Origin of the sequence: Chitinophaga tropicalis (assembly GCF_009758205.1) — a bacterium.
Lineage (GTDB): Bacteria > Bacteroidota > Bacteroidia > Chitinophagales > Chitinophagaceae > Chitinophaga > Chitinophaga tropicalis.
On sequence record NZ_WRXN01000026.1, the window covers coordinates 1 to 41,055 of the forward strand.

Below are 41,055 nucleotides of genomic sequence, written 5' to 3' on the forward strand. Positions count from 1 at the left end.
TTGTTCCCATCTCCCTAAGCCCGTCATATATTTTTACTGAATAAAATTAAGGCTCCACATATATGACCACGTATATAGCGCTATACAAAAGAAAAAACCGTCTCAATTTATTATTGAGACGGCTTCTCTTTTTTTGAGGGAGATATAGGCACACCGTAGGTCTGCCAGAGATAGAGGAAAAGCGTTTTTTTTTGAGCAGTTAAATATCTTAGAAATTAGTAGCCGGGCACCCCAACCTTGACTTACCAAACCTGATAGGCACTACACGCAAAGCAAGGAACCCATCCATACGCTTCTTATCTTTCTGGAAGAGATTAGATAACAGGGTAGAAGACCCAATTACCAGCGGGCCGGCACGCAAACCTACACCCATATCAAGTTGTCCTTTGGTATTCACACTGATCGGTACATACCCGCCAATATTTCGTGAATCGTAACGGGGAGTAAGCTGAAACTGTGATATCCTGTAAGTTTTGCTCGGGTCATACCTGCCGGCGTTCATAGCAAGATTACCATTGAAGTTCACGAAGAAACGGCCATCAATATTATAATCAGCCATCAGGTTCAGAGAAGCCGGAGTATTCATCCTGAACTTATCGTCAGAAGGGATCTCTGTAAAGTAAGTGCTGATACGACGGTAATATTGCTGCCAGCCTTCTCCTCTGCGATGCTTGATCTCATTCGGATTAATACTCTCTGTTGCCAGGGCAAGATCTTTGTTGGATGGCATTTTCTTGTAGGTTATACCTCCCAGGTCAAGCAAGGATACTCCTAAACGCAGTTTGTAATCATCTGCTTCAGGATTCCACTGGTCATTGTCATAACCTGTAAGACCATCTACTTCCTCCCTCCATTCATAGATCACCCCCAGATCCATACCAAACCCAATATTTTTGAACAGGGAATAATTGCTGAGCGTTGGCTTTTCCCAGTTGTTGATCCCTTCACTATAACCCATTTTCAATGTACCACTGTTGATCTGCGCATCAGTAGCACTCCGCATGATAAAGCTTGCATCTTCTACCTGCGCATAGCCCGCTGCAATACCTGAAAGCAGTTTCAGCGTAACGCCGCCTTTCAGGCGATGAATACCATCATCCCGGATCACTCTTGCATAAGTAGCGCCAAATTCATTCCACCAGTTAAAACCACCCTGCGCATTTTCTATATCGTAACGGCGGTTGGTAAGATTCGGATTAGGAAAACTGTATGCAAAAAAGTTAGTGACATCAGTGGTAAGGCCGCCAGCATTACCATTGGCGCGTATACGCCAGGTAAAAGCAATGGATTGCAATTCATCTATAGAATATAATACAGATGGCATCATCAGATCTACACTACCCCAGCCGTATTGCTTTTTAAGCGGATTGGCTGCACTGTCCAGAAAATAGTCTTTACCACGGTCCAGTTGCTCAAGAGAATCTGGCGGATGGAAAATGGTTTTCCGCGGAAAGCTCACATATGTATTGCCGATAGTTCCCTGTATTCCGCCAATATTGACATCCCATTTATAGTGGGTACCTGCAGCAGAAGCTGGATTCATCGGCACACCGTGAATACCGGCATAGTGGCTGTTTGAATACCCACCAAGATTAAATTGCGCCTGTGCCTTAATTGTACACAAAACAGACGTAACAGTGATAGAAAAAAGGCATAAGCCTCTCGTTAGCATTGCTCTAAATGGCATAACAATAATTAGTTGGCGTTCGGTTTTTCCTCCTTATAACGCAAAATCATGCCGGATATTGGCAGGCGATATAAAAGAAAAAGGGAAAAGATATAATATCTTTTCCCATGCAAATATATCAAAATATGTTATTGTACTTTAAAATAAAATCTTATAAGTGCAAATTGAACTTCAGGAGCATCAGCGCTCACGTTATATTTTAATTCGCGGGCAGCTCTTTTGGCAATTTCAATGAGACGGGAGTTATTCAGCGTAGAGCCTTTCAGTGAATGGCTGGCTTCAATCACATTACCCTGACGGTCTACTTTGATGTTAATAGCAATATAACCTGATTCATCGCCCTCATAGGTCAGTGATGGTTTGCTGATCAGGGAGCGGTTGTTAAGACGGAAATCAGAACGGCCGCCTCCTAAACCACCACCTGTATAACCAGTTGCGTTGGGATTTCCGTTTATCTGGCCTCTGTCACCCGGTTTGCCGGTATTTCCTTCCCCGGTAGAATTGTTGGTACCATTGGCGTTATTGCCGCTGGAACTGTTATTGAACGTTCCGCCGGTCATCACCGCTTTCGGAGATCGGGAAGGTTGAGTATTGGCAGGAGGATTATCTGTAGTTTTCTTTGGTGTTTTGGTAGGTTGCACATCCAGGTTCTTTGGAGGTGTTTCCCTGGGTTTTTCTACCGGTTTGTTCGGTTTGCTGATTTCAGGTGCATCTGGTTCATTATCAGTCGCAATGTCTTCCTGGGTAGCATTATCCTGCGCTGGAACCGCTTCATATTGCGGCGTGCTGGAATTAGCTTCTCCGCTGTTTGGCGGATTAGGATTCAGCGGCTGCTCATCTCCCATACCTTCGTCAGAAGTGCCAAGATTCACTTCCATGCCTAAGTCCTGGTCAGGTAATGGGGGCGGTGCAGAAAAACCGGCCAATAGCAGGACAACTAACACTAATGCGTGTACGGCAATAGTGGCGCCGGCTGCTTTTAGATTTTTATCGGTATTGTTTTCCTTTTTTGGCATAACTCAAAAGTAAGATTATTTTTAATAATATGCAGACAGCGTGCTCCGGTATGGCTAAAGGCGGCTACAGTCAGGTTCCCTTCGCAAAAAAGAAAAAATCTCCTCCACACTGATTACTTTTGTAAGTAATTATGTCTTCCCTTTTCGACCTGTACAGAAAAGCTTATGCCGGCTTATCTACATCAACCTGGTTATTGGCAGTTGTTCTATTGATTAACCGCAGCGGCGCAATGGTAGTTCCATTCCTGACGGTATATCTCACTCAGCAGCTCCGTTTCTCAGTAGAGCAGGCCGGTATTGTAATGGCCTGTTTCGGCGCCGGTGCTATCTTCGGCGCTTTTATGGGCGGAAGATTATCTGACCGGATAGGCTTCTACCAGGTCCAGTTCTGGAGCCTCTTCCTCCAGGGCCTGATCTTCATGGTACTCGGACAAATGCGTACCTTCCCCCAATTCTGCATCTGCATTTTCATCCTGAGCTGCGTAGGCGACGCTTTCAGGCCCGCCAACGCTGCAGCTACAGCCCATTACAGCTCTGTCGCCAACAGAACACGATCATATTCCCTGAACAGGCTGGCTTCCAACCTGGGCTGGTCCATTGGTCCGGCTCTCGGCGGACTATTAGCCGGCTATAGTTATCATGCACTTTTCTGGGTAGATGGATTAACCTGCATCTGCGCCGTCCTGATCATGCGCATTTTCCTGCCCCCCGGTAAAATAAAACCTAAGGAAAAAGCAGCACCCGGATGTGAAACTGAGCCTGGAACAGAAAGCGTTTACCGCGATACCGGTTATCTCATCTTTATATTCCTGGTAACAGTGTTCACTACAGGGTTCCTGCAATTATCTACAATGGTATCTCTTTACCTGAAATCTGTAGTACTGCTGGATGAATCCCATATAGGCATGATACTGGGATTGAACGGTCTGATAGTAGCTTTTGTGGAGATGGTGTTCGTCTATAAACTGGAAGGCCGTATGCATAGCCTGTTATTCATAACCAGGGGAGTGCTGATAAGCGGCCTTGCGTATCTCTGTTTCAACCTGCTGCCGCCAATAGCCGCTACGGGGCTGGTCTTCATCCTGCTCTTTACGTTAGGGGAGATGTTGTGTATACCTTTTATGAACTCTTTCTTTGTACACCGCAGCGGAGAACATAACCGCGGACAATATGCTTCCCTTTACACTATCGCCTTTGCTATTTCCAATGTGCTGGCGCCAACACTGGGAGCATATATGGTAGGACATTACGGGTTTTCAATATGGTGGTACTGCGCGGCAGGCCTGTGCATCAGCACAGGTGCCGGCTTTTATTTCCTGTATAAAAAAGTTGCAGAGCTACCGTTTAATAGTGTGCAAAGTCATTCTCATAATCACCCCTGATCCTTTCCATCGGAGGGTTGAAATAACCGTATTTCAGATGGGGGAACTCTTCATGGATAAGCTCCTGTAATTGTTTGACACCCAGGCATTCTCCCGGATCGGTGATACCCATACGGCCCAGGTACCAGTCAGGGTCAATGTTGAAGTTACGCCATTGTATCATCTGCAGGTCTGTATCCCGTATCAGTTTGCGCAGCGCTTCATATTCATCGGCGCTGTCTGTCATACCGGGAAATACAAAGTAGTTGATAGACGTCCATCCGCCAAACTCACGCACTACTTTCAGGCTTTCCACTATATCTTCAAAAACGTAGTTATTAGGACGGTAGTAAGGCGTATAATACTTCTCCTGCGCAGAGTTGGTACTTACCCTGATGCTGTTCAGCCCTGCCTTGCAAAGCTCACGCACAGCATCTGGCTTACTGCCATTGGTATTGATATTGATACTGCCTTTAGACGTATGTTTCCTGATCTCGATAATAGAATCGCGGATAGTCTCCCACATCAGTAACGGCTCACCTTCACAACCCTGTCCAAAGCTCACTATAGGGAAAGGCGCTGTTTCCAGGTGAGGCACTGTATATTCCACTATCTCTGCAGCAGTAGGTTTAAAGCGAAGCCTGTCCTGTGTGGATACAATGGTTTCTTCTTCCGGCTGGAAGGAGATACAACCAATACAGTTAGCGTTACAGGCAGGTGAAGAAGGAATGGGGCATTCCCAGCGGCCCATAAAATAGTTCCGGGCGGCAGGGCAGTGGTACGTCAGCGCGCAATTATCTGCCAGGTGTTTTACCAGCCTGTTATGCGGATAAGCTTCCAGTAACTGGTTTACACCCTGTTTCACTTTCTTGTCGTCAAATCCCGCACATTCCTGGCGTATATCCTGTTCAATACGGGTGGCGGGCACATAGAACTTGCCATCCAGCCAACCCACTGCAGTATAGCAGAAAAGAGGCAGGGTGGGAGCGTCCGGCATGGTCTCGTACGCGGCCAGGTAAAACCCGGTATGCGCAGGAGGTATGAAAGCCGCTACGGCCCAGCCTTTATCACACAGTTCCATTTCTCCGGTAACAGCGTTTAAACCTATACCACGACGGCCGGGCAATTCATAAAGGGAACCGCCTTCAGGCAGCTCTATCCATTCATCCGGTTCAATAGGCCAGGCATCCCAGCCGCTGCGGCCGGTAGTGTGCATGGTGGTATCTTCAAAGATGTTGCCTTTACCGTCTGAGTAGAGTATATATGGAGACTGTTTCAAAATATAAAGTACGTTTCTAGTTGAGTTGATGATCAAAGTCTGCTTTTGAAAAAGGCATTCATTTCCTCCGCCGTCGCGGTGCCTGTTTCATCTAATACTTCCAGCTGCAAAACTTTGTTGTTCTTAAAGTCTATTGTCAGCAGGTCATTCCGCAAAATTACGTTATTCAGTTGGTTCCAGCCAATCAGGCGCTCAGAAAAGGTGCCAGGCAGTATCACCCCCATCATGTCTATCTTTACAAAGCAGGGCTGGAATATCTTGTATTCTGCCCAGCCAATGTAGGCAGAAGCTATGCCTGTCAGGAACAGGAGCACACCTATCAGCGGCTGCATGTGGCTCAGGAAATAAAGACATCCCGTAAAGCTCACAAATGCCTGCACAAGACGCGCCAGGCTGTTGGCCGACTGTATATTACTTAAACGGCGCATAAGAAAAGGGAACAACAGGCTGCCAAACCCCAGTATTATAAAGAAGATGGCTATTGTCCAGTTGGGATGCGGACTATTGTAAACACCTATTCCGTTCAGCATAAAAAGTATGCCTGCCAGGCCATGCATGACAGGTTGCAGCTTGAGACGTGTAACCGCATTCGGGTGAAGTATCCGGATCTTGTATTGTTTCATATTATTCATCTGTAAACCATTGGCTTAGCTTATCTGTTGGAATGCACCAGCAGGTTACACAATTTGAAAAGTACGCGGGAACCTACATTGGCGTCCCACTCATCATGAGAAGTACTTACCTCGCAAAGATCAAATCCTATCAGTTTCCTTCCACTCTCCAGTATCTTCCTGAAAAGGAAATAAAGCTGCTCTGTTTCAAAACCTCCCGGTACCGGCGTTCCTGTGCGGGGGCACAGTTTCGGGTCCAGTCCGTCTATATCGAAACTGATATAGACCTGCTGCGGCAGCTGTGCAATAACATCATCACAAACCTGACGCCAGCTGTCGCCTTCGTATAAACGGGTCTTAATATCCCTGTCAAAGAAAGTAACGACCTTACCGTTACTGTTATTAATATAATCCAGTTCCTCTTCGCAATAATCCCTGATACCCAGCTGTACCAGCTTGCTTAGCTGTGGCACCTCGTTAATGGCGTTATACATGATCGAAGCATGGGAGTAAGGAAAACCTTCATAACCATTGCGCAGATCACAATGCGCATCTATCTGCAGAATACCGAATTCACCTTTCTTTTCACCTATCGCCCTGAAATAACCCAGCGGCGTACTATGATCGCCGCCTACCAGCCCAACCAGTTTCCCACTGTTCAGCAGGTCTTTTGTCTGCTTATAAACCCATTCGTTCATAAGCCGGGTACCGGTATTTACATCTACCAGCGTTTTCTTAAGAAATTCATTCTCAGCAATATCTCCCCCTTCGGTCAGGAATTTCAGGTATAATTCCGCCTCTTTCCTCAGGTAGTCACTGCGTAACAGCATATGTTTATCCTGGTCACGCATGTAAAAACCACTTTTCCAGCCGTCTTTTACATCCGGATCGTACAGATCTACCTGTAGTGACGCTTTACAGATCTGTTCCGGCCCCCTTGCTGTACCATGTGAATAGGAAACAGTTACTTCCCAGGGCACAGGCAGCAATACAAGCGCCGCATCAGTTTCAGTTGTAGGTAGCCCAAAGACATTATTGGAAACCAGGCTTACCGAATTGGGATCAAATTGAGATAAATCCGCCATGATATTGATATTTGATAATGCGAGACTTACGGTGGACTGGCGCCTTCCTGTAAGCTCACGGAACCGCTTCCGCCGGAGGCGGATCGTTTTTCCGCCGCAAAGATAGTATTTTATTGCTCCATACAGCAGGAGAAGGAGGCTGTTGAGCCTGATAATGTTCCGGTCCCTGAAACCGTTAAAATCTGGTTAAAAAAGGATGAGCGGTTATAGTTTTCATCTATGGCTGATAGATTGATTTTATGATAAATATCATGTCGAAAAATGATACCAGTAGTTCATTTTGCGTTAATTTTGCGGAATGGGAAGGAGGGGCATTTTCCACTTCTTCAAAAAATAATAAGGAAGCAGAATTATTACAATATGAAGAAATCAAATATTGTTTTGCTGGTGCTGATTGCTGTAGCTATAGGAGTGATCGTAACCGTAGCTGGCGATTTCAGTACGTATGAAACTTTCGCTACAGCAAGACAGAAAGAAGGGAAACAGTTTCAGGTGATCGGAAAACTGGATACAACAAAAGCAATGCATTATGATCCCGTAAAGGATGCTAACCTGTTCCGCTTTTATGTGATCGATAAAACCGGTGAAACAAGACCGGTAGTATTCTATGGCACCAAACCAACAGATTTCGAGAAAGCAGAAAGCGTGGTACTGACCGGTAAAATGGAGAATGGTGAGTTTCAATGCAGTAAAATACTGATGAAGTGCCCGTCCAAATATAAAAACGACCAGGTGGCTATTGGCACAAAAGCATAGCTCCCAACCATCCATTTACCCCTTAACATTAACATCTTAGCTGTTTCGTCTTGAATACAAATTATATAGGGGAACACCTGTTGCCCGGGCAACTGGGTCATTTCTTTGCAGTACTGGCATTCGTCTCGTCCATCGTAGCTACTATCAGCTATTTCATGTCTGTGCAGTCGAAAGACGCAAATCTGCAGCAATCCTGGAAGAACCTGGCCCGCGGCGGCTTCATTATACAGGCTATTTCAGTTTTCGCCGTATTCAGCTGCCTGTACTATGCACTTTACAATCACTTTTTTGAATATAAATACGTGTGGAGGAACTCCTCCCGCGATCTGCCGGTAAGCTACCTGCTTTCCAGCTTCTGGGCCGACCAGGAAGGCAGCTTCCTCCTCTGGTCCATCTGGAACAGTGTATTAGGTTTGGTCCTGCTGCGCACAGGCAAGAAATACGAAGCCCCGGTAATGACTGTCCTCTCACTGGCACAGGTCTGCCTGGCAAGTATGCTCCTGGGTATTTATATCCTGGGCTACCGCGTAGGTAGTAATCCATTCCTTTTATTGCGACTGGCAGAAGAAAACCAGGGCCTGCCCTGGGTATCCCGTGCAGATTACCTCAACTTCATAAAAGATGGTAACGGCCTGAACCTCTCCCTGCAGAATTACTGGATGGTTATCCATCCTCCTGTGGTGTTCCTCAGCTTTGCCTCCACCATCATGCCCTTCGCATACGCCTTTGCCGGTATCTGGACCCGTGATTATAAAGAATGGATCAAACCCGCCTTGCCCTGGTCTCTTTTCTCTGCCATGATGCTGGGAACAGGTATCATGATGGGCGCTGCCTGGGCATATGAATCACTCACCTTTGGCGGTTACTGGTCCTGGGACCCTGTAGAAAACTCCTCCCTGGTGCCCTGGCTTACCCTGGTAGCCGGTATCCACACCCTGCTGGCGTTTAAGTATACAGGACATGCCCTGAAAGCCACCTTCTTCTTCTTCCTGATCACTTTTATACTGATCCTGTATTCCACTTTCCTGACACGTAGCGGCATACTGGGAGACACCTCCGTACACTCTTTCACCGATCTGGGCATGAGCGGACAGCTGCTCATATACATGGCAGTATTTGCCATTCCGGGTTTCTGGCTGCTGATAGCAAGAAGGAAAGAAATACCTTCCATTGTAAAGGAAGAAAGCACCTATTCCCGCGAGTTCTGGCTGTTCATCGGCGCCCTGATCCTGCTGATAGCCGCCATTCAGATCACCTTTACAACCTCCATTCCCGTATGGAATAAGCTGATCAACCTGCTGGGTATCAAGAGCTTATTTAACCTGCAAAGGGATATTGCTCCGCCGTCAGACGGCATGTTCCACTTTAATAAGATCCAGATCTGGATCGCAATTGTATTGGGATTAATGACTGCCGTACTGCAATACATGAAATATAAGGACACGCCCAGAGGCTTCTTCAGCCGCAAAATAGCTGTACCCACCGTACTTAGCCTGGTTATTACCGGTCTGATAGGTATCTTCGGCAATATCAACTATGACACTTACGGCGCAGGGTTCCTCTCCGCTATCTATGTCATGCTGTTTGCCAGCGTATATGCTGTAGTGGCCAACGCCGCCTATATCTTCATCGGTCAGAAAGGTAAGTTAAGAGCTGCCGGCGCCTCTGTGGCGCACGTAGGCTTCGGACTGGTATTGCTGGGTATCCTCATTACATCTGCCAAGAAAGAAGTGATCTCGATAGACAGGATGAGGATGCTGGATAATGGCTTCTTTGGCAAAGACAGCAAGGAGAACCCACGGGAAAACCTCATGTTGCCCAAGAATTTTCCCGTACAGATGGGTGATTATCACGTTACTTATGCCGGAGATTCCCTGGCGCATGGCGATGCAAAGACCTATTACCTGGTACGTTACGAACGCCGTGACCCGAAAACAGGCGATATCGCTGAGAAGTTCACCCTGCACCCGGATGCCTTCCTCAGTAACAGGGGAGAGCAGGGACTGACTCCCAACCCCGATTCCAGACACTATCTCACGAAAGATATTTTTACTTATATTACGGCAGTACCCATTAAAGATGAATCCAGCGATACCGCCCAGTACACCAAACATGAAGTGGCGCCAGGTGATTCTGTCTTTTTTGCCAACGGTTTCATGGTATTGGAATCATTGCTGCCAAAACCTGAAAATCCAAACTATCAGCCTCAGTCAGGAGATCTGGCAGTTGGTGCGCAGCTGAAGGTCTTTACAAAGAATAACGAACAGTATAACCTGTTGCCGGTATACAGCCTGCGCGACAGTTCCTACGAAGTGATAGTACCGGATACGGTAGCGCCTCTGGCACTATTTGTACGTTTCAGCAAGATCCTGCCTAAGGATAAAAAAATAGAATTACAGGTAAAAGAATCCGATACATTCAAGGATTACATTGTGATGAAGGCCCTGGTATTTCCATATATCAATGTGTTATGGGGAGGCGTCCTGGTCATGATCATCGGATTTATAATGAGTATTGTGCAGCGGGTGAAGGCGAACAAAGCGAAAAGCAATTAACCTTAACGCATTTATACCCGGGTCATGCCGGCCCGGGTATAAATCAATACACTACCCATGAAAAGCAGCTGGCTGCGAATTTCCCTTATAGGCATAACTATATTGGTAATAGTATATTACCTCGGTCCCCGGCCTGCCGTTCCCAGATACGATCTCCTCTTACCCAAAGTACCCCCGGAAACAGGCGCATTGGAACATTACATTGCTCAGAAAGAAAGCCGCCACCATCTTAAACCGGATAATGAAGCCCGTATAATCTGGAATGATTCCATACCCCGTAAAACTGCTTACAGCGTAGTCTATCTCCATGGTTTTTCAGCCAGTCAGAAAGAAGGAGATCCCGTACACAGGGATTTTGCCAGGAGATATGGCTGCAACCTCTACCTCTCCCGGCTGGATGGCCATGGTATAGATACTTCCGAACCCTTGCTGAATATGACAGCTTCAGGCCTCTGGCAGGATGCCAAAGAAGCATTGAGCATCGGTAAGGCGCTGGGCGATAAGGTGATCATCATAGGCACCTCTACCGGCGGTACATTAGCTTTGCAGCTGGCCGCTTCCTATCCTAATGATGTGTATGCAGTCATTAATCTGTCTCCCAATATTGCTATCAACGATGACCTGGTCTTCCTGGTCAACAATCCCTGGGGGTTACAGATCTCCCGGTTGGTGAAACATGGGAAATATAATGAAAGCCCGCCTGTCAGCCCTGCCAGAAGCCAGTACTGGTATGACCGGTACCGCCTGGAAGCAGTTGTGGAGCTGGAAAATCTCCTGGAAACAACTATGCAGCAGAGTACTTTCAGAAAGATAAAGCAACCGGTGCTGGACCTTTATTATTTTAAGGACCAGGCACATCAGGACCCTACTGTAAAAGTCAGCGCTATACTGGAAATGCATCGCCAGTTAGGCACACCTCCCGGTCTGAAGCAGGCAATAGCTATTCCCAATGCCCAGGCACATGTGATCGGTTCCTCTATCACTTCACATGATATTCCGGCCGTAGAAAGAGCTATTAACGCCTTTGCAGAGCAAAAGCTGGGATTGGTCCCACAGGCCAGATAAATATCGCGGCTGGCCTATAGCCAGCTACCTTCCCGCAAAAAGTGATCTTTTTGCGCAATTCCCCCTTCAACCTACTATCAATTAAATACATTAACTTTAACAGAGATTTAAGGTTCTATGCGCCGTCTTTCTGCACTTATCTTTCTGATCACCATGCTTTTATGCGTCCTATGCCGCAGTGAAGTGAATGCTCAATCCAGACATGGTCTGGACAGTATTCCGGTGAGTGCCGTTGTGATAGGTACAGACACAATCCCTTTCATTACCCTGAGCATAGTAGAAGTGGTAGATAAACTGCCCAAAAAATTCCGTAAACAGCGCGCACAGTGGACCAGGCTCAGAAACGCGGTTTATGTTACTTATCCTTACGCCAAATCTGCCGCCCGGATACTGAAAGATGTAAACAGCAGGCTTGCCACCCTTCATGATAAAAAAGACAGAAAAAAATACCTGGAAGGTATTGAAAAACAGATGAAGGCTCAGTTTGGCGATAAACTGGAGAATCTTTCTGTTTACCAGGGAAAAGTATTGATGAAGCTCATTAACCGGGAAACCGGTGAGAACTGTTACGAGATCATTAAAGAGCTGAAAGGTGGTTTCTCGGCCCGTATGTGGCAGACAGTTGCCTTTTTCTTTGGCGGTAACCTGAAAAGTGAATATGATTATGAGGAAGATAAGGATATTGAAGCCATTGTCCAGGAAATAGAAATGTACCGGGGCTCACGCGCCTATAATTGATATGATAACGTCCGGCCGCAGAGCGGACAACCCTCTTAAAAAACATTAACTCCCAATTAGCACTCTTCTCCTTAATTTCACAAATGCGTTTGAAATTAATTTTCTGCCTCCTTCTCTGGAAGACGGTGGCCATAGCCCAGGAAACTGCCATACCCGGCATGAGTGACAGCTCTCTTTTATTTGTAGACAGTGTGGAAAGCAAACAAGGCCTTGCAGGTCTTGATCCCCGTCAGATTGCCATTATTAATATTGTAAAAGGTGCAAAGCTCCGTGAGAAATTCGGTTCACGGGGAGCTGACGGTGTCATATACGTTGAGACCATTCCATTTGCCCGCCGTCGGTACACGAAAATGTTCAGTGACATTTCGTCATCTTTTGCCAAAGCGTTAAAACAATATGGCACAGACAGCAGTTTCCAGTATATTCTGGATGGTTCTGTGCTGACGCAAAGTGTAGAACAGATGCTGGCAGCACTGGAGAAAGGAACTATCGGTAGCATTGACGTAATACCGCCAAAGATCCTGAAAGAACAATATGAGGTAGATGGTAAGCAGTTGGGTGTTATTATCCGCTCCCGGGTAAAGTAACGGTTTTTGATCCTGTACTGTATCTTTGCACTCCACCAAAGAATGGACTTTAGATGAAATTAGATATACTGGCTATTGCTGCGCATCCTGATGACGTAGAACTGGCCTGTTCCGGCACCCTGATGGTACATGCCGCACAGGGAATGAAAACAGGCGTACTGGACCTTACAAGGGGAGAACTGGGTACCAGAGGTACTCCTGAAACCCGCGAAACAGAAGCCCAGGCTTCTGCCGCTATTATGGGACTGGATGTAAGGGCTAACCTAAGCCTGAAAGACGGCTTTTTCCGTAATGATACTGAAGAACAACTGAAACTGATTGCTGCTATCCGTAAATACAGGCCGGAGATCGTGCTGGCCAATGCTTACGAAGACCGCCACCCGGACCATGGCAGGGGCGCCAGGCTGATAGCTGACAGCTGCTTCCTGGCAGGGCTGCGTAAAATTGAAACAATTGGGGAGGATGGCCTGCCTCAGCAGGCATGGCGTCCAAAGCAGGTTTTCCATTTTCTGCAGGATAAATTCCAGGAACCGGACTTTGTAGTAGATATCTCTCCTGTAATAGAACGCAAAAAAGAAGCGATCCGGGCTTTTAAAACCCAGTTCCTTGCTTCTTCTGATAATGAACCGCAGACTTATATCTCTTCTCCTGCCTTTTTTGAAGGCGTGATCAGCAGGGATGCTACGCTGGGACGAGTTGTAGGAGTGGCTTATGCGGAAGGTTTTACAACGGTTAAGATGTTGGGTATCAGGTCCTTCCGTGATCTTATTAATAATGTTACCTGAGATGATATTTTAATTTAACCGGCCTGCCCCCTTCAAAAAAACTCGGCCGGGCGCAGGCCGTTCTCCCTCAAAAAAACGCTTTTGCCGAAGGCAAAAGCGTTTTTTTGAGCACCCCTTCAGTATAGATATTCCTACTCAAAGCCTACTATAAAGTATGGATAGTGTATGCATTGCGGGTGCACTTTAGCGCCACATAGCCCTTAAAACAACAAAGCCCAACCTCACGGTCAGGCTTTTATATCTTTAGCAAATTGAATCAGAATGGTTTATGCAATAGGTTAACTGCTTCCCGCCTGGGAAGATGATGAAAGTTTAAAATACCGGACAACAACTCTCGTTATCCATTAGATAAACAGGTCTTGTGTTGCATCAAATTCATCATGCTTGTCAAGTCCGTTTTTAATAAATGGGATGAGTGCCAGTCCGATCGTAAAAATTACCAATAGTACGTTTTTGAGTTTCATATCCTGTCGCTTTAGTTTTTTATTGTTTCAACGCCCTATATATAACTAAATAACGTGCCAAATTGTTACGCCTCGCCGAAAAAAACGTTAAGATTGTATTAATAGGCTCTTTTTTCCACAAAATCGATAAAGAAAATGAAAGCATACGCAGGAGGGACGGACTTTTTCAGGGTATATAGAGATTTTCAATGAGGTAACAGCAAAAATCTATTTGATTAATAATGAATAGAGAGGGAAATTTGCACCCGCAATTAACCATTAAGACATATAGAATTCATGAGAATGTGACTTTAAATAGACTCATGTTGAATGTCAATATCGGATCAAGTAAACAATAAATCATATACGCACAATGAAGAATGTAACATTATCCTTAGGTTCACAGTTTCCTGAGTTCAAAAAAACAGCGGTAGTTTCTATCGAGAAAGGTAAAGAGTTTTATGAACTGTCTTCAGAAGAGCTGAAGAATTCCGGTAAATGGATGGTAATGTTCTGGTGGCCAAAGGATTTCACCTTTGTTTGTCCTACTGAGATCGCTGAATTCAACAAGCATTACCAGGACTTCGTTGACCGTGACGCTGTATTGATCGGTGCATCTACAGACAGCGAGTTTGTACATGCTGCATGGAGAAGGGATCACGAAGACCTGCGTGGTTTACAGTTCCCCATGCTGGCAGACACTTCCAAATCTCTGGCGGAAGATCTGGGTATCCTGGAAGCAAACGAGAAAATAGCATACCGTGCTACTTTCATCGTTGATCCTCAGGGTATTGTACGTTGGGTTTCCCTGTACGATCTGAATGTAGGCCGTAGCGTGAAAGAAGTACTGCGTGTTCTGGACGCCCTGCAGACAGACGAACTGTGCCCTTGCAACTGGGAAAAAGGCCAGGCAACCCTGACAGCCTAATCAATTTTAGACATTGGTCCATAGTCAGTGGTCCCACCCGGGCCGTCCGGCTATGGACTTTTTCTTTCCATTAAATATCAAGATCATTATATTATGTTCGCAACAACAAATCAGGATACGGCTGTGCAGCTGTTACAGTCTGTAGGACTGACAGAAGCGCACCTGTCTGCCCGCCTGCATACACTGGCTAATACAGATGCCCGTTACCTGAAAGATCTGAAGATAAATGTAAGCAATGCAATAGGCGCTGCTTCCCTCACTAAAAAAGAAGCATACCTGCTGGCACTGGCAGTAGCTGTAAATGAAAAACATGCGGAACTGCAGGCTGCGCTGGAAAAACTGGCAGTACAGGAAGGCGCAAATGAGAAAGAAGTAGCAGAAATAATAAGCTGCACCTCTCTGATGAATGCCAATAACGTTTATTACCGTTTCCGTCACTTCCTGGATAAGGAATTCTATACAGCTACCCCCGCAGGTATCCGTATGAGCATCATGGCTAACCCGGTATTGGGCAAAGAGTTCTTTGAACTGGTAAGCCTGATGGTATCTGCACTGAACGGTTGTGAAATGTGCGTAACTTCACATGAAGAAGCTTTACTGAAACATGGAACTTCCCAGCAGCGTGTTCTGGATGCCGTTCGCCTCGGCGCCGTACTGAAAAGCCTGGTTGTAGTGCTGTAATTAACGGATCATCATAGGTGGTCAAAACATCTTCCGCAAAAATCACTTTTGCCGAAAATGAATGATTTTGGTGGATAGTTGATCTGAAAATGGAATGTGGATATCTTTATATCAAATCAATAAATCCAAGCATAATTGACTGATATACAGAAAAATAGAAGGTGTAATTTAAAGTTTACATTTACACATTTCTCTATTGTTAATAAAATAGGATTGCAATAATTTGTAAAATCAATAAAAAAGAGCGACTTTTGCAATCCAAAATTTTTCTATCATGGCAAGAGTATGTCAGGTGACAGGAAAGAAGCCGATTACGGGTCACCATGTTTCCTTCTCTAATATTAAGACAAAGAGAAGATTTCTGCCCAACCTGCAGAAAAAGCGTTTCTTCCTGGCGGAAGAAGACCGCTGGATTTCTTTGAAAGTTTCTGCTGATGGTTTAAGAACTATCAACAAGAATGGTTTGTATGCAGTAGTAAAGGACTTGCGTGCAGCTGGACAGAACATCTAATTGTAAGCATTCACTTAATTTGTATACAAAATGGCAAAAAAAGGTAACAGGGTGCAAGTGATCCTGGAATGTACAGAGCATAAGACCTCCGGTCAGCCTGGTACTTCCCGTTATATCAGCACCAAGAACAAAAAGAACACTCCGGAACGTCTGGAGCTGAAGAAGTACAATCCTATCCTGAGGAAGGTTACTGTACACAAAGAAATTAAGTAATTGATTGTTAATGTTGATCGTTAATCGTTAGCATGTTGATGCACTCCGTCGCGATTAGCAATTAACAGGTAACTTTGACGATTCACTTTAACTATTAATCTGAAAATATTATGGCAAAAGGAACTTCCAAGAACGCGAAGGTAAAAGATGCTAAAGCAGCCGCTGAGTCTAAAGTTTGGACTAAAGTGATCAAAGCGGTACGTTCTCCTAAAAGCGGTGCTTACACTTTCAAAGAAGCTATCGTGCACAAAGACAAAGTGCAGGAGTACATGAACCAGAAGTAATTCGGCTTTACTAATCATACTGAAAAGCTGTCCTTTAAAGGGACAGCTTTTTGTGTTTGGATAAAATTTCAGTCCGCAAAAAATACCCCCTCAGAATTCTCTGCCGGCCGCAGGCCGGAAAATCTCTCAGGAAGTCGCTTCACTGAAGACAAAAGCAACTTTTTGAGCAATTTACCCCCCGTTATAGCGATTTTCGTTAACTTAACGCCCTGATATTATTTTATGAGTTTTTTCAACAAGCTATTTTCAAGGGAAAAGAAGGAAAGCCTGGACCAGGGATTACAGAAAACCAAAGAAAGCTTCCTCTCAAAAATAGGCCGGGCCATTGCCGGTAAATCCACTGTAGATACTGAAGTGCTGGACAACCTGGAAGAAGCCCTGGTGTCTGCAGACGTTGGCGTGGATACCACAGTACAGATCATCGACAGGATAGAAAAACGTGTATCGAAAGATAAATACCTCGGTACCGGAGAGCTGAATAAAATATTGCAGGAAGAAATTGCCGGTCTGCTGGTTGATGCTCCGGACAGCGGCTTCCGCGATTTTGAAACACCACAGGGAAAAAGACCTTACGTGATCATGGTAGTAGGAGTGAACGGTGTTGGCAAAACAACCACCATCGGTAAACTGGCCTATAACTTTAAAAAAGCCGGCAAATCGGTCCTCCTCGGCGCAGCAGATACTTTCCGCGCAGCCGCGGTTGACCAGCTCACTATCTGGAGTGACAGGGTAGGCGTTCCCATCGTAAAACAACAAATGGGCTCCGATCCCGGCGCTGTAGCATTTGATACAGTACAGAGCGGCGCCGCAAAAGATGTAGACGTTATTATCATTGATACAGCAGGCCGTCTGCATAACAAGGCCCATCTGATGGATGAGCTGAGTAAGATCAAAAGGGTGATGAAAAAGGTGCTTCCTGAGGCCCCCCATGAAGTGCTGCTGGTGCTGGATGGCTCTACCGGCCAGAATGCCCTGGAACAGGCCAGGCATTTCACCGCCGCTACCGAAGTTTCCGCCCTGGCTATCACCAAGCTGGATGGTACAGCTAAAGGAGGCGTGGTACTGGCAATTGCTAACCAGTTCAAAATACCGGTTAAATATATCGGTATAGGAGAGAAAATGGAAGATCTGCAGGTATTCAATAAAGAAGAGTTTGTCGATTCATTATTCAGCATAAATGGCTGATAACTATATTCTTAAATGTAAAGGCCCGGGCCTCAGGTCCGGGCCTTTTTTATGCTTACACAGCACTATTCCTGCGGTGTTTATGCGTTCTCAGCTATACGATTGTTTCACTGACCTCCTAACGTATTTTACAGTAGATCAACGCCACCTTTCAGGCATGTTTCAAGCATGTTTCAAGCATGTTTAAAGCATGTTTAAAGCATGTATTGCGGGAGCTAAAGTGCACCACGGTACTTCTCAAAGAAGTGCTCCCTCCATATAATAAAAACATTTAAACTGAGCCTCTCTCACGGGAGGGTTGATAATTCGTAATTATTTAATTACCTTTGCAATTCTTTATTTTAATAACCCCCACTAAGGCTCATAGTCACTAAACAGTAAGTCTGCTGTTCTTCTCAATTCGTGTCTGGATGTCTTCGTGGCGGTAAGTAAATATTCGCGCTTGAAGACAAAAACTTTAAAGAAAGATAAGGTTAATATAATTACGCTTGGATGTTCAAAGAACATGGTTGACTCAGAAGTGCTCAGTGGTCAGTTACTGGCCAATGAGATTGATGTCGTGCATGAAAGTGGTAAAAAAGATCACAACATCGTAGTCGTAAATACCTGCGGGTTTATAGACAAGGCCAAAGAGGAATCTATCAACACGATCCTTGAACAGCTGGAGCTGAAACAGCGCGGTAAGCTGGAAAAGGTATATGTGACAGGTTGCCTCAGCGAAAGATACCGCGGAGACCTGGAATCAGAGATCCCCGGCGTAGACGCCTGGTTCGGAACAATGGAACTTCCCCTGATCCTTAAAAAATTCGATGCAGATTATAAAGCAGAACTAGTAGGAGAGCGTTTGCTCAGCACCCCCACCCATTATGCCTATCTCAAGATAGCAGAAGGTTGCAACCGCACCTGTTCTTTCTGCGCTATCCCTCTTATGAGAGGTAGTCACGTATCAAGACCCATCGAACAGATAGTGGCAGAAGCAGAAAAACTGGTTAATTCCGGTGTGAAAGAGATCATGCTCATTGCTCAGGAACTGACCTATTATGGCCTGGACCTTTATAAGCAACGCCGTCTGGCAGACCTGATGAGGGCACTGGCCGGTGTGAAAGGACTGGAATGGATCCGCCTTCATTATGCTTATCCGCACAAATTCCCCATGGAAGTGCTGGATGCCATGAATGAATTTCCAAATATCTGCAAGTATATAGATATGCCGCTGCAACATGCAGCAGACAATATGCTTAAAGCCATGAAACGCCAGATAACCCGCGTTGAAATGGAAGAACTGGTAACGGCCATCCGTGAAAAAGTACCAGGCATCTGCCTTCGTACTACACTTATTACCGGCTTCCCCGGAGAAACACTGGATGATGTGGAAGAACTCAAAACCTTCCTCGAAAAAATGCGTTTCGACAGGGTAGGCGTATTCACCTACAGCCACGAAGAAGGCACCAGCGCTTACGAACTGGAAGATAATATCCCCGCTGAAGAGAAAGAACGCAGGGCGCAGGAGATCATGGAAGTACAGCAGGAGATCTCTTATGAGAAGAACCAGGAGAAAATTGGTAAGATCTTCCGGGTGCTGGTAGATAAAAAAGAATCCGGCCGCTATCTTGCACGTACGGAGTTCGACTCAGTAGAGGTAGATAATGAGGTGATCATCAACACCACCAAACGCCTCAAACCTGGTGAATTCGTAGAAGTACGGATAACCAAAGCATATGATTACGACCTGGAAGCAGAGCTGGTTTAAACCGGGTTGATAATATAATGTTAACCAGCATTAATAATAATTCAGAAATTAATCAGTTAATATAGCTGATATAGTATACCAGGGCTCCCGACGGAGCCTGATCAAAGCAAATCAATGACTACATTTGAAACGTTAGGCTTACAGGAGCCGATTTTAAAAGGAATCCAGGACCTGGGATTCATTGCGCCCACACCCATACAGGAAAAAGCTATTCCTGTTCTGTTAGGCGGTGACAGGGATTTTGTAGGTCTTGCCCAGACGGGTACAGGGAAAACGGCAGCATTTGGCCTGCCTCTGCTTCAGCAGATAGATGTAAAACAACGTCATCCCCAGGGACTGGTGTTGTGCCCCACCCGCGAATTATGTTTACAGATCACCAACGACCTGAAGAACTTCAGCAAGCATCTGGGTGACGTAAGCATCGTTGCCGTATATGGTGGTTCCAGCATCGTACAGCAGCTGCGTGAACTGAAAAGAGGTGTGCACATCGTAGTAGCAACCCCCGGTCGTTTGCTCGATATCATCGACCGTAAAGCAGTTAACTTCTCCAACGTACGCTATGCTGTACTGGACGAAGCTGACGAAATGCTGAACATGGGCTTCCAGGAAGACATCAACAATATATTGTCCAATACACCGGAAGAGAAAACCACCTGGTTGTTCTCTGCCACCATGCCCCAGGAAGTACGCCGCATTGCCCAGAAATACATGACAGATCCTTTTGAACTGACTGTAGGCAACAAGAACAGCGGTAACGCCAACATCGAGCATGAATATTATGTGGTACGCCCACGTGAAAAATACGCTGCGCTGAAACGCATCGTTGACTTTAACCCTGAGATCTTCGGTATCATCTTTACCCGTACCAAGATAGAATCTCAGGAAATAGCTGAATCCCTGATCAGGGACGGTTACAATGCAGATGCCCTGCATGGCGACCTTACCCAGCAACAGCGTGATAAAGTGATGAAACGCTTCCGCGAGAAATCCCTGCAGGTACTGGTAGCGACAGACGTTGCGGCCCGCGGTATTGATGTGGATAACGTTACACACGTGATCAACTACGAACTGCCTGATGACGTGGAAAACTATACTCACCGTAGCGGCCGTACAGCCCGTGCCGGTAAATCAGGTGTTTCCATCGCTATCATCAGCGGCCGTGATATAGGAAAGATCCGCCAGATTGAAAGGGTGATCGGTAAGAAATTTACCAAAGTAGATGTTCCGGATGGCTTTGCTGTTTGTGAAAAACAACTGTTTGGTCTCGTACATAAAGTACATAACGTTACCGTAAACGAAGAACAGATTGAACCTTACCTGGAACGTATATACGAGGAGTTTGCGTCCATGACCAAGGAAGATATCATCAAACGCTTCGCTTCCCTGGAATTTAACCAGTTCCTGGAATACTACCAGGATGCACCTGATCTGAACGTGAAAGAAGAAAAACGTTCGTTTGAAGGTGGTGACCGCAGAAGCAGCAATAGTAAATTTACCCGCCTCTTCATTAACCTGGGCTCTGTAGATGATTTCACCCGTGGCGATATGCTGCGTTATCTCTGCGATACCAGTGGCGTACGTGGTAACAAAATAGGACGTATAGACCTGAAAGGCGTATATTCCTTCTTCGAAGTAGAGAACGATGTAGTGGAGAAATTCCAGCAAACGTTCAAGAAGGCTGAATATAATGGGCGTAGTGTAAGGATTGAAATGTCACAGGATGGCGATAAGCGCCGCTCCGGTGGTGGTGGTGGTAGCCGTCCTGAAGGCCGTAGACGCTGGGAAGGCGGTGCTGGCAATACAGGAGGTACCGGTGGTCGCCCTACTTTTAAGAAAAGGTATTAAAATATCTTAACCGGCTAATGACCGGTTAAGCTTCTTTATAAAAAACGCTTTTGCCTAAGGCAAAAGCGTTTTTTTTTTGAGAGATAGTGACAGACCTATGGTCTGCCAGAGATAAAGGCAAAAGCGGTTTTTTTTACGCAATATTTTGGCACTATTTTTCTGTATCTTCCATATATTATGACAGCAGAAAAAAAGCCGACATTACCACCCGTTCACCCCTTCACCTTATTCTCTGGAAAAGATGTAGAATTATTCCAGCAAGGTACACACGCTCACCTGTACGACAAATTCGGCGCACACAGCGTTGAATATGAAGGCATCCCCGGCACTTACTTCGCTGTATGGGCACCCAATGCTGCTTACGTAGCCGTTGCCGGCAATTTCAATAACTGGGACGCCCAGCAACACACCTTATTCCCCCGCTGGGACCATTCAGGAATATGGGAAGGTTTTGTAGCGGGTGTAACCCTGGGAGAATGTTATAAATACTTCATCCGCTCTGCCCAGGGAGAAGAACTCTGGAAAGGCGATCCCTATGCCAATTACTGGGAACTGCGCCCTAAAACAGCTTCTATCGCCTGGAAGCTGGATTACCAGTGGAAAGACCAGAAGTGGATGGAAAGCCGCAAAGCACATAACAGCCTGTCCGCCCCGTTCTCTGTATACGAAGTACACCTGGGCTCCTGGCGCCGGCCGGATAAGAACAATCACGAGATCTTCTATAGCTATAAAGAAATTGCGGACATGCTGATCCCTTATGTAAAAGACATGGGCTTCACGCATGTAGAACTGATGCCGGTAATGGAACACCCGTTTGACGGCTCCTGGGGTTACCAGGGCACCGGGTATTACGCACCCACTTCCCGTTACGGCACACCGCAGGACTTCATGTCCTTCGTAGACAGCTTCCACGCTGCCGGCATAGGCGTGATCCTGGATTGGGTACCTTCCCATTTCCCATACGATTCCCACGGACTGTTCCGTTTCGACGGCTCTCACGTATACGAATATGCGGATATGCGTAAAGGGTACCACCCGGACTGGAACAGCTATATCTTCAACTATGCACGGAACGAAGTCAGGTCTTTCCTGCTCAGCAACGCTGTCTTCTGGCTGGATAAATTTCATATAGATGGTCTGCGCGTCGATGCCGTAGCCTCCATGATACACCTCAACTACTCCCGCGAAACCGGCGCCTGGGAACCTAATGAGCACGGTGGAGAAGAGAACCTGGAAGCTATCTCCTTCCTGAAACATATGAACGAAACCATCTATTCCCTTTTCCCGGATGTACAGACCATCGCAGAAGAATCCACTTCCTTCTACGGAGTAAGCAGACCAACCTTTATGGGTGGACTGGGATTTGGCATGAAATGGATGATGGGATGGATGAACGATACGCTGGCTTATTTCAAGAGGGACCCTTACCATCGTAAATGGCACCAGGACCAGCTTACTTTCAGTATAGCATATGCCTTTTCCGAGAATTTCATGCTGCCGCTTAGTCATGATGAAGTGGTGCATGGCAAATCTCCCATGCTCTACAAAATGCCCGGCGATGACTGGCAGAAACTGGCTAATCTCCGGCTTATGTACAGCTATATGTTCACTCATCCCGGTACTAAACTGTTGTTTATGGGAGATGAGTTTGGACAGACATCAGAATGGAATTTCCGCTCAGAGCTGGATTGGCATCTGATGCAGTATGTTTCTCACCAGGGACTGAAACAGTTTGTAAAAGAACTGAATCATCTGTATACCTCAACACCGGCATTATACATTAAGCAGTTTGAATACTACGGTTTTGAATGGGTAAGCCTGAATGATCATGAACAGTGTGTAGTGGCTTATATGCGCAAGGGAATGACAGCGCAGGAAGATATACTGGTTGTGCTGAATATGACCCCTGTTGCGCGGGAGAATTACATATTGGGGATAGATGGAAACGGCTCCTGGAAAGAGATACTCAATAGCGATGATAAGCGCTTCTTTGGCAGCGGAGTGATCAACACTGGTGAAATTGAAGCTAAAGAAGAATCCTACAACGGGAAATCTCATCGTATACAGTTACGTATTCCTCCATTAGGCGCCACTATTCTGGCTAAGGTCTGAAGTTAAAATTCTCTCTCAAAAGAAATAGCCGGGCGCAGACCCCTCTCAAAAAAAAGACTTTTGCCGAAGGCAAAAGTCTTTTTTTTGAGCAACAGGTATCAAGACTCACTCCTAACATAATGATCCTTAATCACCCCTGCCTTCATATATAACTTTTCCTTACTCTGTTAAACTTTTGTTTATTTTTACCATCTAAAATCCTGAGCTACTAACAGCAGTAGCCTGGATTTTTTACTTAACCAAAACCATTCTTTTTATGAAGACCTATCTCCGAAAAACCGGATGGGGACTAGCCACACTTGTACTGCTGGCTGTGATCATTCATTCATGCACAAAAGACGAGTCCGGCTCCCGGGCTCCCGGCGCAAATGAGCAGCGCCTCAACATCTACATTGCCGACAATCCCGGCTATTTTGACAACGTTTTCCTGGACATCAGAAAGGTAGAAGTACTGGTAGATACCTGTACAGCTTCTGATGGCGATGATGACCGCGACTGGGGAAACGATTATAACCGTTGCTGGTGGTGGGAAGATCATCAGGACAACAGGGATTCCTGTCAGGTATGGGATTCTCTCGGGATCCGTGCCGGCGTGTATGATATCCTGTCGCTGCGCAATGGTACCGACACTTTACTGGGCGATGGTATAGTGCCTAAAGGTAAAGTGAAGAAGATCATTATCACCCTGGGTGATAACAACTCACTTGTTAAAGACAGTGTTACTTATCCGCTGAAAGCTCTTGGAGGACAGGTGCGCCTTGTAATACAGGTGCGTAATAGCGAATGGGAAGAGTTTGAATCCGGCAATTTCCGCCTCTGGCTGGACTTTGACGTAGATCGTTCCATTATTCAGACCCGTAACGGCCAGTTTATTCTTCGTCCTGTAATTCACGTGTTTACAGTTAAACAGACAGGCAGCATTTCCGGTAAAGTAACACCTTATGATGCATATCCTGTGGTAACTGTTTACAACGGTCAGGACACTGCGTATGCATTACCATGGAGAGACGGACGTTACAAGCTGAGAGGCCTGAAAGCAGGTACTTACAGCCTGTTTGTGAACGCATCCAATGGTTATAAGGATACAACCATCACAGGCATTACAGTAGAAAGAGGCAAAGAGACCAGCGTAGATCTGATCAAACTGACGAAGTAACGGTTAAAGGACATAGGTATTAATTCAGAACCGACGACATTCCCGGGGCCGGTGCAACGCTTGCACCGGCTCCTTTTTATATATACTTTTGCGCAAATTGTTCCTATGAAAAGATTGATAGTATTTTCCATGCTGCAGTTCTCTATGCTGGCAGCCTTTTCTCAGATGGTAGTAGTAAAAGAGAACCGTGTGGATGCACAGCAACGTAAACAGGGTGAATGGCAGGAAGAAATGCCTGAAGTGAAAGGTGAGCCCGGATATAGTTGGGAAGGAACTTATATAGATAACCTGAAGGAAGGTGTATGGAAGAAATACGCATTGTCCGGCGGTATCATTGCAGAAGAGACTTTTAAACGTGGTATTCTGAACGGGCGGTGCCGTTACTTCTATTCCAACGGAATGGTTAGTGCTGAAGGCTCTTGGCAGGCTGTAGATCTGGATGAACGTATAGAGAGCTACAGGGTGATTGACCCCGTAACAGGAGAGGAGCGTTTTGAAGAGATTAAACGTACTGCTACGGCATTACGGACAGGTATCTGGAAAGTATATGATGAAGAAGGGCAGATGAGTAAGGAATATTATAAACATGGAGAATCCGTTTCCCAGGAGGAATATGAAGCATATACGCATAAACCGGTAGCGCCAGAAAAAGATAAAAAGAAACCTGCAACACAGCCACCCGCACCGCCTTCATTGCCTCATCAGAAAAAGAAAGGGTAATTTTTTATTGATAACATTTAATAGCCTGCAACTGATTACGGCCTTCCTCCCGGAAGGAGCTTAGCCAGCTGCAGGCTATTCTTCCCTAAAAAAGTGAAAAGCAATAACTTATATGGTTGAGCTGGTACTGTCCTTTTTCCTCTTATTATGGGCAGCTTCACCGCCTTTCTTCCCTATTTCAGCCATATGTTGCCTGTTCCTGCTCACAGCCACACCGCCTTTACGCCCAGCCTCCCGGGCTTCGGCAGAGTTAAATTCATGAGCCACACCCTGAGCATGGGCCGCACGTCCGCCTTTACTTGCAATAGCACGCTGCATCTGCGCATCCATTGATGCAAACCCTCTTTTATCTTTCCTACTGGTAGTAGTTTTTTCCCCGGGGTTTGCCTGTTTGTGCCCGGAATGGGTTTCCGAATGCTGCTCCTGAGAATGTTCAGGATGGAAGTTTTCCCTTTCCAGTTTTTCCTGCTCCTGAGTAAACTGATTACTGATTTCTACAGCCATAAGAATGAATTTTTGAAAGGTTTAAAAAATGGGTTCCGTTTAACTGTCACATAGTGAGAACTATTTCGCCCTAAGAAGGCACAACTATTATGCCGTCCACACATAACCAATTGTTTTACAAGGGGAGAAAGATGCGTTCCAATTAAGAATGCAGTAAAAAACGTGGAGTATGGTTAACAAACTGTAGCATATGAACACACCTGCACTTAAAAAACTATTAAGACGAGTAGAATGCAAATCAGATGTTAAAAAATGTTCATGTGGAGAACAAAATACTCATTCTATAACTTCTTATTAACAATTCGGGGAGCGTTCACTGACTTGGGTTTTGTTCATTTTGTTCATTTTAAAAATAGCTTACTTCTCATTTTGAGTATATGTTATAACGTCCTATTTTTGAATAACTCTAAAGTTGGCATAGGTTATGAAAAGGCACTAAGATCTCAATCTAAAGTGCCCTTTTTTTTAGGGTTTAAAACAAAACAAAACAAAACCCAAATTCCCGGAGGAATTTGGGTTTATAAATTCAGGAAAATGTATAGTTTTATCTGATAATAAGCATCTCAAATTTTCTGTCAGCCATTATCTTCACAACACTACCGGTACCCGCAGCTGTGATTTTCGTTGCCACACCATCAATAATGTATTCTTTAGGTTTGAACGGCAACCCATGTACGTGTATATGATGTCTCTTATAAGCCGCACTATAATTACCGAAGAATTTTTTCCTCAGCACAAAACGTTGCTTCTCCGATACCTGCTTAAAACGTATTTCGTTATACTGACCATTCCTGTAACCATAATGATCTCCGGCATCTTCATACAGGTAGCTGCTTTCAGGCTGCTCTCCATAATAAACATGCAGGATCATCTCTTCTGTATTCCTCTCTTCCACATGCTGTATGGATGGATAATGCGGCAATACCACGCCTGCCTTTACAAATAACGGCATCTCATCCAGAGGTGTTGCTACTTTGATGGTTTGTCCACCGGTATACAACTGATCATTCCAGTAGTAATACCATTTTCCTTCCGGCAGATAGACTTCCTTCTCTTTCATACCAGGTGCAGATACATGGCTTATCAGCAACGAATCTCCCATCATGAACTCATGCGTACGATCGTACGTTTGCTTATCCTGTTGCGCCACAAATGCCAGCGGGCGTAGCATTGGAGTACCATATCTGCTGTACTGCCAGAATGTAGTATAGATATAAGGCAGCAGATGATAACGCAGCTGTATAAACTTCTTGGCCACGGCCTCATATTCTGCACCAAAGCTCCACGGCTCCTGGTTAAATCCTGTCTCATTACTTGCAGAGTGTGTACGCATCAGCGGATGGAATACCGCCAGCTGTATCCAGCGTACATACAACTCTCCGTCAGGCTCCCCGATAAAACCGCCAATATCACTGCCGGCAAAGGAAATACCTGAAACAGACAGGCGCTGACACTGTACAGACGCCAGCCACAAATGGTCCCAGCTGGATACGTTATCCCCCGTCCATACTGATGTCCAGCGCTGAGCGCCGGCATACACAGAACGGGCTATTACAAAAGGCCTGTTAGGCATGAGGTACTTTCTCAGACCAGCCTCTGTAGCTTTACTCATCAGGTGACCGTAAATATTATGCGCTTTCCGGTGACTCACAGCTTCGCCATCATAATCATGACGCACATCTTCCGGGAAGGTGCCCATTTCAAATACTGCAGGTTCGTTCATATCATTCCACACACCTCTGACACCCGTCTCTGCCAGCTCTTTGAACAGGCCTGCCCACCATTTACGTACCTCCGGGTTAGTGTAATCAGGGAACACACATTTACCCGGCCACACATCGCCTTCCATCAGCGCACCGTCTGCACGCTTACAGAAATATTCATGCTGTATGCCCTGCTGATAGATATTGTAGTCCGGATCTACCTTGATACCCGGATCAATGATCACTACTACCTTAAAACCCTGTTCTCCCAATTCTTTGATCAGGCCGGCAGGTTCAGGGAATCCTTCCTTGCTCCAGGTGAAACAACGGAAACCTTCCATATAATCTATGTCCAGGTGTATCACATCGCAGGGTATCTGCCTCTTCCTGAACTCAGCCGCAATTTCTTTCACTCTTTTATCAGGATAATAGCTCCACCGGCATTGCTGATAACCTAAAGCCCACAATGGTGGCAGCTCTGCAGTACCGGTAATGCGGGTATATCCCTGTGCCACGCTCATAAGTTCGGGCCCATAGATAAAGTAATAATTCATTTCTCCGCCTCTTGCCCAGAAGCTGGTCACATTCTCTCTTTCTTTCCCGAAATCGAAGATAGTGCGGAAGGTATTATCGAAGAAAATGCCATATGCAATTCCACGGTGTAAGCCATAATAGAAAGGAATATTGCGGTATAACGGGTCAGTATCTTTCTGAAAACCGTACGCATCCGTACCAAAGTTTTCCAGCCGCTTACCATGCAGGTTCAGATCGGTAGGTTTATCTCCCATACCGAAGAAGCATTCGTCTTCCTGTATCTGTTTACTGCAATAAATGATCTTGCCGCCTTTCTGCAGATAATACTGCCAGTGAAAGCCCAGCTCATCCTGGTTAATGATGCGGCCTTCAGCATCTGTAATGGTAAGGCGGAGGTCATCACGGGATATGTAGATACGCAGGACGTCTGTATATACTTCAAAGTTTTCTTCAAATTCATGCAGGCCGAAATTAACCGGCGATTCTTCCATTCTGTCACTCACTGCATACGAAAAGTCTCTTTGAAATTTGCCGTCGGCAGCATAGCGGAAACGGATAATTTTATCTGAGATGATCCTTACTTCAAGGATGGTTTCTGATGTATAAAAATAGAAGTAGTTACCTTCCTTTTTCCATTCTCTGATAGTATCAGGATAGTGTTTGACTGAATACTTTCCTGATGAGGTTGTTACTTGCATAGATCGCTTTTAAGATTCCGGGCCGTTTGTTGGGTGTAAATATCAGACGGCCTCCCTTTCCCTGTTGTAGGACAAATTACTCAAAAAATATTGTTTTAACATTGTTTTACGATGAGGGCTGTTTCACCATCGTTTACCTGTAAAATTAACACATTGGCTAAAATATCAATACAACAAACGTGTAGACTCAGTATCTTCATAGTAAATGTACTTTTTGTTTTGACCTATTTTTTCCCGGGGGTGCTTTTTGCAGCACCCCTTTCCTGTGAGGGAACTATATCGATCATCCCCATCTTCCTGCTACCCGCCAGCCACACCCTTTTACCATCGGGAGATACACCTGCCACATGAAATCCTGTTTTGCTGATATTACGCCAGTGAAGTCCGCCGTCTTCCGAAATATCTGTTCCCGATGTACCTGTTGCAATCAACAGTTTATCTGAAATATATTGTACGCAGGAACGGAATCCTGCAGGAGAAACAACAGGTAACTGCCAGTTCTTTCCCCCGTTTGTTGTATATACACAGTTGAGTCTGGCGAGAGTATCATTCATATAATCCCCGCCTGCAACAACAGCGTTCTTCCCTCTGAAAGCAATAGAAAATGCGCCTGTTCCCGCACCGCCGCTCAGTATAGGCCAGTTAACAGATTTCCAGTCACTCCATCCGATGAAAAAGCGGCTTGTTTTTCCGCCGGTAATAAAACATCCGTTCCCGTTCCCGGTTCTCTTCACACTTGAATTGCTGGCGGCAAAGATCGCTTCTCCATCTGCTGCTGCCGGTCGCCATGCATCTTCCTGCAACTGCCAGGTACGGCCGCTATCCTTTGTTTGTATGATCATGAACTTACCATTGATGGGATCGCCTGCTGCAATACCCTCTGCAGCATTTCTAAAAGCAATGCCATCAAAGAATATCCCTTTCGTATCATTATGGTACACTTCCTGCCAGCTGTCACCTCCATCTGTGGTCAGCATCATAAATGCCGGCTCTCCCGCATTTAAAAGCAGGGCCCGCTTATCGCTGAATGCCATCAGCGATCGCCAGTCGCAGCTGTCATGCCCTGGCACCGTCACCCATTTCCAGTGGGCGCCGGCGTCTGTAGTTACCCCAGCCTTGCCGCCTGTTCCGGATACCCATAGCACAGAGTCATTCACCACGCTCATTCCCCTGATACTGGCAATAGGAGGAGGATCGGTCAGTCTGATCTGCCAGGACTGCGCCCGGGCGTTTAAATAAGTCAATAAGACCAGGCTGAAGAGTATTCCTTTTTTGAACATATTTTTCATTTAATGATTTCTTTTTAATTCTTAAGCGTTAAAAAATCGCTTTTTTTGAGCGATTTCCTTCCCTGTGCCTGCACTCTCAAAAACTTACACATTAACAAAAGAACCGCTTCTTCCAAGAAAATTACAAAATCATTAGAAAGTGTGATACAGATTTATATATTTGCAAGCACTGCGTTACGTGAACTCAGTATTTTTCTAACCTCCATAATCAGTTTAAAAGCATTGCAAACGGCGGCGCAGATAACGAGGACCATATTACTGACTTTCCTATGCACCTTATCGTATGCTGTGTTGCAGGCACAGGATAAGCCCTATTTATTTGATTCCTACGGGGTCAATGAAGGCCTGTCCCAGAATTCCGTTTACGATATACTGGAAGATAACCAGGGATTTATGTGGATAGCCACGCATGACGGTATTAACCGCTTCGATGGCTACGGCTTCAACGAATACCGCTTCAATCCCAGTCTGAAAGAACGCGCCGGCCAGGGGAAAGGCAGCCTGGTTATCCGGAACAATAACGGTGGCCGCGCACTGATCAACCGCTTCGCGCTACAGGGCTACAAAGGCTACTCTCTCTACCGTAACAGCCGTCACCAGTTAATGGTAACGCACAACTATGGCATCAGCCTGTACGACGAATACAAGAACTCCTTCGAAACAGTGCTGGAAGACACCACCTACGAAGACAATAACGAACGCGATAACGGCCATAAGTTCAGGATCCTGGGGGAAGATACTGTACATCATAACCTCTGGGTCTGGCGACCGGCAAAAGGGCTCTATGTACTGGACAACAGCACCTTCGCCAAAAAAAGGGTGATCCTCTATCCGTTACCCATGTTAAAGCGGGGGATCCACGCCAAAGCCGTATATAAGGACGGGAACATTATCTGGATGAACTTCGAACCGGGAGAATTGCTGGCAATGGACACAAGGACCATGAAACTCACGTCCTATTGCCTGCCAGGCATCACCTCCGACCCCGTTTTAAAGAATTTGAATAAAGATTCCCTGATCATAGCCAGCAGGGGGCACGTAATAGTCTTCAACAAGAAACAGAACAGGTACACAGACCTTTCCTTCGATCAGCGTGATCCGAAAGATGCTACCTTCTTCCCCCTCTGCCTGGAACAGGACCATAACGGTAACGTCTGGATAGGAGGCACCGACGGGGTCATGGTCTACAACGTGAAACGCAACGAGATCGTCAACCGCATTGTCAGCTTCAACGGGTCTGAAGCCCGTTCCTGGAACGTAGTGGCCTACCTGTACCGTGATGTGTCAGACAATATGTGGGTAGGCACCGATGGAGACGGCATCAAAAAATACTCTCCCAATAAAAAGGTCTTTAACCTTTACCGTTCTTCCTTTACCACGCATAACATGGTAAGGGCTGTATATAAGCATGACGACGGCAAACTGTATGTTGGCTTGCTGAACGACGGACTGGACATCTATGAGAAAGGAGGCAAGTTCCTGGAACGTATTCCCGGAGATAATCAGAAGAGTATCTTCCCTTCCCGCAACCTGAACGCTATTTGCCGTGAAGATTTTGAGCACCTCTGGTTCCACTTCCTCGGGATGCACATCGGCTTGTTCAACGTGCATACCAAGAAATACGAAGACCTTACAAAATACATGACAGCACTGGGCCTGCCGGAACAGGATAACGGCTATCCCTTTTTGTTCAAACGCACCAGTGGCGAGGTCTACTTCAACTATGGCCGTTATCTCCTGCAGATCACTCCGCAGGATAACCGTTATAAAGTAGCTATTGTTCACGAGTTTCCTGACGAGATCCTCACTACTTACTACGAAGACCTGCTCGGCAATAAATATGTGGGCACCAAAGTGGCGGCTTATGTGAAAAGGGTGGAGAGCACCCGCTGGGAAAAGATAATCCTGCCACCCGGCACTATCGTTAAGTCTATTATTAAAAGCGCAGGGAAAGACCTGCTGCTGGCTACCTCTAAAGGATTGTTCGTCCTGGACCAGAACAACAATCGTAAAAAACATTACAACAGCTACGACTATCCTTCGCTTATCAACGATTACCTGTACGGAGTTTTGCTGGACGATAAGGACTGGATATGGGTGAGCCATAATAAAGGGCTGTCCCAGATCAATCCTGCCAAAGATGAGATCACTACGTTCAACTATGAAGATGGCCTGCAATCCAACGAGTTTAACACAGGTGCTTTCTTCAAATCTGTTGACGGAGAGCTCTTTTTCGGAGGCATACGTGGCTCTAACGGTTTTTACCCGAGAGATTTCAAGAACAATCCCTCCAAGCCCAAGGTCGTGATCATGCGTATGGAAGTGCTGGATAAACCTTATGAGTCGGATACGGCCCTTTCCTTACTGAAACGGATAGAACTGCCTTATAATCATAACACTATCGCTATCGAGTTTGTACCGCTGGAATATACTAACCCTCTGAAGAACAAGGTACAGTATAAACTGGACGGTGCAGATGAGGACTGGGTTCAGGCGGGAGCGTTCCGCATGGCAAGGTATACCAACCTCCGCCCGGGGACTTATACATTCAATGTACGGGCTTCCAATAATGATGATATATGGAATGCAACACCTACCTCACTGGAGATCGTGATCAGAATTCCATTCTGGCAATCGCTTTGGTTCAGGTTTTTGTTGCTTTTATTACTGTTAGGAGTTGCTTATTATTTTTCTACCTTGTACCTTGACTATAAGATCAGGCATGAAAAACTGAAACTGGAAAAAGAGCAGGCGGTAGACCAGGAGAGAGCCCGTATTTCCAGCGATATGCATGACGATCTTGGTTCAGGACTGTCTACCATCCGCTTGCTGAGTGAAATTGCAAAACGCAAGATCCAGGATACTTCACAGACAAAAGAACTGGAACGTATCTCAGAAGCGGCAGGAGAACTGGTGGATAAAATGAGTGAGATCATATGGGCTATGAACTCCTCCAACGATTCCCTGGAAAACCTTATCGCCTATATGCGCAGCTTTGCGGCTGATTTCCTGGAGCATGCGCATATCACCCACCAGTTCTATATTCCGGAAACTATTCCGAATATTAAGCTGAGCGGAGGGACCAGGCGTAACATTTACCTGGCTGTAAAGGAATCGCTGCACAACGTGGTAAAACATGCGCAGGCATCAGAAGTAGTAATACAAATTGAGATGCATAAAAATATGACCATTATGATAAAAGATAATGGTAAAGGATTTGATCAGGAGAAAGTAAGATTGTTCGGAAACGGTTTAAAGAATATACAGAAGCGGATGCAGGCTGTAGGAGGACAGGCGGATATCACCTCTCATAACGGTACGATAGTTTTACTAGATATACCGTTAATTTAGCATAGATTTGTAGAATCACATGCAACGTGTGTCAATAGTGTTGACCTCTTTGAAACATAACAACTGATATTAAATGACTGTATACTCAAAAAAGAAATCTCAGGATAACATGGATATTATTTCTGTGGCGATCGTTGAAGACAACCATGATATCCGTACAGCCATGGAATTGTTGATTAACGGCTCAGAAGGGTATGCCTGTATAGGAGCCTTCAATAATGCTGAAACAGCGGTCGAACAGATACCCAATTTATTGCCGAATGTAGTGCTTATGGATTTTAACCTGCCGGGAGGAATGAATGGTATTGAATGCATTGCCCGTTTAAAAGCGGAATACCCGGATATGCATTTCATGATGCTTACTGTTTACGAGGATGACGATAAGATCTTCCAGGCGCTGGAAGCCGGTGCCAGCGGTTATATCCTTAAAAAGACCCCTCCGGGCGAGTTGCTGGAAGCTATCAGAGACCTGCATGAAGGCGGTTCTCCAATGAGTTCTCAGATAGCCAGAAGGGTAGTGGCCTATTTCCAGAAACAGGCAAAACCAAACCCTGCACTGGAAGCGCTCACTTCAAGGGAAAAAGAGATACTGGACCAGCTCTCCAAAGGATTCCTGTATAAAGAGATTGCCAGCAACCTGTTTATCAGCATAGAAACAGTAAGAAGGCACGTACATAACATCTACGAAAAATTACACGTGCGTAGCCGTACTGACGCAGTGAATAAATATTACAACCGGTAGTGATTTCCGGTTTGATCAGCACCAAATAAAAAGGAGGAAAACTCAAAAGTAAAAATAAGCGCTGAGGATCGCTTAAATGACTACCCGACTCCATCAGGTACCTGAATAAAAAGAGCCTGTATCGCACTTTTGATACAGGCTCCTTTTTTAATTCAATAAAACTTCAAAGCTGTTTCAGGACCGTGCTGACTGGGCATCTGCTCTGCCCAGTCTTTCCAATGCCTTCCGTACAAAATGCGCTATCAATACTATAGACGCAATTAACAGACAGGCCAATTTAAATAACAGACCGGCTTTCATAGGATATAAATATCTTGTTAAAAATAATGTGTGTGTCCCCTCCGCATTAACGCATCATCTGCCAGGAATCAAATTTCTGGACCAGTTTGATGAGGTTATTGCTCAGACGACTCATAGACCTTTGTTCCCTTTTTACGAGGAAAGTAATAATCAGTACAAAAGCTAGTACCGCAATTAGTAAAATGAAGCTGATAGTTTTCATAGATTAGGACTTTGGTATAAGGTTTTTAATTCAAAAAGACGACTTTGTAAATATAGAAATATAAACTATACATTGTATTTATTTTCAGTCTAATTTTCGTGTTAGAAGCAGAAAATACCTTTTTTCCGGGATATAATTCAGGCAAAAACAGCAAAAAATGCAGTTCTTTATAGCCGGGCACGGTGTAAAAAGACTTCTACAGAAGAATCGCTTTTACCTCCGGCGAAAGTGATTTTTTTGCACAGTTTTACGTTGAGCCTCATAAAGAAACTCAAACTGATGCGCCATCTGCATAACTTGTACTTGGGATGATTCCCTGAAACGCTTATTTTTGCCCGCAACCGGATTTTGCTAAAAGATTTAGTAAATTCGCTTCCGGTGTTTCAGTTCAGCCAGCAGGGCCACAGACTGATTCACCACTATTAAACTGTAAATTGGAACTATTATATAATTATGGCTACTACGGATAAGAAAGATCTTTTTGCCGCCTATACCGAAGATTCGATCCGGTCGCTCGACTGGCGTGAGCACATCCGCCTGCGTCCGGGTATGTATATTGGTAAACTGGGCGACGGTTCAAGTATGGACGATGGTATTTATATACTGTTGAAAGAGGTGGTAGATAACTGTATTGATGAACACACCATGGGCTTCGGTAAACAGGTGGATATTAAGGTAACGGAACACAGTGTTACCATTCGCGACTTTGGCCGTGGTATTCCCCTGGGAAAAGTAGTGGATGTAGTGAGCAAGATCAATACAGGCGCCAAATACGATAGCAAGGCATTCCAGAAGTCAGTAGGTCTGAACGGTGTGGGTACCAAAGCAGTGAACGCATTGTCTAATTACTTCCGCGTAGAATCTGTTCGTGACGGTCGTTCAAAAGTGGCTGAGTTTGAAAGAGGGGTACTGACCAAAGAACATAAAGAAGGGCCTACCAAAGAGGAAAATGGTACACTTGTTACCTTTATCCCCGACGATACTATCTTCAGGAATTACCGTTACATCCCGGAATTCCTAGAAAACCAGATCTGGAACTACTGTTTCCTGAATGCCGGACTGGTCATCAACTTCAACGACAAGAAGTATGTTTCCAGGAATGGCCTCCTGGACCTGCTGCAACGTAAAACCAATCAGGATGAACTGCGTTACCCTATTATCCATCTGAAAGGAGAGGATATTGAAGTAGCCATCACCCATGAAAACCAGTACGGTGAAGAGTACTACTCCTTCGTGAACGGTCAGCATACCACACAGGGCGGTACCCACCTGGCAGCCTTCCGTGAAGCATTCGTAAAAACAGTGCGTGATTTCTTTAAAAAGGACTATGACGCTACTGATATCCGCGCCTCTATCTGCGCCGCCATCTCTGTAAGGGTACAGGAACCTGTATTTGAATCTCAGACCAAAACCAAACTGGGCTCTCTGACAGTGTATGAGAACGGTCCTTCCATGAAAGCCTTCGTGCTGGAGTTCCTTTCAAAGCAACTGGACGATTTCCTGCATAAGAACCCTTCTACGGCAGAAGCGCTGAAAAAGCGTATTGAACAGAGCGAAAGAGAGCGTAAGGAACTGGCCGGTATTAAAAAACTGGCTAATGAACGCGCCAAAAAGGCTAACCTGCACAACCGCAAACTGCGTGACTGCAGGATCCACCTGAGTGACGAGTTTACCGGCAAAGAGAAAAATGACCTGGAAACCAAGCGACTGAACACCACCATCTTCATTACGGAAGGTGACTCAGCGAGCGGTTCCATCACCAAATCCCGCAATGTGGAAACACAGGCGGTATTCAGCCTCAGGGGTAAACCCCTGAACAGCTTCGGCCTTACCAAGAAGATCGTGTACGAGAATGAGGAGTTCAACCTCTTGCAACATGCCCTCAACATTGAAGAAGGACTGGAAGGCCTGCGTTACAACAGGATTGTTGTAGCTACAGATGCTGACGTGGATGGTATGCACATCCGCCTGCTGCTCCTTACTTTCTTCCTGCAGTTCTTTCCTGACCTGGTAAAGAACGGTCACCTGTACATCCTTGAAACGCCGTTGTTCCGTGTACGTAATAAACAGGAGACCATTTACTGCTACAACGATGAAGAAAGACAGAAAGCCATCAAAAAGCTGGGCGGCAAACCGGAGATCACCCGCTTTAAAGGTCTGGGAGAGATCTCGCCTGAAGAATTCGGTACTTTCATCAGCGATGATATGAAGGTAGAACCGGTTATTCTTTCACAGGACACACATATCCAGAAATTGCTGGAATACTATATGGGTAAGAATACTCAGTCAAGACAGGAGTTCATCATCGGTAACCTGCGCTATGAAAAAGACCTGGTACCGGAATGAGAAACTGATCAAGAACAACGTGCAGCTGATTAATTCAAGAATATTTTAAAGAACCAATGGAACTAGTGCATATCGTTTTCGGTGAATCATCCGTTGCTACCCTTAGCGACGCATTTGATCTGGATGAGCAGCTGAAAGGAGACATGATATATTTTGAGGACGACCTCTCAGTAGGTCCCCTGTTCATATTAGACACCAAAGACGGGCAGGCAGCCCGTAAACAATGGTGGATGCAGCTGTCCGGCATACAGGCGCCGGTAGCGGCAGAAACAACGGAAACGCCTGCACCGCCCGCAACCGAAGAAGAATATGTGGACCAGGAGAAATTCCGTCAGCTGAAAGCCCGTCTTAAAGCTGAACCGGAGCTCCAGGTATGGATATGGGCCGGTCAGAATGCCAGGGATGTATGTGGATACTACTGGCTGGTAAGCCAGCTGTACGATTTTTCCGGCCGTATCCAGATCATTTACCTGAACAACCTGCCCTTCCTGAACGATAAAGGCAGCGTATTCTACCCTACACACCTGCACCAGATCCTGCCTAAGGAATTCCTGAAAGCAAGGAAGCTGGCAAGACCTATCTCCCTCGCAGAATTTGAGCTGGACGGAGATGAATGGAGCCGCCTGATGAACGAGAACGCCGGTGTGCGATTGCTTGAAGGCGGTAAAAAGCTGAAAGGAGAACCTGCAGTATTCTATGATAAAGAACTGGTACAGGCAGCTACTGCAGAATTTCAGAAGGCTAATAAGGTAGTAGGGCTGGTAACCGGTAAGCTGAAATATCCTGTAATGGACCTCTTCCTTGGATGGAGACTCAAAGAGCTGATCAAACAGGGGAAACTGGAAAGCAGGGGAGAACTGAAAACCATCAGGGATTTTGAAGTAAAACAGATAGCAGAATAGATCATGATCAAAATAACGCCACTCGACCTTATAGGAGAAGATGAACGGGGCAGCAACTACGGATGGTCCACTAACCGGAGCGGCGGTTTTATGTTCTGTACCCGTAAGGCCGGTAGCAGCAGCGGACAGCATTATCATGAAGGGAAAAGTGATTACAAGAATCCCGAAATACTGTTCCTGTTCACAGGCGAAGTACAGTTAGACTGGTGCGCACTGGATGGTAAAAAAATAGAGACAGTCTATGCAAAAGCACCCGCCAGGATCGAAGTGCCGGTTAATGTCTGGCACCAGGTCATAGCCGTCACTGACTGCTGCTTTATAGAACTGAACTCCATAGAAGATGTGCGCAGAGACAGCATCAGGATATGGAGAGATGAATTTGAAAAGATGATCAACAAATAATATTATGAGCGACATCGATAATACACAACCAACAGACGATTCTTTACATAACATTACCCACATCGGGGGAATGTATGAAAGCTGGTTCCTGGATTATGCGTCCTATGTGATCCTTGAGCGTGCGGTGCCCGCCGTTGAAGACGGTCTTAAACCCGTACAACGCCGCATACTGCATGCCATGAAAGAACTTGATGACGGCCGTTTTAACAAAGTAGCCAACGTAATAGGTTCTACAATGCAGTTCCACCCCCATGGTGACGCCTCCATCGGAGACGCTATCGTGAACCTGGGACAGAAAGACCTCATGATCGAGACCCAGGGTAACTGGGGAGATGTACGCACCGGCGACGATGCAGCTGCACCCCGCTACATTGAGGCCCGTCTCTCAAAGTTTGCACTGGAGGTGGCCTTCAATCCTAAAACCACCACATGGCAGCTCAGCTATGACGGCAGAAAGAACGAACCACTGGCCCTGCCCATGAAGTTCCCGCTGGTGCTTGCACAGGGAGCTGACGGTATTGCCGTGGGCCTTTCTACCAAAATATTACCGCACAACTTCATAGAACTTATAGACGCCTCCATCAAATATCTCAGGGGTAAGAAATTCGAGCTTTACCCTGATTTCAGCACCGGAGGTATGGTGGACGTTGCCAACTATAATGACGGCAAACGTGGTGGTAAAGTACGCGTAAGAGCACATATAGAGGAGAAAGACAAGAAGACATTGCTGATAAAGGATGTGCCCTATGGTGTTACCACTACCGCTTTAATGGAATCTATCGTTAAAGCCAATGACACTGGTAAGATCAAAATCAAAAAGGTGGTAGACAATACCGCCAAGGACGTTGAAATAGAAGTACAGCTGGCGCCTGGTATCTCTCCAGACATTACCATCGATGCCCTGTACGCTTTCACAGACTGTGAGATATCTATCTCTCCCAACGCCTGCGTGATCGTTGATGATAAACCAAGGTTTATCTCAGCTTCCGACCTGCTGCGATACTCTACCGATTTTACCCGCGAGCTCCTGAAAAAAGAGCTGGAAATAAAGCTGGCAGAACTGCAGGATAAATGGCATTACACCTCCCTGGAAAAGATCTTCTTCGAAAAAGGTATTTACAAGGAGCTGGAACAGAAGCACAAAGACTGGGAAGCCGTAATAGTAGCGATAGATAAAGGCTTTGCGCCCTATAAGAAAAGCCTGAAAAGAGAGATCACCCGGGAAGATATCCTCAAGCTGACCGAAAAGCCGGTACGCCGCATCTACAGACTGGATATCAACGAACTGAATGAACAGATCAAAGGCATTGAAGCTGATATCAAACAGGTGAAATATGACCTGGCTAACCTGGTAGACTTCACCGTAGCCTATTACGAAAACCTGCTGAAGAAATACGGTAAAGGCCGTGAGCGTCAGACAGAGATCAAAACCTTCGATACCATTCAGGTACAGCAGGTGGCTATGGCTAACACCAAGATCTATGTAAACAGGGCTGATGGCTTCATCGGTACCTCCCTGAAGAAAGACGAGTTTGTAGCAGACTGCTCTGACCTCGATAACATCATCATATTCAGAAGGGATGGTAAAATGCTGGTTACCAAAGTATCTGATAAGACCTTCGTAGGTAAAGATATCATTCACATAGACGTGTTCCGCAAGAACGATGAACGTACTACCTACAACATGATCTATGTGGACGGCAAGACCGGAATGAGCTTTGCCAAACGCTTCAACGTAACAGGTATTACCCGCGATAAAGAATATGACCTCACCGTGAAAGGGGAAAAGAATTCCAAAGTACACTACTTCTCAGCCAATCCTAACGGGGAAGCGGAAGTGGTGAGCATACGCCTGAGCCCAAATTGTGCGGCCAGGAACAAGGAATTTGATCTTTATTTTGAGACTATCGCTATCAAAGGCCGTAACTCAATGGGTAACCAGGTAACAAAATACCCGATCCGCAACGTGAAGTTCAAGGAGAAAGGCGTATCTACCCTCTCAGGTCAGAAGATCTGGTATGATGATACAGTAGGCCGTCTCAACACAGAAGAGCGCGGTATCTACATTGGTTCTTTTGATGGTGAAGACAAGGTATTTGTTGCATTCAAGAACGGTACCTATGAGCTTACCAACTTTGAGCTTACCAATCGCTACGATCCCAATGAACTGGTCTATATAGAGAAATTCAACCCGGAAAAGATCGTATCTGCCATTTACTATGATGCCGATAAGAAACAGTTCAATGCCAAACGTTTCAAAGTGGAAACGCAGACACTGAATAATAAGTTCCTTTTCATTAAGGAAGGAGCAGGCAACTACCTGGAGATGGTTACTACTCACGCTGACCCGATAGTGTTATTGAAAACCGGTAAAAAACGTAATCCGGAGGAAGAGGAAGTGAATCTCGCAGAATTTGTGGAAGTAACCGGTTACAGGACAGTGGGAACAAGAATTGCAGGTGATGAGCTGATCAGTGCTGAACTGGCTATAGATGAGGAAGAACCGGATGGTGATGATGGGGTTCAGGGTGAGTTATTTTAATTACTCAGATAATTAAGTCGCATAAAAAAAGGCTTTTACCGAAGGTAAAAGCCTTTTTTTATGGTGCGCCCGGCACGGGCGCAAACTCTAGGGTGTAAGTCCCGAACGCGCCTTGATAGTGGGAAGCGTTAACCGATGGCAAGGGTGTCCTTCGTGAGGAGGAATCTGAAGGAAGCCTAAGGTAAAT

The 41,055-nt window shown here is 45.7% G+C and carries 32 protein-coding genes; 24 read left to right on the plus strand and 8 right to left on the minus strand.

Annotation, left to right across the window (positions count from 1 at the left end; genetic code table 11):
• Positions 1-208: 208 nt before the first annotated feature.
• Positions 209-1,624: a DUF5723 family protein gene (locus tag GO493_RS29580; RefSeq protein WP_157309855.1), complete on the minus strand. Its 1,416-nt coding sequence runs from the start codon at positions 1,622-1,624 to the stop codon at positions 209-211.
• 191 nt (positions 1,625-1,815) lie between these two features.
• Positions 1,816-2,703 carry a hypothetical protein gene (locus GO493_RS29585; RefSeq protein WP_157309856.1) on the minus strand — a complete coding sequence of 296 codons (888 nt, stop codon included), beginning with the start codon at positions 2,701-2,703 and terminating at the stop codon, positions 1,816-1,818.
• A gap of 230 nt (positions 2,704-2,933) precedes the next feature.
• On the opposite strand from GO493_RS29585, the gene GO493_RS29590 reads away from it, so the two are divergent.
• Positions 2,934-4,085, plus strand: a complete 1,152-nt coding sequence (locus GO493_RS29590; protein ID WP_232539159.1) for an MFS transporter — start codon at positions 2,934-2,936, stop codon at positions 4,083-4,085.
• Here the strand turns inward: GO493_RS29590 and GO493_RS29595 are convergent.
• Genes GO493_RS29595 through GO493_RS29605 form a run of 3 tightly spaced genes read right to left on the minus strand, consistent with a single transcriptional unit; the run spans position 4,048 to position 7,039 of the window.
• Positions 4,048-5,343, minus strand: a complete 1,296-nt coding sequence (locus GO493_RS29595; protein WP_157309858.1) for a radical SAM protein — start codon at positions 5,341-5,343, stop codon at positions 4,048-4,050. The two genes, GO493_RS29590 and GO493_RS29595, sit on opposite strands and share 38 nt — an antisense overlap.
• Positions 5,344-5,375: 32 nt before the next feature.
• Positions 5,376-5,966, minus strand: coding sequence for a hypothetical protein (locus GO493_RS29600; RefSeq protein WP_157309859.1), 591 nt, complete (start codon positions 5,964-5,966; stop codon positions 5,376-5,378).
• 29 nt (positions 5,967-5,995) lie between these two features.
• Complete coding sequence (locus GO493_RS29605; protein ID WP_157309860.1) at positions 5,996-7,039, minus strand: agmatinase family protein; 1,044 nt, start codon at positions 7,037-7,039, stop codon at positions 5,996-5,998.
• Between the two features lie 360 nt (positions 7,040-7,399).
• Between GO493_RS29605 and GO493_RS29610 the strand changes: the two genes are divergently transcribed.
• The 17 genes from GO493_RS29610 (at position 7,400) to GO493_RS29690 (ending at position 25,353) form a co-directional block, all read left to right on the plus strand.
• A complete protein-coding gene (locus GO493_RS29610; RefSeq protein WP_157309861.1) occupies positions 7,400-7,795 on the plus strand; it encodes a cytochrome c maturation protein CcmE domain-containing protein in 396 nt (131 codons plus the stop codon).
• A gap of 50 nt (positions 7,796-7,845) precedes the next feature.
• Positions 7,846-10,350 (plus strand): cytochrome c biogenesis protein CcsA, encoded by a 2,505-nt coding sequence (gene ccsA / locus GO493_RS29615; RefSeq protein ID WP_157309862.1) that lies wholly within the window; start codon positions 7,846-7,848, stop codon positions 10,348-10,350.
• A 57-nt stretch (positions 10,351-10,407) separates the two neighbouring features.
• Complete coding sequence (locus GO493_RS29620) at positions 10,408-11,415, plus strand: alpha/beta hydrolase (protein ID WP_157309863.1); 1,008 nt, start codon at positions 10,408-10,410, stop codon at positions 11,413-11,415.
• Between the two features lie 117 nt (positions 11,416-11,532).
• Positions 11,533-12,153 (plus strand): DUF4294 domain-containing protein, encoded by a 621-nt coding sequence (locus tag GO493_RS29625; protein WP_157309864.1) that lies wholly within the window; start codon positions 11,533-11,535, stop codon positions 12,151-12,153.
• An 83-nt stretch (positions 12,154-12,236) separates the two neighbouring features.
• Positions 12,237-12,740 (plus strand): hypothetical protein, encoded by a 504-nt coding sequence (locus tag GO493_RS29630; protein ID WP_157309865.1) that lies wholly within the window; start codon positions 12,237-12,239, stop codon positions 12,738-12,740.
• A gap of 53 nt (positions 12,741-12,793) precedes the next feature.
• Entirely contained in the window at positions 12,794-13,525 is a 732-nt protein-coding gene (gene bshB1 / locus GO493_RS29635; RefSeq protein WP_157309866.1) for a bacillithiol biosynthesis deacetylase BshB1, read from the plus strand.
• A gap of 816 nt (positions 13,526-14,341) precedes the next feature.
• Positions 14,342-14,896 carry a peroxiredoxin gene (locus GO493_RS29640; protein ID WP_157309867.1) on the plus strand — a complete coding sequence of 185 codons (555 nt, stop codon included), beginning with the start codon at positions 14,342-14,344 and terminating at the stop codon, positions 14,894-14,896.
• Positions 14,897-14,989: 93 nt separating this feature from the next.
• The gene (locus GO493_RS29645) at positions 14,990-15,577 is read left to right on the plus strand and encodes a carboxymuconolactone decarboxylase family protein (RefSeq protein ID WP_157309868.1); all 588 of its coding nucleotides are present in this window, start codon (positions 14,990-14,992) and stop codon (positions 15,575-15,577) included.
• 274 nt (positions 15,578-15,851) lie between these two features.
• Positions 15,852-16,088 (plus strand): 50S ribosomal protein L28, encoded by a 237-nt coding sequence (gene rpmB, locus GO493_RS29650; protein ID WP_089836001.1) that lies wholly within the window; start codon positions 15,852-15,854, stop codon positions 16,086-16,088.
• 30 nt (positions 16,089-16,118) lie between these two features.
• The gene (gene rpmG, locus GO493_RS29655) at positions 16,119-16,301 is read left to right on the plus strand and encodes a 50S ribosomal protein L33 (RefSeq protein ID WP_012790733.1); all 183 of its coding nucleotides are present in this window, start codon (positions 16,119-16,121) and stop codon (positions 16,299-16,301) included.
• Between the two features lie 110 nt (positions 16,302-16,411).
• Positions 16,412-16,585, plus strand: a complete 174-nt coding sequence (locus GO493_RS29660) for a DUF4295 domain-containing protein (RefSeq protein ID WP_157309869.1) — start codon at positions 16,412-16,414, stop codon at positions 16,583-16,585.
• Between the two features lie 222 nt (positions 16,586-16,807).
• The gene (gene ftsY, locus GO493_RS29665) at positions 16,808-17,770 is read left to right on the plus strand and encodes a signal recognition particle-docking protein FtsY (RefSeq protein WP_157309870.1); all 963 of its coding nucleotides are present in this window, start codon (positions 16,808-16,810) and stop codon (positions 17,768-17,770) included.
• Positions 17,771-18,212: 442 nt separating this feature from the next.
• The gene (gene rimO, locus GO493_RS29670) at positions 18,213-19,520 is read left to right on the plus strand and encodes a 30S ribosomal protein S12 methylthiotransferase RimO (RefSeq protein ID WP_157309871.1); all 1,308 of its coding nucleotides are present in this window, start codon (positions 18,213-18,215) and stop codon (positions 19,518-19,520) included.
• A 114-nt stretch (positions 19,521-19,634) separates the two neighbouring features.
• Entirely contained in the window at positions 19,635-21,365 is a 1,731-nt protein-coding gene (locus GO493_RS29675; RefSeq protein WP_157309872.1) for a DEAD/DEAH box helicase, read from the plus strand.
• Between the two features lie 177 nt (positions 21,366-21,542).
• A complete protein-coding gene (gene glgB / locus GO493_RS29680; RefSeq protein ID WP_157309873.1) occupies positions 21,543-23,477 on the plus strand; it encodes a 1,4-alpha-glucan branching protein GlgB in 1,935 nt (644 codons plus the stop codon).
• A gap of 256 nt (positions 23,478-23,733) precedes the next feature.
• Positions 23,734-24,633, plus strand: coding sequence for a DUF4382 domain-containing protein (locus tag GO493_RS29685; RefSeq protein WP_157309874.1), 900 nt, complete (start codon positions 23,734-23,736; stop codon positions 24,631-24,633).
• 105 nt (positions 24,634-24,738) lie between these two features.
• Positions 24,739-25,353 carry a toxin-antitoxin system YwqK family antitoxin gene (locus GO493_RS29690; protein WP_157309875.1) on the plus strand — a complete coding sequence of 205 codons (615 nt, stop codon included), beginning with the start codon at positions 24,739-24,741 and terminating at the stop codon, positions 25,351-25,353.
• Between the two features lie 108 nt (positions 25,354-25,461).
• On the opposite strand, the gene GO493_RS30935 is transcribed toward GO493_RS29690, so the two are convergent.
• The 3 genes from GO493_RS30935 to GO493_RS29705 all read right to left on the minus strand — a co-directional run bounded on the left by GO493_RS30935 (position 25,462) and on the right by GO493_RS29705 (position 30,081).
• Complete coding sequence (locus GO493_RS30935; RefSeq protein ID WP_198315866.1) at positions 25,462-25,857, minus strand: KGG domain-containing protein; 396 nt, start codon at positions 25,855-25,857, stop codon at positions 25,462-25,464.
• A 544-nt stretch (positions 25,858-26,401) separates the two neighbouring features.
• Positions 26,402-28,792 carry a glycoside hydrolase family 31 protein gene (locus GO493_RS29700; RefSeq protein ID WP_157309876.1) on the minus strand — a complete coding sequence of 797 codons (2,391 nt, stop codon included), beginning with the start codon at positions 28,790-28,792 and terminating at the stop codon, positions 26,402-26,404.
• A gap of 224 nt (positions 28,793-29,016) precedes the next feature.
• A complete protein-coding gene (locus tag GO493_RS29705; protein ID WP_157309877.1) occupies positions 29,017-30,081 on the minus strand; it encodes a beta propeller repeat protein in 1,065 nt (354 codons plus the stop codon).
• A gap of 141 nt (positions 30,082-30,222) precedes the next feature.
• On the opposite strand from GO493_RS29705, the gene GO493_RS29710 reads away from it, so the two are divergent.
• From GO493_RS29710 to GO493_RS29735, 6 genes are all read left to right on the plus strand, one after another.
• Positions 30,223-33,432 (plus strand): ligand-binding sensor domain-containing protein, encoded by a 3,210-nt coding sequence (locus tag GO493_RS29710; RefSeq protein ID WP_198315867.1) that lies wholly within the window; start codon positions 30,223-30,225, stop codon positions 33,430-33,432.
• Between the two features lie 109 nt (positions 33,433-33,541).
• On the plus strand, positions 33,542-34,174 hold the full coding sequence (locus tag GO493_RS29715) for a response regulator transcription factor (protein ID WP_232539160.1): 633 nt from the start codon (positions 33,542-33,544) through the stop codon (positions 34,172-34,174).
• A gap of 955 nt (positions 34,175-35,129) precedes the next feature.
• Positions 35,130-37,022, plus strand: coding sequence for a DNA topoisomerase IV subunit B (locus GO493_RS29720; protein WP_157309880.1), 1,893 nt, complete (start codon positions 35,130-35,132; stop codon positions 37,020-37,022).
• 56 nt (positions 37,023-37,078) lie between these two features.
• Positions 37,079-37,924, plus strand: a complete 846-nt coding sequence (locus GO493_RS29725) for a DUF1835 domain-containing protein (RefSeq protein WP_157309881.1) — start codon at positions 37,079-37,081, stop codon at positions 37,922-37,924.
• Positions 37,925-37,927: 3 nt separating this feature from the next.
• Positions 37,928-38,326: a hypothetical protein gene (locus tag GO493_RS29730; protein WP_157309882.1), complete on the plus strand. Its 399-nt coding sequence runs from the start codon at positions 37,928-37,930 to the stop codon at positions 38,324-38,326.
• A 4-nt stretch (positions 38,327-38,330) separates the two neighbouring features.
• Positions 38,331-40,868, plus strand: a complete 2,538-nt coding sequence (locus GO493_RS29735; protein WP_157309883.1) for a DNA gyrase/topoisomerase IV subunit A — start codon at positions 38,331-38,333, stop codon at positions 40,866-40,868.
• Positions 40,869-41,055: the final 187 nt, after the last annotated feature.

Coding starts and splice junctions, on each gene's coding strand:
- GO493_RS29585 (WP_157309856.1), bottom strand. CDS start 2,703: ATGCCAAAAAAGGAAAACAATACCGATAAAAATCTAAAAGCAGCCGGC.
- GO493_RS29590 (WP_232539159.1), top strand. CDS start 2,934: ATGGTAGTTCCATTCCTGACGGTATATCTCACTCAGCAGCTCCGTTTC.
- GO493_RS29600 (WP_157309859.1), bottom strand. CDS start 5,966: ATGAAACAATACAAGATCCGGATACTTCACCCGAATGCGGTTACACGT.
- GO493_RS29605 (WP_157309860.1), bottom strand. CDS start 7,039: ATGGCGGATTTATCTCAATTTGATCCCAATTCGGTAAGCCTGGTTTCC.
- GO493_RS29610 (WP_157309861.1), top strand. CDS start 7,400: ATGAAGAAATCAAATATTGTTTTGCTGGTGCTGATTGCTGTAGCTATA.
- GO493_RS29620 (WP_157309863.1), top strand. CDS start 10,408: ATGAAAAGCAGCTGGCTGCGAATTTCCCTTATAGGCATAACTATATTG.
- GO493_RS29625 (WP_157309864.1), top strand. CDS start 11,533: ATGCGCCGTCTTTCTGCACTTATCTTTCTGATCACCATGCTTTTATGC.
- GO493_RS29630 (WP_157309865.1), top strand. CDS start 12,237: ATGCGTTTGAAATTAATTTTCTGCCTCCTTCTCTGGAAGACGGTGGCC.
- bshB1 (WP_157309866.1), top strand. CDS start 12,794: ATGAAATTAGATATACTGGCTATTGCTGCGCATCCTGATGACGTAGAA.
- GO493_RS29640 (WP_157309867.1), top strand. CDS start 14,342: ATGAAGAATGTAACATTATCCTTAGGTTCACAGTTTCCTGAGTTCAAA.
- GO493_RS29645 (WP_157309868.1), top strand. CDS start 14,990: ATGTTCGCAACAACAAATCAGGATACGGCTGTGCAGCTGTTACAGTCT.
- rpmB (WP_089836001.1), top strand. CDS start 15,852: ATGGCAAGAGTATGTCAGGTGACAGGAAAGAAGCCGATTACGGGTCAC.
- rpmG (WP_012790733.1), top strand. CDS start 16,119: ATGGCAAAAAAAGGTAACAGGGTGCAAGTGATCCTGGAATGTACAGAG.
- GO493_RS29660 (WP_157309869.1), top strand. CDS start 16,412: ATGGCAAAAGGAACTTCCAAGAACGCGAAGGTAAAAGATGCTAAAGCA.
- ftsY (WP_157309870.1), top strand. CDS start 16,808: ATGAGTTTTTTCAACAAGCTATTTTCAAGGGAAAAGAAGGAAAGCCTG.
- GO493_RS29675 (WP_157309872.1), top strand. CDS start 19,635: ATGACTACATTTGAAACGTTAGGCTTACAGGAGCCGATTTTAAAAGGA.
- glgB (WP_157309873.1), top strand. CDS start 21,543: ATGACAGCAGAAAAAAAGCCGACATTACCACCCGTTCACCCCTTCACC.
- GO493_RS29685 (WP_157309874.1), top strand. CDS start 23,734: ATGAAGACCTATCTCCGAAAAACCGGATGGGGACTAGCCACACTTGTA.
- GO493_RS29690 (WP_157309875.1), top strand. CDS start 24,739: ATGAAAAGATTGATAGTATTTTCCATGCTGCAGTTCTCTATGCTGGCA.
- GO493_RS30935 (WP_198315866.1), bottom strand. CDS start 25,857: ATGGCTGTAGAAATCAGTAATCAGTTTACTCAGGAGCAGGAAAAACTG.
- GO493_RS29700 (WP_157309876.1), bottom strand. CDS start 28,792: ATGCAAGTAACAACCTCATCAGGAAAGTATTCAGTCAAACACTATCCT.
- GO493_RS29705 (WP_157309877.1), bottom strand. CDS start 30,081: ATGAAAAATATGTTCAAAAAAGGAATACTCTTCAGCCTGGTCTTATTG.
- GO493_RS29715 (WP_232539160.1), top strand. CDS start 33,542: ATGGATATTATTTCTGTGGCGATCGTTGAAGACAACCATGATATCCGT.
- GO493_RS29720 (WP_157309880.1), top strand. CDS start 35,130: ATGGCTACTACGGATAAGAAAGATCTTTTTGCCGCCTATACCGAAGAT.
- GO493_RS29725 (WP_157309881.1), top strand. CDS start 37,079: ATGGAACTAGTGCATATCGTTTTCGGTGAATCATCCGTTGCTACCCTT.
- GO493_RS29730 (WP_157309882.1), top strand. CDS start 37,928: ATGATCAAAATAACGCCACTCGACCTTATAGGAGAAGATGAACGGGGC.
- GO493_RS29735 (WP_157309883.1), top strand. CDS start 38,331: ATGAGCGACATCGATAATACACAACCAACAGACGATTCTTTACATAAC.